49 protein-coding genes and 2 tRNA genes (1 of these 51 running past the window's edge) are annotated in these 57,671 nt (G+C 47.1%); 18 read left to right on the forward strand and 33 right to left on the reverse strand.

The features are described from left to right. Nucleotides 1-218: 218 nt before the first annotated feature. From infB to K7R11_RS00020, 4 genes are all read right to left on the reverse strand, one after another. Complete coding sequence (infB, locus tag K7R11_RS00005) at nt 219-3,038, reverse strand: translation initiation factor IF-2 (RefSeq protein ID WP_224487659.1); 2,820 nt, start codon at nt 3,036-3,038, stop codon at nt 219-221. A 38-nt stretch (nt 3,039-3,076) separates the two neighbouring features. Then, nucleotides 3,077-4,312: a transcription termination factor NusA gene (gene nusA / locus K7R11_RS00010; protein WP_224487660.1), complete on the reverse strand. Its 1,236-nt coding sequence runs from the start codon at nt 4,310-4,312 to the stop codon at nt 3,077-3,079. A gap of 9 nt (nt 4,313-4,321) precedes the next feature. Then, nucleotides 4,322-4,786, reverse strand: coding sequence for a ribosome assembly cofactor RimP (gene rimP / locus K7R11_RS00015; RefSeq protein ID WP_224487661.1), 465 nt, complete (start codon nt 4,784-4,786; stop codon nt 4,322-4,324). A 170-nt stretch (nt 4,787-4,956) separates the two neighbouring features. After that, nucleotides 4,957-5,028, reverse strand: a tRNA-Gln gene (locus tag K7R11_RS00020). A 186-nt stretch (nt 5,029-5,214) separates the two neighbouring features. Between K7R11_RS00020 and K7R11_RS00025 the strand changes: the two genes are divergently transcribed. After that, complete coding sequence (locus tag K7R11_RS00025) at nt 5,215-8,565, forward strand: protein O-mannosyl-transferase family (RefSeq protein WP_224487662.1); 3,351 nt, start codon at nt 5,215-5,217, stop codon at nt 8,563-8,565. Between the two features lie 7 nt (nt 8,566-8,572). Then, nucleotides 8,573-9,253, forward strand: a complete 681-nt coding sequence (locus tag K7R11_RS00030; protein WP_224487663.1) for a polysaccharide deacetylase family protein — start codon at nt 8,573-8,575, stop codon at nt 9,251-9,253. Nucleotides 9,254-9,260: 7 nt separating this feature from the next. Here K7R11_RS00030 and K7R11_RS00035 read toward each other — a convergent pair whose 3' ends face one another. The 3 genes from K7R11_RS00035 to K7R11_RS00045 all read right to left on the reverse strand — a co-directional run bounded on the left by K7R11_RS00035 (nt 9,261) and on the right by K7R11_RS00045 (nt 11,660). Next, on the reverse strand, nt 9,261-9,557 hold the full coding sequence (locus K7R11_RS00035; RefSeq protein ID WP_224487664.1) for a thioredoxin family protein: 297 nt from the start codon (nt 9,555-9,557) through the stop codon (nt 9,261-9,263). Nucleotides 9,558-9,630: 73 nt separating this feature from the next. Beyond that, nucleotides 9,631-10,869: a metallophosphoesterase gene (locus K7R11_RS00040; RefSeq protein WP_224487665.1), complete on the reverse strand. Its 1,239-nt coding sequence runs from the start codon at nt 10,867-10,869 to the stop codon at nt 9,631-9,633. Nucleotides 10,870-10,934: 65 nt separating this feature from the next. After that, nucleotides 10,935-11,660, reverse strand: coding sequence for a copper homeostasis protein CutC (locus tag K7R11_RS00045; protein WP_224487667.1), 726 nt, complete (start codon nt 11,658-11,660; stop codon nt 10,935-10,937). Between the two features lie 243 nt (nt 11,661-11,903). Here K7R11_RS00045 and polA point away from each other — a divergent pair, with 243 nt between their 5' ends. The 13 genes from polA (at nt 11,904) to K7R11_RS00110 (ending at nt 28,710) form a co-directional block, all read left to right on the forward strand. Then, a complete protein-coding gene (polA, locus tag K7R11_RS00050) occupies nt 11,904-14,726 on the forward strand; it encodes a DNA polymerase I (RefSeq protein ID WP_224487669.1) in 2,823 nt (940 codons plus the stop codon). Nucleotides 14,727-14,909: 183 nt separating this feature from the next. Next, nucleotides 14,910-15,119, forward strand: a complete 210-nt coding sequence (locus K7R11_RS00055; protein ID WP_317196455.1) for a four helix bundle protein — start codon at nt 14,910-14,912, stop codon at nt 15,117-15,119. Nucleotides 15,120-15,522: 403 nt separating this feature from the next. Next, nucleotides 15,523-15,978: a 50S ribosomal protein L13 gene (gene rplM / locus K7R11_RS00060; RefSeq protein WP_224487674.1), complete on the forward strand. Its 456-nt coding sequence runs from the start codon at nt 15,523-15,525 to the stop codon at nt 15,976-15,978. Then, nucleotides 15,978-16,364 (forward strand): 30S ribosomal protein S9, encoded by a 387-nt coding sequence (rpsI, locus tag K7R11_RS00065; protein WP_224487675.1) that lies wholly within the window; start codon nt 15,978-15,980, stop codon nt 16,362-16,364. Before rplM ends, rpsI begins: the two co-directional genes overlap by 1 nt. A gap of 169 nt (nt 16,365-16,533) precedes the next feature. Continuing rightward, a complete protein-coding gene (gene rpsB / locus K7R11_RS00070; RefSeq protein WP_224487676.1) occupies nt 16,534-17,331 on the forward strand; it encodes a 30S ribosomal protein S2 in 798 nt (265 codons plus the stop codon). Nucleotides 17,332-17,399: 68 nt separating this feature from the next. Then, nucleotides 17,400-18,224, forward strand: coding sequence for a translation elongation factor Ts (gene tsf, locus K7R11_RS00075; protein ID WP_224487677.1), 825 nt, complete (start codon nt 17,400-17,402; stop codon nt 18,222-18,224). 140 nt (nt 18,225-18,364) lie between these two features. Beyond that, nucleotides 18,365-19,072 carry a UMP kinase gene (gene pyrH / locus K7R11_RS00080; RefSeq protein WP_224487678.1) on the forward strand — a complete coding sequence of 236 codons (708 nt, stop codon included), beginning with the start codon at nt 18,365-18,367 and terminating at the stop codon, nt 19,070-19,072. Between the two features lie 47 nt (nt 19,073-19,119). After that, a complete protein-coding gene (frr, locus tag K7R11_RS00085; protein WP_224487679.1) occupies nt 19,120-19,674 on the forward strand; it encodes a ribosome recycling factor in 555 nt (184 codons plus the stop codon). A gap of 79 nt (nt 19,675-19,753) precedes the next feature. Then, entirely contained in the window at nt 19,754-22,276 is a 2,523-nt protein-coding gene (locus K7R11_RS00090; protein ID WP_224487680.1) for a DUF5686 and carboxypeptidase-like regulatory domain-containing protein, read from the forward strand. Between the two features lie 45 nt (nt 22,277-22,321). Then, a complete protein-coding gene (locus K7R11_RS00095; protein WP_224487681.1) occupies nt 22,322-24,721 on the forward strand; it encodes an efflux RND transporter permease subunit in 2,400 nt (799 codons plus the stop codon). 394 nt (nt 24,722-25,115) lie between these two features. Next, nucleotides 25,116-26,555, forward strand: coding sequence for an asparagine--tRNA ligase (gene asnS, locus K7R11_RS00100; protein ID WP_224487683.1), 1,440 nt, complete (start codon nt 25,116-25,118; stop codon nt 26,553-26,555). 95 nt (nt 26,556-26,650) lie between these two features. After that, entirely contained in the window at nt 26,651-28,105 is a 1,455-nt protein-coding gene (gene rpoN / locus K7R11_RS00105; protein ID WP_224487685.1) for an RNA polymerase factor sigma-54, read from the forward strand. Between the two features lie 47 nt (nt 28,106-28,152). Continuing rightward, a complete protein-coding gene (locus K7R11_RS00110) occupies nt 28,153-28,710 on the forward strand; it encodes a hypothetical protein (RefSeq protein ID WP_224487687.1) in 558 nt (185 codons plus the stop codon). On the opposite strand, the gene K7R11_RS00115 is transcribed toward K7R11_RS00110, so the two are convergent. The 9 genes from K7R11_RS00115 to K7R11_RS00155 all read right to left on the reverse strand — a co-directional run bounded on the left by K7R11_RS00115 (nt 28,705) and on the right by K7R11_RS00155 (nt 35,107). Next, on the reverse strand, nt 28,705-29,403 hold the full coding sequence (locus K7R11_RS00115) for a porin family protein (protein WP_224487690.1): 699 nt from the start codon (nt 29,401-29,403) through the stop codon (nt 28,705-28,707). The two genes, K7R11_RS00110 and K7R11_RS00115, sit on opposite strands and share 6 nt — an antisense overlap. A 90-nt stretch (nt 29,404-29,493) precedes the next feature. Continuing rightward, nucleotides 29,494-29,976: an ExbD/TolR family protein gene (locus K7R11_RS00120; protein WP_224487692.1), complete on the reverse strand. Its 483-nt coding sequence runs from the start codon at nt 29,974-29,976 to the stop codon at nt 29,494-29,496. Nucleotides 29,977-29,992: 16 nt separating this feature from the next. Next, nucleotides 29,993-30,613: an ExbD/TolR family protein gene (locus K7R11_RS00125; RefSeq protein ID WP_224487694.1), complete on the reverse strand. Its 621-nt coding sequence runs from the start codon at nt 30,611-30,613 to the stop codon at nt 29,993-29,995. 1 nt (nt 30,614) lies between these two features. Next, nucleotides 30,615-31,049 carry a hypothetical protein gene (locus K7R11_RS00130; RefSeq protein WP_224487695.1) on the reverse strand — a complete coding sequence of 145 codons (435 nt, stop codon included), beginning with the start codon at nt 31,047-31,049 and terminating at the stop codon, nt 30,615-30,617. Nucleotides 31,050-31,080: 31 nt separating this feature from the next. Further along, entirely contained in the window at nt 31,081-31,884 is an 804-nt protein-coding gene (locus tag K7R11_RS00135; RefSeq protein WP_224487696.1) for a MotA/TolQ/ExbB proton channel family protein, read from the reverse strand. Nucleotides 31,885-31,959: 75 nt separating this feature from the next. Continuing rightward, nucleotides 31,960-32,047 (reverse strand) — tRNA-Ser (locus tag K7R11_RS00140). Nucleotides 32,048-32,130: 83 nt separating this feature from the next. Next, a complete protein-coding gene (locus K7R11_RS00145) occupies nt 32,131-33,156 on the reverse strand; it encodes an asparaginase (RefSeq protein WP_224487697.1) in 1,026 nt (341 codons plus the stop codon). Beyond that, nucleotides 33,153-34,280 (reverse strand): 1-acyl-sn-glycerol-3-phosphate acyltransferase, encoded by a 1,128-nt coding sequence (locus K7R11_RS00150; protein ID WP_224487698.1) that lies wholly within the window; start codon nt 34,278-34,280, stop codon nt 33,153-33,155. Before K7R11_RS00150 ends, K7R11_RS00145 begins: the two co-directional genes overlap by 4 nt. A gap of 59 nt (nt 34,281-34,339) precedes the next feature. Next, nucleotides 34,340-35,107, reverse strand: a complete 768-nt coding sequence (locus tag K7R11_RS00155) for a TatD family hydrolase (protein WP_224487699.1) — start codon at nt 35,105-35,107, stop codon at nt 34,340-34,342. Nucleotides 35,108-35,160: 53 nt separating this feature from the next. On the opposite strand from K7R11_RS00155, the gene K7R11_RS00160 reads away from it, so the two are divergent. Beyond that, nucleotides 35,161-35,598: a retropepsin-like aspartic protease family protein gene (locus tag K7R11_RS00160; RefSeq protein WP_224487701.1), complete on the forward strand. Its 438-nt coding sequence runs from the start codon at nt 35,161-35,163 to the stop codon at nt 35,596-35,598. A 202-nt stretch (nt 35,599-35,800) separates the two neighbouring features. Here K7R11_RS00160 and odhB read toward each other — a convergent pair whose 3' ends face one another. Both odhB and K7R11_RS00170 read right to left on the reverse strand, forming a co-directional pair. Continuing rightward, entirely contained in the window at nt 35,801-37,018 is a 1,218-nt protein-coding gene (gene odhB, locus K7R11_RS00165; RefSeq protein ID WP_224487703.1) for a 2-oxoglutarate dehydrogenase complex dihydrolipoyllysine-residue succinyltransferase, read from the reverse strand. A gap of 87 nt (nt 37,019-37,105) precedes the next feature. Next, nucleotides 37,106-39,913, reverse strand: a complete 2,808-nt coding sequence (locus K7R11_RS00170) for a 2-oxoglutarate dehydrogenase E1 component (protein ID WP_224487705.1) — start codon at nt 39,911-39,913, stop codon at nt 37,106-37,108. Between the two features lie 108 nt (nt 39,914-40,021). Between K7R11_RS00170 and K7R11_RS00175 the strand changes: the two genes are divergently transcribed. Further along, nucleotides 40,022-40,564, forward strand: coding sequence for an alpha-ketoglutarate decarboxylase (locus K7R11_RS00175; RefSeq protein WP_224487707.1), 543 nt, complete (start codon nt 40,022-40,024; stop codon nt 40,562-40,564). Here K7R11_RS00175 and K7R11_RS00180 read toward each other — a convergent pair. From K7R11_RS00180 to K7R11_RS00210, 7 genes are all read right to left on the reverse strand, one after another. Next, entirely contained in the window at nt 40,561-40,920 is a 360-nt protein-coding gene (locus K7R11_RS00180) for a hypothetical protein (RefSeq protein ID WP_224487709.1), read from the reverse strand. The genes K7R11_RS00175 and K7R11_RS00180 overlap by 4 nt on opposite strands. Before the next feature lie 8 nt (nt 40,921-40,928). After that, on the reverse strand, nt 40,929-41,483 hold the full coding sequence (gene ruvC, locus K7R11_RS00185; RefSeq protein WP_224487711.1) for a crossover junction endodeoxyribonuclease RuvC: 555 nt from the start codon (nt 41,481-41,483) through the stop codon (nt 40,929-40,931). 76 nt (nt 41,484-41,559) lie between these two features. Continuing rightward, nucleotides 41,560-42,036, reverse strand: a complete 477-nt coding sequence (locus K7R11_RS00190; protein WP_224487712.1) for an energy transducer TonB — start codon at nt 42,034-42,036, stop codon at nt 41,560-41,562. Between the two features lie 476 nt (nt 42,037-42,512). Next, complete coding sequence (locus K7R11_RS00195; RefSeq protein WP_224487714.1) at nt 42,513-44,432, reverse strand: M56 family metallopeptidase; 1,920 nt, start codon at nt 44,430-44,432, stop codon at nt 42,513-42,515. After that, nucleotides 44,429-44,794 (reverse strand): BlaI/MecI/CopY family transcriptional regulator, encoded by a 366-nt coding sequence (locus K7R11_RS00200; RefSeq protein WP_224487716.1) that lies wholly within the window; start codon nt 44,792-44,794, stop codon nt 44,429-44,431. Before K7R11_RS00200 ends, K7R11_RS00195 begins: the two co-directional genes overlap by 4 nt. A gap of 1 nt (nt 44,795) precedes the next feature. Next, nucleotides 44,796-45,239 (reverse strand): YybH family protein, encoded by a 444-nt coding sequence (locus K7R11_RS00205; protein WP_224487718.1) that lies wholly within the window; start codon nt 45,237-45,239, stop codon nt 44,796-44,798. A gap of 146 nt (nt 45,240-45,385) precedes the next feature. After that, the gene (locus tag K7R11_RS00210) at nt 45,386-45,877 is read right to left on the reverse strand and encodes an energy transducer TonB (protein WP_224487720.1); all 492 of its coding nucleotides are present in this window, start codon (nt 45,875-45,877) and stop codon (nt 45,386-45,388) included. 106 nt (nt 45,878-45,983) lie between these two features. Between K7R11_RS00210 and K7R11_RS00215 the strand changes: the two genes are divergently transcribed. Beyond that, on the forward strand, nt 45,984-46,499 hold the full coding sequence (locus K7R11_RS00215) for a DUF456 domain-containing protein (RefSeq protein ID WP_224487722.1): 516 nt from the start codon (nt 45,984-45,986) through the stop codon (nt 46,497-46,499). 626 nt (nt 46,500-47,125) lie between these two features. On the opposite strand, the gene K7R11_RS00220 is transcribed toward K7R11_RS00215, so the two are convergent. The 8 genes from K7R11_RS00220 to rimM all read right to left on the reverse strand — a co-directional run. Continuing rightward, nucleotides 47,126-50,086, reverse strand: coding sequence for a DNA polymerase III subunit alpha (locus K7R11_RS00220; RefSeq protein WP_224487724.1), 2,961 nt, complete (start codon nt 50,084-50,086; stop codon nt 47,126-47,128). Between the two features lie 208 nt (nt 50,087-50,294). Next, nucleotides 50,295-50,678, reverse strand: a complete 384-nt coding sequence (locus K7R11_RS00225) for an endonuclease domain-containing protein (protein ID WP_224487726.1) — start codon at nt 50,676-50,678, stop codon at nt 50,295-50,297. A 273-nt stretch (nt 50,679-50,951) separates the two neighbouring features. Next, nucleotides 50,952-52,166 carry a DNA polymerase IV gene (gene dinB / locus K7R11_RS00230; protein WP_224487728.1) on the reverse strand — a complete coding sequence of 405 codons (1,215 nt, stop codon included), beginning with the start codon at nt 52,164-52,166 and terminating at the stop codon, nt 50,952-50,954. A 629-nt stretch (nt 52,167-52,795) separates the two neighbouring features. After that, nucleotides 52,796-53,974: an acyl-CoA dehydrogenase family protein gene (locus K7R11_RS00235; protein WP_224487730.1), complete on the reverse strand. Its 1,179-nt coding sequence runs from the start codon at nt 53,972-53,974 to the stop codon at nt 52,796-52,798. A 91-nt stretch (nt 53,975-54,065) separates the two neighbouring features. Continuing rightward, on the reverse strand, nt 54,066-54,779 hold the full coding sequence (locus K7R11_RS00240) for a gluconate 2-dehydrogenase subunit 3 family protein (RefSeq protein ID WP_224487732.1): 714 nt from the start codon (nt 54,777-54,779) through the stop codon (nt 54,066-54,068). An 11-nt stretch (nt 54,780-54,790) separates the two neighbouring features. Then, nucleotides 54,791-56,533, reverse strand: coding sequence for a GMC oxidoreductase (locus tag K7R11_RS00245; RefSeq protein WP_224487733.1), 1,743 nt, complete (start codon nt 56,531-56,533; stop codon nt 54,791-54,793). A gap of 151 nt (nt 56,534-56,684) precedes the next feature. Further along, on the reverse strand, nt 56,685-57,404 hold the full coding sequence (locus K7R11_RS00250) for a tRNA1(Val) (adenine(37)-N6)-methyltransferase (protein ID WP_224487734.1): 720 nt from the start codon (nt 57,402-57,404) through the stop codon (nt 56,685-56,687). Nucleotides 57,405-57,426: 22 nt separating this feature from the next. Beyond that, on the reverse strand, nt 57,427-57,671 hold the 3' end of the coding sequence (gene rimM / locus K7R11_RS00255; RefSeq protein WP_224487735.1) for a ribosome maturation factor RimM. 280 nt of this gene lie beyond the right edge of the window; only the last 245 of its 525 coding nucleotides appear in the window; its start codon lies off the right edge, out of view; its stop codon occupies nt 57,427-57,429.

The raw sequence follows: 57,671 nt of genomic DNA on the forward strand, positions 1-57,671 counted from the left end.
ACTTTCGAATTCACTGACCAATTGTTTTTTAAAATCCTCCGAATAATGACGGCTCTTACGGATCTTTCCAAGACTTGCTTTCATAGTTTTCCACGTTTAAGTGGTCAACCTATATCAGGGACGTACACACTCTTCACAACTCCCCACTCCCGACTCCCGACTTATCACCAAAAAAAAAGCCCCGCAACTGCAGGGCTTTTTTATCTGTTATATAAAACTTACTTAAGCTTCTTCTTAACCTGAACCTCCTGGTAAGCTTCCACGATATCACCTTCTTTGATGTCGTTGTAGCCTTTGACCTGTAATCCACAGTCATACCCTTTGGACACCTCCTTAACATCGTCTTTGAATCGTTTTAATGAAGCCAGTTCGCCGGTGAAGATCACCACCCCGTCTCTGATCAGACGGATTCCGGAATTCCTGTAGATCTTACCATCAGTCACCATACATCCTGCAATGGTTCCCACCTTGGAGATCTTAAAGGTTTCCCTGATCTCTGCAGTACCGGTAATCTCCTCTTTAAGTTCCGGAGAAAGCATACCTTCCATCGCATCTTTCAGATCGTTGATCGCATCGTAAATAATCGAGTACGTACGGATATCGATTTCTTCTTTATCTGCAATGGTTCTGGCATTACCCATCGGCCTAACGTTAAATCCGATAATAATTGCATCAGACGCAGAAGCCAGAAGTACATCCGATTCGGTGATCGGACCAACGGCCTTATGAATGATATTGATATGAATCTCTTCGGTACTCAGTTTCTGGAAGGAATCTGTTAGCGCTTCCACAGAACCGTCCACATCCCCTTTAAGGATAATATTAAGTTCTTTAAAGTCACCCAGTGCGATACGTCTACCGATCTCATCAAGGGTAATATGACGCTGCGTTCTTACCGACTGCTCTCTCAGCAACTGCGTACGTTTGGCAGCGATCTGCTTGGCTTCCTTCTCATCTTCGAACACATGGAACTTATCTCCTGCCTGTGGCGCTCCATCAAGTCCTAATACTGAGATCGGAGTTGAGGGCCCTGCTTCAGCGATGGTCTTACCTCGCTCATCCTGCATGGCTTTCACCTTACCGCTATGCGTTCCTGCCAGCACATAATCTCCTACCCGGAGTGTACCCGCCTGAACCAATACCGTAGCTACATAACCTCTACCCTTATCCAGGAAGGCTTCCACAACCGTACCATTGGCATGTTTATCAGGATTCGCTTTCAATTCGAGCATTTCGGCTTCCAGAAGTACTTTTTCAAGCAGTTCCTGAACGCCCTGGCCAGTTTTGGCAGAAATATCGTGTGACTGGATCTTACCACCCCAATCTTCAACAAGAAGATCCATTCCCGCAAGGCTTTGCTTCACCTTATCAGGATTTGCGGTAGGTTTATCCACCTTGTTAATTGCAAAAACGATCGGCACTCCTGCAGCCTGAGCGTGAGAGATGGCCTCCTTGGTCTGAGGCATCACATCGTCATCGGCAGCGATCACGATGATCGCAAGGTCAGTCACCTGAGCTCCCCTGGCACGCATTGCGGTAAACGCTTCGTGACCCGGAGTATCCAGGAAGGTAATCTTCTGACCGTTTTTCAGGGTAACCGCATAGGCTCCGATGTGCTGGGTAATACCCCCACTCTCACCTGCGATCACGTTCTCTTCACGGATATAATCCAACAGGGAAGTTTTACCGTGGTCTACGTGACCCATTACCGTTACGATCGGAGCTCTGGTCTCCAGATCTTCCGGCTGATCTTCCTCTTCGGGAATTGATTCTTCGATATCGGCAGTAATAAACTCGACCTTATAACCGAATTCTTCCGCGATAATAGAGAGGGTTTCTGCATCGAGACGCTGGTTCATGGTTACCATCATTCCCAATGACATACACGCAGAGATCACCTGGGTTACGGACACATCCATAAGGGTTGCCACCTCACTAACGGTAACAAACTCGGTTACCTTGAGCACTTTGCTCTCGGCTTCTGCCTGTGCCAGTTCCTCTTCGGTTTTTTGCCTGTGACTGTCTCTTTTCTCTCTTCTGTATTTGGCTCCTCTTGACTTACTGGCTTTACCCTGTAATTTCTCAAGAGTCTCCCGTACTTGTTTTTGTACTTCTTCTTCAGTAGGCTCCACTTTTTCGACCGGGGCCTTACGTCCTCTTCCACGACCTTTGGTGTCTTTCTGGAATCGACGGCTTCCACCCTGAGCCGGTCCTTTATTGGTATCCTTACTAATTCGCTTACGACGTTTTTTCTTGTCGTCAGCTGTTTTATCCTGAGCCTTGGCGGCTTCTTTCTTTTTCTTCGGCTTCTCGAATTGGGAAAGATCGATCTTCTTACCGGTGAAGTTAGGACCTGACAATCGCGTATAATTGGTTTCGATCTTTTCCGACTTCACCACCTCGTCGTCAATCATCACATCCTTGGTCTCTGGCGCAGGCTTCTCTTCCTTAACGGGTGCTTCCGCCTTAACCACTTCTTTTTCCTTTTTCTCTTCCGGTTGAGCAGCAGGTTTCGCTTCCTTTTTCACAGGAGCCTCCTGCTTTTCTTTCTCCACGGTCTTTTCTTCTTTCGCAACTTCTTGCTGAGGCTTTTCTTCAACAGGCGCCTTGGTTTCGGAAACCTGCTCCTTCACAGGTGCTTCCTCAGCAGGTTCCGGAGTGGCTATTTCAGCGGTTTCCGCTTTTTTACCTCCGTCAAGATCGATCTTACCTACGGTTTTAGGACCGCTAAGGCTGGCCTTGGCCTTGATCACCTCCTGCTCTTTCTGACGCTTAAGCTCCTGCTCTTTCTCCAGCTCCTGGCGGATGGCCTCCTTCTCTTTGCGCTTCTCTTCGCCCACTTCTTTAGAAGCCACCTTTTTACTCTTGTCTGTTTGAAATTCCTGCATAAGAACCTCATACACATCCCCGGAGATCTTGGTGGTAGGCCTTGCTTCTATCTCTATACCTTTAGATGCAAGATATTCTACCGCCCTGTCCAGGGAGATGTTGAATTCTCTAAGAACTTTATTTAGCCTCAATTTTGCGTTTTCAGCCATAAATTAATTGTTATCCTCTAATTTTTTCGTTTAAGCTGTTAGTCTTCAAATTCTGCCTTCAGAACTTTAACAACTTCTAAAATAGTTTCCTCTTCGAGGTCGGTTCTTTTTACCAGGTCTGCCAGGTCCTGCTCCAGAACACTTTTCGCGGTATCCAGTCCGATTCTCTTGAATTCGGAAATGATCCACTCTTCGATCTCATCTGAAAATTCTGTGAGCTCCACATCCTCTTCTTCGAGACCTTCTCTCAACACATCGATCTCGTACCCGGTCAATCGCCCGGCCAGACGGATGTTAAACCCTCCTTTCCCGATCGCCTTTGAAACTTCCTCCGGCTTCAGTGTTACTTCAGCATGCTTGGTTTCTTCGTTCAAAGTTACGGAAGTTACCCGAGCCGGACTCAATGCCCTGCTGATAAACAACTGCGGGTTGTTGGTGAAATTGATCACATCGATATTCTCATTACCCAATTCACGAACGATACCGTGAATACGGGAACCCTTCATCCCCACACAGGCTCCTACAGGATCTATACGATCGTCATAGGAATCAACAGCCACTTTTGCCTTCTCTCCTGGGATACGCACCACTTTCTTCACCGTGATCAGTCCGTCAAAAACTTCGGGGATTTCCTGCTCAAAGAGCTTCTCCAGAAACTCAGGAGCGGTTCTTGACATGATGATCATGGGCTTATTCCCCTTCAATTCCACGCCTTCAATGATACCTCTTACATTCTCTCCTTTACGGAAAAAGTCGGAAGGGATCTGTTTTTCCTTTGGAAGGATGATCTCATTCCCTTCATCATCGAGTAAAATTACAGCTTTATGACGAATATGATGCACCTCTGCAGTATAGATCTCTCCAATGAGGTCCTTAAACTGCTTGTATATGGTGGTATTATCATGCTCGTGTATCTTGGAGATCAGATTTTGTCTCAGTGCAAGTATGGAACGACGCCCGAGGTCAATAAGCTTCACCTCTTCAGAAACATCCTCTCCCACTTCAAAGTCAGGCTCGATCTTTCTGGCTTCTGTCAGCGAGATCTCCTGATTCTCATCTTCTACTTCTCCGTCAGCGACAACAACCCGGTTTCTCCAGATCTCAAGGTCACCCTTGTCCGGGTTAATGATAATATCAAAATTATCATCTGAACCGTATTTTTTCTTCAGAGCATTTCGGAAAACATCCTCCAAAATAGCCATTAACGTTACACGATCTATGAGCTTGTCATCTTTAAACTCTGAAAATGAATCGATCAATGCAAGATTTTCCATGGTAATTGTCTAATTAAACGTTATCATCACTTTAGCTTCTACAATATCTTCTATAGCAACCTCTCTCTCTTTCTGAACGGTTACTTTCCCTTTTCCAACCGGTTTAGGCTCTCTGGCCTTCCACTCCAGAAGGATATGGGTCGGGGTCGCACCGGCCAGGTTCCCTTCCAGGGTCTCCTCTGCCAGCTTCACCTTAAGTTTTCTCCCGATATTCTTGGTGTACTGCCGCTTGTGCAGCAGTGGCTCTGTAGCCCCAGGAGAACTCACCTCCAGAGAGAAATCCTCTTCCTCCCTGTCCAGATTGTGCTCTACCTTACGGCTCACTTCGATACAATCCTTTAGGTTAACCCCCTGATCCCCGTCAATGACTACCAGGATCTTGTTATCCGGAGTCACCTTGAGGTCGATCAGAAAAAGGTCTTCGCGCTCTTCAAACACTTCATTCAGAAGTTCTTCAACCCGTTCTTTCAGCATTTGTTATTGGTATAAAAAGAGGGGACACCTGTCCCCTCTGAAATCAATTATCATCTCTTTCAACGCTGCAAATATACAATTTTTTTTAAACCTTTCACAGGCCCGGAAATTGCAATTTGCTCAGACAGCGTAAAATAAAAAAAGCCTCCCGATCAGGGAAGCTTTTTTTGTTGGCCTACAAGGACTCGAACCTTGAACGACTGAACCAAAATCAGCTGTGTTACCAATTACACCATAGGCCATCAGCAGTGCTCTGTTGGATGCGCTCATCCTCGAAAGCGGTTGCAAATTTAGTACAAACTTTTATTTGCGCAAACATTTTTAAAATTTATTTCCATTCAATTTTATTTTCTCCTGTTAAGGTTGATTAAAAGCGCTACCCTGTCTTATATTTATTCTTAAATTCGCCACCAATAGAAAATAAGTACATGACTGCATTACAGTTTAAAAAATGGGATACGATCCTTGGCTGGGTCGTTTTCGCCATCGCCCTGACCGTTTATCATTTGACCGTTGAGCCTACTTCCAGTTTCTGGGATGCTGGGGAGTATATCGCAACAGCCTCCAAGCTACAGGTAGGTCACCCTCCAGGGGCTCCATTGTTTCAAATGATAGGTGCCTTTTTCGCTAATTTTTCTTCGAATCCCGAAACCATTGCGGTTACCGTTAACCATATGTCGGTATTCTCCAGCGCCTTTACCATTCTCTTTATGTTCTGGACCATCACCAACCTCACCCTGAAGCTCGCCAGCATGCAGGGAGAGATGACGGGGGCAAAATATGTGGCTGTACTGGGAAGCGGACTCACCGGAGCCCTTGCGTTTACATTTACCGACAGTTTCTGGTTCAATGCAGTGGAAGCCGAAGTGTACGCTATGGCAACCTTCCTGATGGCGCTCATGTTTTACCTCGGACTAAAGTGGTCTGATGAAATGCATACCTCAAGAGCCAATCGCTGGCTGATCCTGATCGCCCTGATCACCGGACTTTCGTTCGGGGTGCACTTTATGGCCCTGCTCACCATCCCGGCCATAGGTATGATCTATTACTTCAGAAACTATAAGGAGCATACTGCCAAAGGGTTTATCCTGGCCAACCTGGTCTCAATAGCCATCCTGTTGTTTATTTTTAAACTCCTGCTTCCTAATGTGATGCGCTTTTTCGGTTACCTGGAAGTATTTTTCGTGAACAGCATGGGGCTCCCTTTCAATTCGGGAACCGTTATTGCAGCCATCCTGGTCATTGCAGCCTTCTGGTACCTGTTGCACTATACCCGACAAAAACAATACCCTATATTAAACAGTGTGGTGCTAAGCACTATGTTTATCCTGATCGGATTCTCCACCTGGCTCATGATCCCGATCCGGGCCAACGCAGGAACGGTAATAAACGAGAACAGCCCTACCGATGCCAGGCAGTTACTGGCCTACTATAATATGGAGCAGTATCCGGAGACCCACCTGTTTAACGGCCCGATGTTTACTGACGCCTGGGCAGGGCAGGATCCCGTTGATCCTTTCCGGGACGACAAACCTAAATATGAAAGAGATTACGAAAACGGCAAATACGTCATTGTTAACGATTACAAGGATGCGCGACCGAACCCTCATGGCGATCATGTGGGCTTCCTGCCACGGATGTGGAGCAGTGAGCACGCAGCAAATTATATGAAGATCACCGGACCGGTTAATATCCGGGTAAAGAGAGAATACCGGGGCGACCAACAGCTCACCGGGGCAGTGGCCCGGCTGGGTAGTGATCTGGAAAACGGCAGCCTCGATACCGAGGATTACGTTCGGTTCATCAAGCAGTTCAGTGAATTTATAGAGGTGGAACGACCCACTTTCTGGCAAAACATGCATTACCTCTTCGATTTCCAGATGGGATACATGTACTGGAGGTACTTTTTCTGGAATTTTGCAGGACGCCAGGACGATATCCAGGGTAAACTCGACAACCATGGCAACTGGCTTAGCGGCATAAAATTCGCCGACGAGTGGCGCCTTGGCTCTCAGGACAACCTCCCTTCTGATGTCCTTAACAATAAGGGAAGGAACACCTATTACTTCCTGCCCATGATCCTAGGCTTGATCGGATTCCTCTTCCTCTTAAAAACAAGCAAGCAGAAATTCTGGGTCCTGTTCGTACTCTTTATGTTTACAGGACTTGCCTTAAAAGTCTATTTGAACGAAAGACCCTTCGAACCACGGGAACGGGATTATGCCCTTGTGGGGTCCTTTTATGTTTTTGCGATCTGGATCGGAATGGGCGTCTATGCCCTTTTCGACGAGTTTAAGCGATTCCTTGCTCCTAAGATCCTGGCCCCGCTGGTTACAGTGATCTGTCTCCTGGCCGTACCTGCTGTTCTGGCTACAGAAAACTGGGACGATCACGACCGGTCTGACCGATATACTGCACAATCGATCGCAAAATCCTATCTTGAATCCATTCAGGAGAATGCCGGAGCCATGCTCTTTACCATAGGCGATAACGATACCTTCTCCTTATGGTATGCCCAGGAAGTTGAGGGGTACCGAACCGACGTAAGAACCATCAACACCAGTTTGTTTGCCACCGATTGGTATATCGACCAGATGAAACGCGCTGCCTACGAAAGTAAGCCGATCCCATCGCAGCTTACCCACGACCAATACGTTTACGGGGTTAGAGACCTGATCTACTATCATGAACTCACTGACGAACGCTGGGATATCGACCGTTTTATGGAATGGGTATCGAATGACAAGTACACCATGGATTTTGTGCTGAAGCGCAAAGGGATCGATCCTTCCCGTTATCCTGAAAGCTACAGGAACCTTCATATTTACCCCACCAACAAGATCAGGGTACCTGTCAATAAAGAGAATGTTCTTAAAAGCGGACTGGTTAAACCGGAAGATGCGCACCTGATCGCAGATTATATCAATATCGATCTTCCAAAAGACGCCCTACCGAAGAACCGTATCATGATGCTGGACATCCTGGCCAACAACAACTGGGAGCGTCCGATCTACTTTACCGGTGGTAGTTTTGATGCCGCAGAATACATCTGGATGAAAGACTACCTGCAGCTTGACGGACTGGTGTATAAGCTCGTTCCTATCAAGACGCCTATCGACCCCAAGAACCCGTATGAAATGGGACGAATAGATGAAGACCTGATGTACAATATCGTCATGGACTGGAAATGGGGGAACTCCCAATCCACGGAGATCTACCACGATCCCGAAACCCGGAAGAACAGCATCTCTTTCCGGGGCAACCTGGCCAGGCTAACCGAAAAGCTCATCGCAGAAGGTAAAACCGAAAAAGCCAGGGAGATCATTGATCTGGCCATGGAGAAGATGCCGTTCGGCTATTTCGGCTATTACGTCTTCCTCGAGCCATTTGTAAATGGTTATTACCAGGTAGGAGAACCTGAAAAGGCCAGAGCGCTTTTCGAACAGGTCGCTAAAAAATACCAGGAATACCTCGAGTATTACGGGTCTATGGATGATATGGAACAACTCAACTACACCAAGGATATCATTAATAATATGGAACGTTACCGGGGGCTGATCGACATCGTCGTGCAGAACGACAGCGAAGATTATGGCCTGGAACAGGCGCAGATCTTTAATGACTACCTGCCGATGTTCTCTATATACCGGGAGGCGCAGCGCTCCAGAAATGAAGAGCTCATGCAACCGGAGGCACTTCCTGCTGAGGTTGTTCCTGCAGATTCTGCAGCTGACTCCAACGCAGAGGAAGAGGGCTCAGACACCGTGAGAGAAAATTAGAAAACAAATGGCCGGGCTTAAGCACCCGGCCTTTTTTTATATGAAGCCATACCTTTTCAAAACTCCTGCCCTGGTGGAGCGACTCTACCCTGACCTTGAATGGAAGGCAGAAAAGACGAGAAAGACCGTATACCTCACCTTTGATGATGGCCCTACCCCCGTGGTTACACCCTATGTTCTGGAACAACTGGAAACCTATCATGCCAGGGCCACCTTCTTTTGTATCGGAAAAAATATAGATCATCACCCGGAGTTGTTCAGGACACTTCTTTCCAAGGGACACCGCATCGGGAATCACACCTTTAATCACCTGAACGCCTCCAAAAGCACCCCCGACATCTATATGAAGGAGGTAGAAAAGACTGAAGAGCGAATTGCACTGGAAACCGGGAGTCCCGGGAAGAAAGAAACCCCTCTTTTCCGGCCGCCTTACGGAAAGATCAATAAAAAAATTACCGGGCTACTGCATGCCCAAGGCTACCGGGTGATCATGTGGAGTTTACTAAGTGCCGATTTCGACCCTGCCCTGAACACAGCCAAAAGCCTTTCCAGCCTGAAAAAACACACCCGGCCGGGAAGTATCATTGTATTTCACGACAGCCTGAAAGCCTTTGAAAACCTAAAGGTGATCTTGCCGGAATACCTGAAATTCCTAAATGAAAATGGATTTGAAATGGAAAGCCTCTGACCCGGACTTAAACGTATTCCTGAAGTAATCCTATAAGGGTATCTGCGTCCTGTTCGCCACTCTGGCGCCAGACCATCTCCCCGTTCTTATAGATCATAAGCGTTGGCAACCCTTTTACCCTGAGGGCCTCGGCCAGCTCGCGGTTCTTATCAACATCGATCTTGATCACCTTGACCTTGTCTCCCATGGCTGCAGCAACATCGCGAAGCACAGGGTGCATCCCTACAGACTGATCATTCCACTCTGTGTAAAAATCGAGGAGCACCGGTACTTTAACATCGATTAATTCGCCAAATTTTGACATATAGTATTGAAATTTAAGCGCTTGACAAATCAAATGTAATAAAAAAACTAATAAACTGAGTCAAAGCGCTGCATTATACCTCAGAAGAGCGCTTGCGAAGTTCGATCACGGTAACCTCCGGCCAGATCCCCACCCGTCCAGGGTAACCTATAAATCCGAAACCGCGGTTTACATTGATATATTGCCCCAGCTCCTGGTAGATGCCTGCCCAGTATTTGTAACGGTATTTTACCGGACTCCATTTGATCCATCCCGGAATTTCAACCCCGAACTGCATCCCGTGGGTATGTCCGCTTAGGGTAAGATGTACATGCCAGGGGTGCCTCAATACCTCCTGTTCCCAGTGCGAAGGATCATGGCTCATGAGGATCTTAAAATCCTTCTCGCTTACATCCTTTAAAGCCAACTCCAGATCTCCGGCTTTTTTAAATCCACCGGCTCCCCAGTTCTCGACCCCTACCAGCGCGATTCGCTGATCGCCCTTTTGCAGAAACCTGCTTTCGTTAAGCAGCAGATCGAAACCAATTCGCTGCTGTATACGCTTGAGTTCTTCGAGGTTTTCTTCCTTATCTTCTTCAGTATTCCATTCAGCGTAATCGCCATAATCGTGATTACCCAGCACCGAGAACACCCCGTCCCGAGCCTTTAATTCGGAGAAAACATCCATCCAGGGATGCATTTCCCGTGCAACACTATTCACCAGGTCGCCGGTAAACAAGATCACGTCGCTATCCTGCTTATTTACCAGGTCTACAGCATAGGACACCTTCTCAGGATCATCAAAACTTCCGCTGTGAATATCCGAGATCTGCGTAATGGTGTACCCATGAAAAGCATCCGGAAGGTCATCAAACTCCAGAACATACCGCAATACCCGGTAATCGTACTTCCCCTTATACATCCCATAAAGCAGGGAAGCAAAAGGAATGGAAGCCAAAAGGAGGGCCACCTGACTTACAAAACGCCTTCGTTCCGGAAAATGCACCTTTGCTCCCGTTCCCGAATTAAATATCTTTCTCAGCACCCATCCAAAAAACCGGATCACATCCTCAACCATCATGATCGCCCCCGAAATAAACCCAAGCGCCATAAAAGCCAGGAATATCCCAACGGAGACACTCATCGCACTGCTCATTCCCTGTGAACGGTCGTAACCACTGAACTGGACATAGATATTGCCCAGCACCACGAGAAACACCAGGAGGTACATCCCTTGTAACCAGGGATTCTTCACCAGGGTGCGCAGGGCCTGAAACCCATAAAAAGCGCCCACCAGGTAGAGTATTCCGAGAAAAATAAAGAATCTAGACATGCGTTATAAACGATTGTGTATCACAAAAGTATTCTTCTCCCGACAGAAGCCGGACCTTTTAATTTTTATTTAACCAAGTTTACCATCCTTTTAATAACTGCGGGATCGGAAACATAGATCTCCCTTTCATCCGGCAGACTTTTTGGGTAAAAGGAGATCTTTGGAAGGGGCAGCGACTGATGCTGAAGCCTGGTAGCAGAAAAATGGATCTCCCTGAATCCCCTGGTCTTGAATTTCCCGATATTCCTCTCAGTGACCCCGCCTCCCGGCATAACAATGATTTCATCCCCGTATTTCCGCTCTAAAGTCACAAGGGCATCGAGCCCTTCCTCTGCGGTAGGCCGGGCTCCGCTGGTAAGCACTCTCGAGCAGCCAATCTGTAATAACCTTTCGATTCCTTCTTCCTGATCGGGCACCCAGTCAAAGGCTCTGTGGAAGGTGAAATCCATTTCACCTGCTGCCTCCATCAGACCGGCTGTTGCCACGGTATCAATGCGGTGATCCTTTTTTAAAACCCCGCAAACCACCCCGGCACAACCCAGATCGGCACACATAGCCACGTCATTGCGCATGACCTCCAACTCTTCCCTGCTGTAGGTGAACCCACCGCTTCGAGGGCGTATCAACACATAAACCGGAATATCCAATAGCTCCACTACCTTTTTTATCAGGGCATAAGAAGGCGTTACCCCACCGAGTACAAGCTCCGAACAAAGTTCTACCCTGTGGGCTCCGGCTTTTCCCGCATTTACAGCAGACAGTAATGATGGTGCGCAAACTTCTGTGATCATTTTGGTCAGGGTCAGGTGTGGATACGACTCCTTTAAAGGTACCGATTATTTTCCACCCTACTAAAGCCTAAAGCTCTTACCTTAAGATACCATTAGCCAGCAAATTACCGCGACACTCCCAATTAGCCATTGAACCCAAGGCGCACCGGCACACAAAGTGCACTCTCAATTAATAAAACAGGTTTTCTGCATTTCCTTTAAAACTTCCTTATTTTTACGCAGAACATATATCAGATCACCATTATGCCGGAACAAAAACGTCTTTTTTTACTGGATGCCTACGCCCTTATTTTCAGAGGTTATTACGCCTTTATTAAAAATCCAAGGATCAATTCCAAGGGTATGGATACCTCTGCCATCATGGGCTTTATGAATTCCTTATTAGACGTTATTAAAAGGGAACAACCCGACCACCTTGCCGTAGCCTTCGACAAGGAAGGGAGCAAAGACCGGCTGGAAATGTTCGAAGCCTACAAGGCCAATCGGGACGAAACCCCTGAGGCGATCAAAATAGCGGTACCGTATATCCAGGAAATTCTTAAAGCGATGCACATCCCGGTGATCGAAAAACCAGGATATGAAGCCGATGACATCATTGGTACCCTGGCCAAACAAGCCGAGAAGGAAGGGTATAAAACCTTTATGGTTACCCCGGACAAGGATTTCGCCCAACTGGTAAGTGAAAACATATTTATGTACCGCCCTTCCCGCATGGGAAATGGCATTGAGATCTGGGGTATCCCGGAAGTACAGAAAAAATTTGAGGTGGAACGGCCCGACCAGGTGATCGATTACCTGGGTATGATGGGAGATGCCGTAGACAATATCCCGGGATTACCTGGCGTTGGAGATAAGACTGCCAAGAAATTCATCAAGGAGTTCGGAAGCCTGGAAGGCCTGTTGGAAAACGCCGATACGCTTAAAGGAAAAATGAAGGAGAAGGTGATCGAGAACGCCGAACTCGGAAGGTTGTCTAAAAAACTAGCCACCATTATGATTGACGTTCCGGTGGAGTTTCACGAAGAAGATTTTGAGCTGAACACCCCGGATTTCCCCAAGGTTAAAGAGATCTTTCATGAACTGGAGTTCAGGCGAATGGAAGAAAACCTACTCAAGACCTTTCATGTGGAGGAAACTGAGAAAAAGGAAAGCACCGCCCAGGAAGGCATTAACGCCAGCCTCGAGGTGCAATACGATCTTTTCGGCACCCCGGCAGAGGGTGGTTCGGCAACCCAGACCAGCCCCTCGGGATATAAAACCATTGACGACACCCCTCATTTCTACCAGTTGGTAAATACCGGGAAGTCAAGGACCTTACTTCTGGAAAAACTGCTCTTACAGAAAAGTGTGTGTTTTGACACCGAAACCACCAGCCTGAAAGCCCTGGAAGCTGAACTTGTAGGTTGTGCATTTTCATGGGAACCCGGCAAGGGCTATTACCTTCCATTCCCGGAAGACCAGGAGGAAACCCGGGAGCTGCTGGAAAATTTCCGGGCATTTTTTGAAAATGAAGAGATCGAAAAGGTCGGTCAGAACCTGAAGTATGACATCAAAGTACTTTCCCGTTACGGCATTGAAGTGAAAGGCCCCGTATTTGACACCATGATCGCGCATTACCTGATCAACCCGGACATGCGCCACAATATGGATGTGCTCGCAGAGACCTATCTCAATTACAGCCCGGTACCCATTGAAAAGCTGATCGGCAAAAAAGGAAAGAATCAAAAATCCATGCGCAGTGTTGGGATGGAAGAACAAACGGCCTACGCCGTAGAGGATGCCGACATCACCCTGCAGCTGAAACACCTCTTTGAAAAGGAGCTGCCCAAGCGAAATGCAGAGGACCTGTTCAGGAACATAGAAGCGCCCCTGGTGAAAGTGCTGGCCGAAATGGAAATTGAGGGGATCAACCTGAATGGTGAATACCTACGGGAGTTGTCAAAGGAAATGACCGGGGAGATCGCCCAACTGGAATCGGCTGTTTATGAGCAGGCCGGAGAAGAATTTAACCTGGCCTCCCCGAAACAGCTGGGTCCTATTCTGTTTGAAAAGCTTAAACTGGCAGACAAACCTAAAAAAACAAAAACAGGACAATACTCCACGGCAGAAGATGTACTGTCTGACCTTGCCGAAGAACACAAGATCGTTGCAGACATTCTCGAATGGAGGCAACTCAAAAAGCTTCAAAGCACGTATGTAGATGCCCTTCCCGAGGATGTGAACCCGGATGACGGGCGCATCCATACGGTATACATGCAGGCCGTGGCTGCCACCGGAAGACTGAGTTCCAACAACCCAAACCTTCAGAATATTCCTATACGAACCGCGCGCGGGCGCCAGGTCAGAAAGGCATTTATCCCCCGAAATGAAGATTACACCCTACTGGCTGCCGACTACTCCCAGATAGAATTGCGTATTATCGCTGCCTTAAGCCAGGAAGAAACCATGATCCAGGCGTTCCGCGATGGCCAGGACATTCATGCCTCTACTGCCGCCAAGGTATTTAACATTCCCCTGGAAGAGGTTACCCGCGAGCAGCGAAGCAATGCCAAGACCGTAAATTTCGGAATCATCTACGGAGTATCGGCATTCGGTCTTTCCAACCAGACCTCCCTGAACCGAACCGAAGCGAAAGAATTGATCGACACGTATTACAAGACCTATCCGAAACTGAGAAATTACATCAGCAGCCAGATCGATTTTGCACGGGAGAACGGCTATGTGGAAACCATCCTGGGAAGGAGAAGATACCTCAAAGACATCAACTCAAGAAACCAGGTCGTAAAAGGAGCCGCAGAACGCAACGCCGTGAATGCCCCCATACAGGGAAGTGCAGCCGACGTGATCAAGATCGCCATGCTGCGCATCCAGGAGAAGCTCAAAAAAGGCAACTACAAGACCCGAATGCTGCTTCAGGTACATGATGAACTCGTTTTTGACGCACATAAGGACGAACTGGAAGAGGTAGGAAAAATGATCAAGCATGAAATGGAGAATGCTTACACCCTGAGCGTTCCCCTGGATGTGGAACTGGGAACAGGAAGCAATTGGCTGGAGGCTCATTAACACCTAAACAGACAGTTTTCAAATTCCTAATCACAAACGGTCAAAACCTAAACGTGCAGATCTTTTTATATGCCAGACAACAGTTCTTTGATCCAGTCTAATTGATAAAACATATGCCCCGGAACTGCGTACCTAAATGTTTGCAAAAAACTGCAGACCCTTATTCAGGTTCTTCTTTACGATATAAACCATCCGGAGGACTGGAAACAATTGATTAGATCATCCGGATCAGTTACCGCAATTTGTTTAGAGGCAAATGAATCTCCAGGCGTAAGGGACAGGTTGTACAGAATGAAAATTTCAAGGAAAGAAGCGAAGGAATCAGAACTATGGCTAAAATCATTTTGTGAGTTAAGCACCTCCAGCAGAGACAATTCAGTCTCTTTTTCTTGAAAGCCGGAGCATGGAGGAATATTATATCGACTATCATTATCAAGCGATCACAACAATATTCTTCACCTAACAACTTTATTAATTATCCTAAAATAAATTCAGAAGTTCCCTTTCGGATTTTGGAATTTGGATTTTGGGATTTTGAAGTAGTTAAAATATTTCGTTTTGACCGAAGAACACCCAAATAAACCACATACGCCTGCTCATTACAACTTCAGAACCCTGTAAAATACAAAGCCAAGGTCGTCAAAACACATTAATCCCCAACGCATTCTGTATTCCTTTCAAATATAAGCAAGTACACGTTTGCAATTATAAGAATTATATGTACATTTGCACCCCTGTAAATCCGATCCATATTGAATCGGGCAGGAATGGAATGTTTAATTTTAAATAAGTTAGTGTGGATACATTAAGCTACAAAACCGTATCAGCGAACAAGGCAACTGCAGATAAGCAGTGGGTTCTTGTTGATGCTGAAGGACAGACGCTGGGACGTCTTTCTTCTAAGGTAGCCAAGCTGCTAAGAGGGAAGCACAAGCCCAACTTTACCCCGCACGTTGATTGTGGAGATAACGTAATTGTTATCAATGCCGAGAAGATCAACCTAACCGGGAAGAAATGGAATGCGAAAGAATACATTCGCTACACCGGGTACCCAGGTGGACAAAGAGTTCAAACTGCTGAAGATCTTTTCGCAAAGAATCCGGCGCGTTTGATCGAAAAATCAGTTAAAGGAATGCTTCCTAAGAACAAGCTGGGGGCTGATCTTTTCCGAAATCTTAAAGTGTATGCAGGAACCGAGCATGATCACGAAGCTCAGAAGCCTGCTGCCATTAATCTAAACGATTTTAAATAATGGAAGTAATTCACAAGATTGGCAGAAGAAAAACTGCTGTTGCACGAGTGTATGTTTCTGAAGGGAAAGGAAACATCACCATCAACAAAAAAGACATGGAAAGCTACTTCAAGACTCCTACCCTTCAGTACAAGGTGAAGCAGCCGCTTACACTTACTGATAATGCAGAGTCTTTTGACATCAAGGTAAACGTTTACGGTGGAGGAACTACCGGACAGGCAGAAGCTGTACGTTTGGCAATTTCAAGAGCTCTTTGTGAAGTAGATGCTGAGAACAGAGGTACCCTGAAGCCGGAAGGACTTCTTACCAGAGACCCACGCATGGTTGAGCGTAAGAAATTCGGTCAGAAGAAAGCCCGTAAGAAATTCCAGTTCTCTAAGCGTTAATCCTTTTTTTCATAAGGGAACTTTCGTTCATATCATATTGAAATTAATCATGTCGTTGATCCGCCCTGCGGAGCCTAGTTTAGCATCCAAATGAAGAAGGCACAATCCTCTGAAGAGGTGACCACTTTTTCATTGCTAACTGTACAACGGAACGTAAACTATTAAGAAAATGGCAAACAACATAGAAGTTAAAGACTTACTAGAGGCAGGTGTACACTTCGGACACCTTACCAGAAAGTGGAATCCAAACATGGCGCCCTACATCTACATGGAGCGCAACGGGATCCACGTTATCAACCTGTACAAAACTGCAGCCAAGATCGAAGAGGCTAACGAAGCCCTTCAAAAGATCGCTGCTTCAGGAAGAAAAATTCTTTTCGTAGCAACCAAAAAGCAGGCTAAAGACATCGTAGCTGAAAAAGCCGGAGCAGTAAATATGCCTTACATCACTGAAAGATGGCCAGGAGGTATGCTTACCAACTTCGTTACCATCCGTAAGGCGGTAAAGAAAATGGCTGCTATCGACAGAATGAAGAAAGACGGTACTTTTGATACCCTTTCTAAAAAAGAAAAATTACAAATAGATCGTTTAAGAGCAAAACTGGAAAAGAACCTTGGTTCTATCCAGGACATGACCCGTCTGCCGGGAGCGCTGTTTATTGTAGACACCATGCGTGAGCACATCGCAGTAAAAGAAGCTCAGAAATTAAACATTCCAATCTTCGCAATGGTCGATACCAACTCTGACCCAAGAGAGGTAGACTATGTGATCCCTTCTAATGACGATGCGTCAAAATCGATCGAAAAAGTGCTTTCTCACGTAACTGCAGCTGTTGCAGAAGGACTTTCTGAAAGAAAGGCTGACAAGGACGCTGAAAAAGCGGGCAAAGAAAGCGAAGGTGATGCCGATACTCCTGCAAAAGCAGAAAAAGAGGCTAAAGCCGTAAAGTCTGAGGACAACGAATAAATAATATTTTCCAAAAGCCGCTATCCGGTTTCCGGTTAGCGGCCTTTAATCAAAAAATCTTAAGAGAAATGGCAAAAATCACAGCCGCTGAAGTAAATAAGCTAAGAAAATCTACCGGAGCCGGTATGATGGATTGTAAAAAGGCATTGGTTGAGGCAGAAGGAGATTTTGACAAAGCCGTAGAGATCCTTCGTAAGAAAGGTCAGAAAGTTGCCGCTAAGAGAGCCGACAGAGAATCTTCTGAAGGTGCTGTTATCGCCAAGGTTAATGACGACAAGTCTGCCGGAGTAATCGTTTCACTGAACTGTGAGACCGATTTCGTTGCCAAGAACGATTCTTTTGTTCAACTGGCTAACGACCTTACCGAGCTGGCCCTTAACTTCGACTCTAAAGATGCGTTTCTGGCAGCTGATTTTAACGGAATCACTGTTTCTGACAAACTCATCGAACAAACCGGAGTTATCGGAGAGAAGATCGAGATCGGAGATTTCCGTAAACTGGAAGCTCCTTTCGTTGGGTCATACATCCACGCCGGAAACAAGATCGCTACCCTGGTAGGACTTTCTGCCAATGTAGACGGTGCCGAGATCGCAGCTAAGGATGTGGCCATGCAGGCAGCTGCTATGAATCCTGTAGCCCTTAACGAGGAAGGTGTAGATCAGTCTGTTATCGACAAAGAGATCGAGATCGCCAAAGATCAGTTAAGAGCCGAAGGGAAACCAGAAGCCATGCTTGACAACATCGCTAAAGGGAAACTTAAGCGTTTCTTTAAAGACAACACTCTTGTAAACCAGGATTTCATCAAGGATAACAAGCAAAGTGTTGCCGCTTACGTAAAATCTGTAAACGGAGATCTTACCATTACTGCTTTCGAAAGAGTAGCTCTGGGATAATCCCGCTTGCATCAACACATAGGAAAGGCCCCTTTTAAAAGGGGCTTTTTTTATATCCCAACCCCACTTAATCACACTCAATATTTTTGCGTATTTTTGCTGCGATTTAATTTATTCAGCCCAATAATAACACGCAATTCATGCAATACAAGAGAATCCTTTTAAAACTTAGCGGAGAAGCACTTATGGGAACGCGCCAATACGGTATCGACCCTGAAAGACTTAAGGAATATGCCGAAGAGATCAAAACGATCGTTGACAAAGGAGTGGAGGTTGCCATCGTTATTGGAGGCGGAAATATCTTCCGGGGGGTCGCCGGAGCCAGCAACGGAATGGACCGCGTTCAGGGAGACCATATGGGGATGCTCGCCACCGTAATTAACGGCCTGGCACTACAGAGTGCCCTGGAGGATGAAGGTATCGAAACCCGCCTGCAGTCGGCTATAAAGATCAATGAAGTAGCGGAACCTTTTATTCGCAGAAGAGCCGTAAGACACATGGAAAAAGGACGGGTAGTTATTTTCGGTGGCGGAACGGGCAACCCGTACTTCACTACCGATTCTGCAGCCGTATTGCGAGCCATTGAGATCAACGCCGATGTGATCCTGAAAGGTACCCGGGTAGACGGCATCTACACCTCAGACCCTGAAAAAAACAAGGATGCCACCAAGTTTGACTTTATATCCTTTGAAGATGTCCTTAAAAAAGGTCTTAAGGTCATGGACACCACTGCTTTTACCCTAAGCCAGGAAAATGAGTTACCCATTATTGTTTTCGATATGAATAAATCAGGGAACCTGTTGAAAGTAGTTTCCGGCGAAAAAGTTGGAACAAAAGTAAATCTTTGAGTAAATTAACCTAACCTTAGCCATATTGATCTAAATCATAAATCGTTATGAACGAAGAAATTGAATTCATTCTGGACAGTGCCCGCGAGTCTATGGATGCTGCCCTTTTGCACCTGGAAAAAGAATTGGTGAATATCCGAGCGGGAAAAGCCAGTCCTGCCATGGTTGGCAGTGTCATGGTTGACTATTACGGTTCTCAGACCCCACTTAACCAGGTAGCCAATGTGAACACCCCGGATGCCCGAACCATTGCCATTCAGCCCTGGGAAAAATCCATGCTACAAGAGATCGAAAGGGGTATCATGCTCGCGAACATTGGTTTTAACCCGATGAACAACGGCGAGATGGTGATCATAAGTGTACCACCCTTAACCGAAGAGCGCCGGAGAGATCTTGTAAAGCAAGCCAAAAGCGAAGCTGAAGATGCCAAGGTATCTATACGTAACGCCAGGCAGGATGCCAATAAGGAGATCAAAAGGCTGGATGCTTCTGAAGATCTGAAAGCCAATGCCGAGGTCGATGTTCAGGAACTCACCGACATCCACATAAAGAAAGTGGATGACATCCTCGCGATTAAAGAAAAAGAAATCATGACGGTTTAACACTCCGTCTCTATAAAAAGCGATCCTCCCCGGATCGCTTTTGCATTCATTAACCCTTTGCAACCTGCATTGAGAAAGCGTGATCAAAAAAACCTCCTTCCTGTTCAGCATTCTTTTGTTGTTCGTAGGGCTAAGCTACGGGCAGCAGGTCATCAGTGGTAAGGTAGTCAGCGCATCAACCGGAGAAATACTCCCCTTCGCCACCATCACCCTTACCGATGGCACAGGGACCATCACAGACCTCCAGGGCAGCTTTAAGATCGAATTGCCTGAAGGAACAGACACCCTGAAATTCAGCTACCTGGGCTACCTACCCAGGGAAATCCGCCCTGACACCGGACAATACCTCCTGGTACAACTGGAAGAAAGCACCCAGCTACTGGACGAGGTAAGCCTAAATGCGAATACTGGAGCAGCAGCGCGTATCATCGCTGAAGCCATCTCGCGAAAAGCGTCCAACGACCCCGAGAATATGCTCAACAGCTTTAGCTTCAGGTCTTATCAAAAATCCCTGATCACGGCAAATCCCGATTCTATAAGCGGGACCATTGATTCTGTATTTCTCCCCAAAAAGGGCGAACTGCTCTTTAAAGAGACCGACAGCAGCGCATACAAACTCAAGGAACGACTGAGCCGCACCCACCTCTACATGACAGAAACTGCCATGCGCGTGGCCTACCAAAAGGGAGAAGGAAGAAAAGAAACCATTATAGGCAGCAAAATGGCCGGCCTAGACGAGCCCCTGTACCGGTTATTAAGCGTACAATTACAATCCTTTTCCTTTTACAATGAAACCTACCGCCTTCTGGGCACCACTTATAAAAGTCCGCTCTCCAAAACGGCATTCAACACCTACAGCTACAGGATACTCGACACCACCAACCAGCAGGGACGTCCGGGGTACCTGATCTATTATTACCCCAAACGCGAATCGAATAAGGCCCTGCTTCAGGGAGTACTCTACATAGACACCGTAAGCATGGCACTTCAGAAAGGGGTATCACAACTGCGCGGAAGCCTCGAGATCAATGCCAGGCAGGAAAACCGATACTATCCCGAAAAAGATATCTGGTTTCCGGAACGGGCCATGCTGGATTTGAAAAAAGGAGAAGGCAACAGGCCTGTGGAACTCTTTGACAGGATGCTGATCCAGGTCAATAAAAGTTCATCAGACAGCACCGAAAGACATACAAACCCGGAGCAACCCGACAAACTGATCCGGTTTACCACCAGGCAGTACAATACCGATATCCATTTCAACGAACCCGTTCAACTCAGCGGACGTACGCAGGATATCCGTGTAGCACCCCTTGCAGAAACCCAATCCGAATCCTTTTGGGAAACCCGCCGTCAGCAACCCCTGTCAAAGCGGGAAGAGAACACATATCTGGAGCTCGACAGTATTGCCGCAGCCAATAACATCAATGAACGTCTTGACTTCCTCAACAAACTCTTTACCGGGTATGTTTCCACCCGGTATATCGATTTCGACCTGAAGTACCTGATCAAATACAATGACTATGAGGCGTTCCGTCTCGGAATGGGCTCTATTACCAACGACAACTTTTCTAAAAGACTCCGGCTCAAAACCTATGGGGTTTACGGAACTAAAGACAAAGATTTTAAATACGGTTTCACCGCCTCCTACAGATTACTCCCTTCCAAAGACACATGGTTTGCCCTGGATTACAAGGACGACCTTACCGAAACCGGCAGCGCCGCCTTCCTCACCGAAGGCAGAACGTTTTATGTATTCGAACCCCGGCTTTTCAATATCACCTCCTTCCACAGGAATAAAGCTTTCAGCAGCTTCCTGACCCATGAGGTTAACCCTGCACTCAGAATGAGAATTCAGTGGACACAGGCCGACACCCAACCTACCTATCCCTACACCTATGTACATGACGGGATTAACTTTACCCAGTGGGAGACCAGTACCCTGACCTATTCCCTCTTCTGGGGCCCCAATAACCGCTACCTCGTTTCAGAGGAAGGCAGCTCATTGCTCGAACCCGGATTTCCGCAATTCAATTTTCAGGTCACCCAGGGCATTGAGGGTATCATGGGAAGCGATTTCAGCTTTACCAAAACACAGTTACGCATCCGACATGACATTAACACCTTCGGAGCAGGAACCATCAGCCTGAACTTAACGGGCGGCATGGCCTTTGGCGACCTTCCCATTACGGAACTCTATCACGCCTCCCCTAACCAGCCTAAAAAAGACGCCCTGCTGCAACGCTTTTCTGTAGCCGGACGAGACAGCTTCGAGACCATGTATTTTGATGAGTTCTTCTCCGACCGCTATATCAGTATGCAGGCGAAATATTTCCTGCCCGTTTTCAAGATCTCCGAAAGGATCAAACCCCAGGTCATCTTTATCACCCGGTATGCCATAGGGGACATCAGGAATATTGAAAAACACGTGGGCATCCCTTTTAACTCGCTTGAGAACGGCTACTATGAAAGCGGGGTTGAATTTAACAGCATATTTTCCGGTTTCGGGTTGAGCACGCTCTACCGGTACGGCCCGTATAGCCTGCCGCGCTTTGAAGACAATCTCTCTCTGAAGTTTACCTTCTATTTATCTTTGGGAATTTAGGGTTAATGCACTTAGTTTTCTATTTTTGCAGCGAAATTTTCACTGATGACTGACTGGATCACAAGAACTTTCTGGCAATACACTGCCCGCCTGATTTTAAGAAATCGAATCTTTATACTATTGGTTCTTGCAGGAGTAACCGTTTTTATGGCAACCCAGTGGAAACACATGCGGTTTACATTTACCGAGGCCAACCTTTTGCCTGATGACCACCCTGTTAATGTTTCCTATAACGAGTTTCTTGACGTCTTCGGGGAAGAAGGTAACCTGATCGTAATCGCTGTTAAAGACAGTACGCTCTTTACCCCGGATAATTTCAACGCCTGGAACAAGCTCAGCAAACAACTTCAGGCTAAGCCCGAAGTCTCCCTGGTGGTCTCTACAGACAACCTTAAAAAACTGGTGAAAAACACCGAAAAACAGGAATTTGAACTGCAGCCGCTAAGCGAAGGTAAGGTAGCCACACAGGCAGAGGTAGACAGTATTAAGAATGAACTTTTCGAACGGCTCCCTTTCTACGAAAGCCTGTTGTTTAATAAGGAGAGCGGAACTATTCGCACTGCGGTTTACCTCGATAAGGAAATTGTGAATACCGCGGTAAGGAAGGATTTTATCTTTAACGATTTCATTCCGGTTATCGAAGATTTTGAAAAGCAAACAGGCATCGACCTCAGAGTCTCCGGTATGCCTTATATCCGGACCCTTAACGCACAGAATATCATTGACGAGATCGGTACTTTTATCGCTGCGGCTTTACTGGTCACCTCCCTGATCTTCTTCTTCTTTTTCAGATCGTTCAGAGCCACCCTGATTTCCATGATCGTAGTAATGATCGGAGTGATGTGGGCCTTTGGAACCCTGGGGCTGCTCAAATATGAGATCACCGTGCTTACGGCACTTATCCCCCCGCTGATCATCGTTATCGGAATACCCAATTGTATCTTCCTGATCAATAAATACCAGCAGGAATTTAATAAACACGGGAACCAGGCCAAATCCCTGCAAAGAGTGATCTCCAAAGTGGGGAACGCCACGCTGATGACCAATATGACCACTGCAGCTGGTTTTGCCACGTTTATCATTACGAACAGTAAACTACTGACCGAATTTGGTATTGTGGCATCCCTCAATATCATCTTTATCTTTATCCTGTCGCTGCTCATTATCCCCATCATCTACAGCTACATGTCTATCCCGAAAACCAAACACCTGAAGCACCTGAACAAGAGGTGGATCAGTGGCTTTGTCGGATGGATGGAAAACACGGTTCGCAACCATCGTATTGCCGTATTTATTGTCTCCCTTTTTGCACTTATAGCAAGTATTATAGGAATTTACCAGATCAGGATATCCGGATCCCTGATCGAGGACATGCCCCAGGGTGCGGCCTTTTTTGACGATATCAGGTTCTTTGAAGAAGAGTTTGACGGTATAATGCCGGTAGAGATCATGATAGATACCCGGAGACGAAACGGGGTGATGAAACCTTCAACCCTGAAGCGAATGGATGATGTGGAAGAAGTAATCCGGGAGACCCCGGAACTATCAGATCCCATTTCGGTTACCAACCTGGTAAAATATTCCAAACAGGCTTTTTATAATGGTAATCCTGCATATTATCAACTACCGAACAGCCAGGAAAACACCTTTATCCTTTCCTACGCCAAAAAATCTGAAGGAAATGCCAACCTGCTGAGCAGTTTTGTCGATTCTACAGGGCAGATTGCCAGGATCACCACCTTCATGAAAGATATCGGCACAGACAAAATGGAGGAAATAGAAGCAGACCTGGATAAGAAGATCAGAAAAGCCCTGCCGGAAGACCGGTACGATGTAACGGTAACCGGGAAGGCTCTCGTATTTATGAAAGGTACCAAGTACCTGGTAAAAAACCTGGTGATGTCCCTGTCTCTGGCCATTGTACTGATCTCCCTGTTTATGGCCTATATGTTCCGTTCTTTTAAAATGATCATAGTATCCCTGGTTCCCAACCTCCTGCCGCTCATTATTACTGCAGGGGTCATGGGGTATCTGGGTATCCCGATAAAACCTTCGACCATCCTGGTATTCAGTATTGCCTTTGGTATTTCGGTAGACGACACCATTCACTTCCTGGCCAAATATCGACAGGAGCTCGCTGCAAACCACTGGCACATCCGAAAATCAGTGTACAATGCACTAAGGGAAACCGGGGTAAGTATGTTTTATACCTCCATTGTTCTTTTCTTTGGATTCTCGGTATTCATGATCAGTAATTTCGGCGGAACCAAAGCCCTTGGCGGATTGGTATCCATGACCCTGCTCTTTGCCATGCTGGCGAACCTGATCCTGCTTCCGTCTTTGTTATTAGCCCTGGAGCGAAATATTGCCAACAAAAAGGTACTTAAGAAACCTTACATCGATGTACTGGCAGAGGATGAGGAAGAAGAGCAACCGGAGAAATAAAAAAAGCCTGCCGGACAAACAAATGCCCTAGCAGACTTTCGAGGTTCCCCCAAACCTACACTTTAAATGCTTTTAAAAAAAAGACCCTTTCACAGCCTTACAGCCATGGATAAGGATCTTCATTATATTTTTTGAGAACTACAGTTCCTTTTGGTTATCATGTTTGCTAAAAAAACACTGAAATTGATTCAAATATATTAATTAATTAAGTCTTTACTTACAAAACAGAAAATACTCATCGATTATATCCGTTGTTTTATCGAAAATAAGTCATTTTCAACATAACTATAAACGTTCACATCTATGAGGAAATCCGTAAAATCAATTCCCCCTGCAAAATGCAGGGGATAGATGGAAATATTTTATCTTTGGGCACCAAAATTCTCATGAGAACATGGCATTAAAAGTATACAGCATAAAACAATTATTAGACGGAGAGGCATTACTTCAGGAAGTTACTGCCAAAGGATGGATAAGAACCTTTCGCTCTAACCGGTTTATAGCGCTGAACGACGGTTCCACCCTGCACAACATTCAATGTGTGGTAGATTTTGAGAATACCCCGGAAGACTTGCTGCGCCGATTAACCACCGGTGCTGCCATTTCTGTTTCCGGAACCCTGGTGGAGAGTCAGGGCCGTGGTCAGAAATTCGAGATCCAGGTGAAGAACATCGAAATCCTGGGGGACTCCGACCCGGAGTCTTACCCTATACAACCCAAGAAACACTCGCTTGAATTTCTTAGAGAAAAAGCACATTTAAGGGTACGCACCAATACCTTTGGAGCCGTAATGCGGGTGCGCTCGGCCCTTTCGTTTGCCATTCACCAGTATTTCCGTCAGAACGGATTTTACTACGTACACACTCCGGTGATCACCGGCTCTGATGCGGAAGGCGCGGGAGAGATGTTCCGGGTAAGCACACTGGATGCAAAAAATCCACCGCTCAACGAAGAGGGCGAGGTGAATTATAAAGAAGATTTTTTCGGAAAGGAAACCAATTTAACCGTATCCGGACAGTTGGAAGCCGAGACCTATGCCATGGCGCTGGGTAAGGTTTACACCTTTGGTCCCACCTTCCGGGCAGAAAACTCCAATACCTCCAGACACCTGGCAGAGTTCTGGATGATTGAGCCGGAAGTTGCATTTATGGACCTTGACGGGAATATGGATCTCGCCGAAGACTTTATCAAATACGTCCTCGGTTATGTACTGGAAAACTGTGAGGACGACCTTAAATTCCTAGAAGATCGCTTGTTGCAGGAAGAGAAGTCAAAGCCTAAGGATGAACGAAGCGAAATGACCCTCACAGAGAAGATCAGGTTCGTACTCGACAATAACTTTAAACGGGTAAGCTATACTGAGGCCATCGAGATCCTGAAGAACTCCAAACCGAACAAAAAGAAAAAATTCCAATACCTCATTGAAGAATGGGGGGCGGATCTGCAGAGTGAACACGAGCGTTTCCTGGTAGAAAAGCACTTTAAGGCTCCGGTGATCCTGTTTGATTACCCGGCCAAGATCAAGGCATTTTACATGCGACTCAACGAGGACGGAAAAACCGTAAGAGCCATGGACATTCTGTTTCCGGGAATCGGAGAGATCGTTGGAGGTTCGCAAAGGGAAGAACGCCTGGATGTCCTGATGGAAAAAGTAAAGGAAATGGGCATAGACGAGAAAGAGTTGTGGTGGTATCTCGACCTTCGTAAATACGGAACAGCAGTGCACAGTGGATTCGGACTCGGCTTTGAAAGACTGGTATTGTTCGCTACAGGAATGACCAATATCCGCGATGTGATCCCATTCCCGAGAACCCCTCAGAACGCAGAATTCTAATATTCCGCATTTCAGAAGAAAGTATGTAAAAACTAGCCGATAGCAGGAATGCTGTGGCTAGTTTTTTTTATTTTTATACCCATCACACCTAAGTCATGTTAAAGCAACATCTCCAGTTTAAATTATCTCAAAAGCTATCGCCTCAGCAAATCCAGCTGATGAAGCTCATTCAATTGCCCACCCAGGCATTTGAACAGCGTATGAAGCAGGAACTGGAGGAGAACCCAGCCCTGGAGAGTGGAAAGGAAGAGAGTGGCGACCTGGATGAAGACAGGTTTGACGACCCCTATGAAAGCGATAATGAACAGATAGATACTGAGGATATCAATATTGATGAATACCTCAGTGACGATGAGATTCCCGACTACAGGCTTCAGGCCAACAACTACAGCAGTGACGATGAGGAAAAGCAGGTACCCTATGCTGCGGGAACCTCCTTTCACCAGCATTTGCTCAACCAGCTGAACACGTTCACCCTGGGCGATCAGGAATTCGAGATCGCAGAATTCCTGGTTGGAAGTATTGACGAAACAGGATACATCAGAAGAGATCTCCGCGATATTGTAGACGATCTCGCCTTCACCCAGAATATCTATACGGAAGAAGCCGAAGTCGAGCGCGTACTTAAGGTCGTTCAGCAACTGGACCCCCCGGGTGTGGGCGCCAGAAACCTGCAGGAGTGCCTGCTTATTCAATTAAAAAGTAAAGAACCTGCACCGGATGTCGATCTTGCCATTGACATCCTAGAGCGTTCTTTTGAGGCCTTCACCAAGAAGCATTATAAAAAACTGCTCCAACGTCACGATATTGACGAAGACCAACTTCGGGACGCCATTCACGAGATCGAAAAGCTGAACCCCAAACCAGGGAGTTCCTACTCCGGAAACAGCCGCATGGTTGAACACGTGGTGCCGGATTTCACGATCAGGATCATAGACGGGGAACTGGACCTTAGCCTGAATGGCCGGAATGCCCCGGAACTGCATGTTTCAAGGGAATACAACAACATGCTCAAAGGCTATAAGGACTCTAAAGAGAAATCCAAATCCCAAAAGGATGCGGTTATGTTCATCAAGCAAAAACTCGACGCAGCAAAATGGTTTATTGAAGCCATTCGCCAACGCCAGGAAACCCTGTATGTAACCATGAATGCCATCATGCACCACCAGGAAGAATTTTTCCTGACAGGAGACGAGCGAAAGCTAAAACCTATGATCCTTAAGGATATCGCAGACAAGATCAATATGGATGTTTCTACTGTGTCCAGGGTAGCAAACAGCAAGTATGTGGACACCCCTTATGGCACCAAGCTGATAAAAGACTTGTTCTCCGAAGCGATGAAAAATGAAGAAGGAGAGGACGTATCCACCAGGGAAATTAAAAAGATCCTGGAAACCCTGATCGAAGATGAGGACAAGAGAAAACCGCTTACAGACGACAAACTGGCCAAACTGCTAAAGGAAAAAGGATATCCTATAGCGAGACGAACCGTTGCAAAATACAGGGAACAACTTAACCTTCCTGTAGCCCGACTTAGAAAAGAGATTTAATGCAATTTTTCTCCAAACTTATCAGCTTCCTTTTTAACCCCCTTTTCATGCCATTTGGAGGCACCCTGGCGTATTTTATGGTTACTCCGAGGTTCAGCCCCCCGGACAACCAGAGAGCCGTTCTAACGGCCGTTTTTATCGTGACCGTTGCCATACCCATTCTTTTCTTTTTCCTGCTCAGGAACCTCGGTTGGATCAGTTCTTCGGGCCTCCAACAGATCAGGGAACGCAAAATACCGCTCTACCTGTATATCATTCTTACCTACATTGTCATTGCCAGAGTGATCCCTACCAGCTATGCTGAAGAATTGTACTTCTTTTTTACAGGAATACTCGGTGCCCTGCTTGCGTGTTTGTTCCTGGTGTATTTCGGGTACAAGGCCAGCATGCACATGATAGGGATAAGCGGGCTAACTACTTTTGTGCTGGGACTTTCCTTTCACTATGAAAAGAACATCATCCTTGCGCTTTCTCTGCTCTTCCTGAGCATGGGGGCGGTAGCCACCGCCAGGCTATACCAGAAAGCACACCAGCCACACGAGGTAATCACCGGCATCGTACTCGGATTTTTCACCCAGCTGATCACGTTTAATTATTGGTTATAAGATATAGAAGATAAGCCCCAGTTGTAAGGACCTCGATTGAATAGATTCTCCTGCCCCGGTAAAGGTTCCATCGCGAAAAAGTGGATTCAACTGGTAATAGAAGTAAAAGTTCCATGTATTATAACCAAAGGTGAAATAGGCGCCGTACATCCAGTCGTTTACATCACTATTGGAAAACACTTCTTTATAATCTGATGTTACAAAACTGGATCGTGCTCCAAGGTTGTAATTGAATTTTACCCCGGCATAAACCCTCCAGAACCTGTACTTTACCGGGGTAGATCCCCGCCATCTGAATTCCACAGGAAATTCCACAGAGGCAAAAGAGAGGGTATTCCTTCTGTAGGTTATCCCCGGAGCTACCTGGTTGTATACTATTCGCCCTGTACTGAGCTCCCTGGCCCTGAGATCACTGTTAATACTTTGATATGCCAACCCCACCCCTACACCTAAAGCGATATAACGCTCCCTGTTAATTGGCAAGTCCTTTATAAATCCACCCATAGCGCCATAAGACAACTTGCTTTGACCGGTCTCCCCCGGTTGCTGGGTAAGCGCGTTGTAAAACATCCCTACATAAAACTGATCTTCGAAATACAATGAATCATTGATTTCCACAGCGAGGCTATCCAATTGCCCACTTACCCGGGTAAACCCGCAGATGAAAAATAAGATGAACAAAAATTTATTCATAGTGGCAGGAAGGGAATAAAAAGAAAAACGCTTCCAACCAGGATATGGCAGAAGCGTTATTCTAACTAATAAAAGTTTAATCGAAATGGATTATTGCATATTTCTGAAGGCATCTCCGGATCGGGTTGTATAATTGATCTTCAATGCATTTACTTTACGCAATTCCTGTTTGATATCTGAGATAAGACCCATATTGGTTTCCTGGTCTACCTTAAGAGCCGTGGTAAGCACATTTTGCAACTCCTCACGTTTCTTAGCTCTTTCTGCAAGGATATAGGCAGCTACGTCAGAAACATCAGCAAATTTGTCATTCAGCTGAATTTTCGCGGAGGTACCATAGGTATCCTGGTAACGCTGACTAGGTTTTCCTGCATAGATATAGATCACACGATCTTTCTTATCCAGTTTTTGAATTTGATCTGCATACGGCAATTCGTTCTGAACCATAAGGGAACTATCCTTCATTACCGTTACAGTCATAAAGAAGAAGAGCAGCATGAATACGATATCAGGCAGGGACGCCGTAGACACCGCAGGTACTTCTCCACTTTTTTTCTTTTTAAATCTAGACATACTGTTCTAATGAATTTTAGTTAGTCTTAGGTTCTGCTTCCGACAGCTTTTGCGGATACATCTCCTGAATTCTTTCAATTTTAGGCTTTAGCTCATCCTTAACAGCGTCCGACGTCTTAGGATCCAGGTATTCTGCCTCCATGGTCGTAAACGGACGTCCGTACAATCTTTCTGACTCCCTGTTACGCAGCTCGTTGTAAGCTGCTACCAGTTCGTTCTGTACTGCGATGTACGTGCTGTATTTGGTTTGACGGTCATTTCTTAGAGAAATAATCGCCTTGTTCGGATGGTCTGAAGATGCAGGATCCCTGTCTCCCTGACAGTAATCGCAACGCTCTCCTTTTTCACCTTCACCCCCACCGTTGTCCAGGAATTTTACAGCTGCAGCTCTAAGATCTTTAAGCTCCAACAATTCTTCCTCAACCAACAGTTGGTTATTTTTATTTACCTCTACGGTAAAAATGTTCTTTTGCTTGATAATTACATTATCCTGTGGTGGTTCATCAGGCGGCAATTTACGGTCCAGACCTGAATCAGTTTCAATGGTTGTGGTAACCAGGAAAAAGATCAGGAGTAGGAACGCAATATCGGCCATCGAACCAGCATTTACTTCCGGTGCTCCTCCTCTTCTTGCCATATTAATTACTTATAATTTTTTTGATTCCTGAGAACACCATAGCAACAACAGCTATAATGGCGAGTAGGTAAAAGGCCCAAAGACCGGCACCTACCATTTTAGAGGTTCCTTCTGTTACGTTAATACCTCTTTGCGCAAGTCTGTCCAGGTTAATATCTGTACCTGAAGACAACACTGCGTAGCTGATGAACAATACCAGGGCAAAAACTCCCAGGGAAATCAACGCTTTCTTCAATTTATCCGGGTGCGTCAATAATTGCCATATTGAAAAGGCAAAGGTTACGACTGCAGTAATAATGGTCATCCAATACCCCAGATTTATCATAACATCAACCATACCGGATTGTGAAGGATTGTCGTTACGGGCGATCATCACCCATACCACGAGTCCTACAACTCCTAATATGATCGCTAATATTTTAGCTATTCTGTACATATTCTAATCTAATTTGGTCTGGTTATACAAATTACTTCTTGTGGTCTACAAGCATATCTACCAAAGTGATAGACGCATCTTCCATCTCGTTTACAATGCTATCGATCTTAGCGATGATGTAGTTGTAAAAGATCTGAAGAATAATAGCCACAATAAGACCAAATACGGTGGTAAGAAGTGCTACCTTAATATCACCTGCAATAAGTGATGCATCAAGTCCACCAGCGGCACTAATCTTATCGAATGCCTGGATCATACCAATTACAGTTCCCATGAACCCAAGCATCGGAGCGATCGCGATGAACAGAGACAACCAGGATACGTTCTTCTCCAGCTGACCCATCTGTACACCTCCGTAGGCAACTACAGCTTTTTCTGCAGCTTCTACACCTTCGTCCATACGGTCAAGACCTTGGTAATAGATAGAAGCAACAGGGCCTTTAGTGTTACGACAAACTTCTTTTGCGGCCTCAACACCTCCTGAGGCAAGGGCATCTTCTACTTTCTGAGCCAGCTTCTTAGTGTTGGTAGTAGCCATATTAAGGAAGATAATTCTTTCGATAGCTACTGCTAGTCCAAGGATCAAACAAAGAAGTACGATCCCCATGAATCCTGCACCTCCCTCGATGAAACGATTCTTAAGCTCTTGATGGAAAGTTCTGGACTCCTCAGCTGGAGCAGCCTCATCTTGTACAAGGGCAACAGCAGCGTCATCAAGTGCAACGATTTCTGAAATTCCTTCAGATACGGCAGGAATCATATCCTTAGCGTTGGCAGTTGTCGCAGTAAAAGCCAATAATCCGGCGATGGCCAGAATAGAGAATAGTCTTTTCATTTCTTCTAAACTTAAATTTGTTAGTTAATAGGGTTAAAGATAAAAAAAAATTGTTATTAAACATTAAATCCACAGCAGAGAGGAAGGGATTCGAACCCTCGATACGGTTTTGCCGTATACACACTTTCCAGGCGTGCGCCTTCGACCACTCGGCCACCTCTCTAAATAATCTTTACCATGCCTGCAGGCATTTGGAGCGGCAAATAACGAATTTTTTTTTAGTTCTTAAAATTTATGCCGTTAATTTTAAACCATTTCCCCCCGCAGGGAAGTTTCGAAAATTGTCTTGAAAACCTTTGCTCCCACTTCGTTTCCAAGCAGATACATCAACTTGGTCACTGCGGCTTCGGTAGTAATATCTTTTCCGTTTATCACTCCCAGTTTTTTCAAGTGGGAAGAGGTCTCGTAATGCCCCATCATCACACTTCCTCCGGAACACTGGGTAACGTTTACAATATGCTTCCCCTGATTTATAGCTTCGGCAACCAGATTGGTAAACCAGGGAGTAGTAGGCGCATTTCCGGCACCATAGGTTTCCAGAATTACCGCCCTGACCGCAGGATTCAGCAATATGGCAGCAGCCACCTCCGGGGAAAAGCCGGGGAAAAGTTTCATCAGTGCGATGCGGTTATCCATGTGCTTATGCACCTTAAGTTTCTTCCTGCCGGGATCCAGCAGGTTTTGATGGTTTACCTTCAGGTGCACCCCACTCTCGGCCAAAGGAGGAAAATTAAGCGAGGCAAAGGCCTCGAAATGCTCTGCATTGATCTTGGTGGTTCTGTTACCCCGGTAGAGCTTGAATTCGAAATACAGTCCTACCTCCCGGATCACCGACCTACCATTCTTTTTAAGTGCTGCCATCTCAATGGCCGTGATCAGGTTCTCTTTAGCATCGGTTCGCAGATCCCCAATAGGAAGCTGAGACCCTGTAAAGATCACCGGCTTGGCCAGATTCTCCAGCATAAAACTAAGGGCAGATGCAGAATAGCTCATGGTATCGCTTCCATGGAGCACCACAAACCCGTCATATTGCTGGTAACAGCCCTCAATCAGCGTGGCAATACGCACCCAGTGGCCCGGATCCATATTGGAGGAATCCAGCGGCTCTTCAAACGAATACGTATCAATTTCACAATCCAGGTGCGACAATTCCGGAATTCGCATCAGAAGCTTATCAAAATCGAAAGCTCTTAAAGCTCCGGTTTTAAAATCCTTCATCATTCCGATGGTACCCCCGGTATAGATTAGCAGTATTCTGCTTTTTTGCTTCATGACAATTCCAGTTTATTGATCACCGGGTTGGCATACATTTTCAGGAAACTTGCCAACTCCAGGGGATCTCCCTCATCTACCCTGCGTTTTATCCGCCTCTGAAATTGGCGCTCTTCCTTTTCCGTATATTTATCTGCGAACTTTTTGGAACCGCAAAGCAGGTCATAGGCAATATAATTCGAGGGCCATAGTTTGTAGTGACCGTGAATTTTTTCATCGATAAGGTCCGACAGCATCTGAAACTGCTTATTGACCGGCGCACCGGAAGCAGCGATGGCATCGAGCTCCGCACTCAAAGGCTTAGAGGCGGCAATATGGATTCGTTTCTTCTGCCCTGTGGCCCCTTTTAAAATACTGTTGAAATCTTCGTTTTCCGACTTGACGTACTCTACATCGTAATGCTTAGCCATAAGCTCCGGCATCTTAAGCATATCGGTCGGGTCAAATTCATAAGAAATGGAAACAGGCACGATCCTGAGCTTTTTCAAATACTCCATCACTCCTTCCCCCTCATTACTCAAAGCTATCATTTTAAGCACACCCTGATGGGTACGATCGTCTCCGTCTTTGGTACGCCCTTCCCGCTGGGCGATCCATACCGAACGACCCACTTCACAAAGCAGCTGACGGATATATCCGGACACCACCTTTGAACTCTGCAGCATTTCCCTGGCCCCAAGACCTCTTTTGATCAGGAAGTTGCGATTGAGCCTGGATAAGGCCAGCAAAAACGACTTCTTTACAAGGTTATCCCCGATGGCAGAGGCGGTCATGACCAGTCCGTGATCATATAGTGCCACATTCAGGAGAGAGGTATCGAGAATGATATCCCTGTGATTGGATATATATAAATAAGGAGTCCCCGGGTCAAGATCGTCAAACCCTTCCGTGGTGAACCCCTCGGAACTTCGCTCCAAAACCTGCTGTATGCTCTGATAGATCACACGGGTTTGAAAATCACGTATCGAATGGCAATCCTTGAGAATGGCCTGTACTTCCTCTACAGGGGTATCAGGAAAGGTAAACTGGAGCAGGGCCATGACCATAGGATGGCGGGCATAATCCCGCAGCACCTCATTCACTTCCTCATCGTGGTATGGCCTGATATCGTCGGTTGTAATCAATTGGTCGGTTTTTTATAGCACAAAACAACAAAAATTATCAAAAAACCCGGGGTAAAATCTCAGATTCCGAAAATTTTCTTTGAATTTTCGGTGGTTACAGCAGCTACCTCCTCCACAGAAATGCCGTATACTTCGGCCATTTTATCAGCCACATGGAGCAAATAAGAACTTTCGTTTCGCTTTCCCCGGTAGGGCACAGGTGCCAGGTAAGGCGAATCGGTTTCCAGAACCATATGTTCCAGCGGGAAATCGGCAAGGAACTTATCGATCTTACCGTTCTTAAAGGTCACCACTCCTCCGATACCCAGTTTCAGGTTGCAATCGATAGCGCGCTGAGCATCTTCGGCAGTACCGGTAAAACAATGAAATATCCCGAATAACCGATCGTCCTTTTCACTTTCAAGCACCTCAAATACTTCCTGGAAAGCATCGCGACAATGAATAATCACCGGAAGCTGCAACTCTTTGGCCCAACGGATCTGAGTTCTGAACGCCTCCTGCTGCTCTTTTAAAAACGTCTTGTCCCAATACAGATCGATCCCGGTCTCCCCGATCCCATATACCTTATGCGTTTCCAGCATTTCCCGCGCCTGCTCCAGCTCTTCTGCATAATTCTCCTTAACATGGGTAGGATGGAGTCCCGCCATCAGAAAAACACGCTCCGGATAGGATGCTTTCAGGTTGAGCATGGAGGGAATATAAGATGCATCAATGGCCGGAATAAAAAAGCGCCCGACTCCGGACTCGATGGCTTTTTGCATCACAGCATCACGATCTTCATCAAAAGCCTCACTATATAGGTGTGTATGGGTATCTGTTAAAATCATGGCGCAAAAATAATAGTTTAATCGGCTATATTTGCGAAAATTACATGAAGATCATGACCAGTCTTAAAAAGTTTCTCAGGGAAAAGGGATACACCCGGATCAAGCTCATCCGCACCAAAACCAATCACTTCGAAATGGATGCGCGCATCAATGGGGTAGACGGCACCTTTATTCTCGACACCGGAGCCTCCAGCACCTGTATCGGGATCGACTGCGTGGAAAAATTCCAGCTGATCTCTGAAGCTTCAGACATAAAGGCCGCGGGAGCGGGAGCTTCTGACATGCAAACGGAGATCTCCAGAAAGAATAGCATCAGCATCGGAGACTGGACACAAAAAAAGATCAAGATCGTACTCTTTGACCTGGCCCATGTAAACCAGGCCCTTATCAATCACGACGCCAAACCTGTTAACGGCATCATAGGAGCAGATATTCTAAAACGAGGAAAGGCGGTTATTGACTACGAGAAGAAGGCGTTGTATTTGAAATAAAAAGTGGTGGTACCGCTTTTTATTTGTGACGGGTGACGAATGACGAATGACCGGTTCAGCATCCTTAACAGGGCAGACTGTTTCACACCTTCCCAACAGAGCTCGCCAAGACAACCGCTAAGGACACATCATTCGCTACCAACAAAAAAAGCCCCCTGTTCCCAGGAGGCCTTTTCCAATATATCGTTATATCGTCTGCAACTTAAAGCTCCAGCGCTTTTTTCACATCGTTATCCATTAATAATTCTGTTGGATTTTCAAGGGCTTCTTTGACAGCCACCAGGAATCCTACAGACTCTTTTCCATCGATAATTCGGTGGTCGTAAGACAGGGCCACATACATGATCGGTCTGATCTCTACCTTTCCATCAACAGCAACCGGACGCTCTACGATATTGTGCATACCCAGGATCCCCGACTGCGGAGGATTAATAATTGGGGTAGACAACATAGAACCAAACACCCCACCATTAGAAATGGTAAAGGTACCCCCGGTCATTTCATCAACCGTTATCTGGCCGTCACGGGCTCTGATAGCCAGCCTTTTGATCTCCTGCTCCACTCCGCGGAAACTCAGGTTCTCTGCATTTCTCATTACCGGCACCATAAGTCCTTTTGGTCCGGATACCGCAACAGAAATATCACAGAATTCATATGAGATCATCTCCTTACCATCGATCATGGAGTTCACCGCAGGATACATTTGCAGCGCTCTTACCACAGCTTTGGTAAAGAAACTCATAAACCCGAGGCTTACACCGTGCTTAGCTTTAAAGGCTTCCTTGTGCTCGCTACGCAGTTTAAAAATCGGACTCATATCCACCTCATTAAAGGTGGTCAGCATAGCCGTCTCATTCTTGGCAGATACCAGTCGTTCTGCTACCTTTCTTCTCAGCATAGAGAGCTTGGAACGGGTTGTGGCGCGATTTCCTCCGGAAGGAGTTCCCATAGACGGCACCGCCTTAACGGCGTCCTCCTTGGTTACGCGTCCATCTTTCCCTGTACCCTGCACGTCGCCGGCATCAATGCCCTTTTCAGAGAGGATCTTTTTAGCCGCAGGACTGGCTGTACCCGTGGCATATGTTTCTTTGGCTGGGGCAGGTTTCGCCTCTTCCTTTTTCTCTTCTTTAGGAGCCTCTTCCTTAGGCGCTTCGGCCTTGGATGATCCCCCGGCAGGCTTTTCGGCACTGGTATCGATAAGACATACCACTTCGCCCACAGCTACAGCATCCCCTTCTTCTGCCTTCAGGGTGATGGTCCCGCTTGCCTCTGCCGGCAACTCCAGGGTTGCCTTATCTGAATCTACTTCTGCAATAGCCTGGTCCTTTTCCACATAATCACCATCTTCAACCAGCCATTGTGCAATCTCAACTTCTGTAATAGATTCTCCCGGCGAGGGGACTTTCATTTCTAAAATCATCTGTATCCTAATTTAGTCTTTAAATTCTTGTTTTGTATTTGGCTTAAAAGGATGTCCGATACAAATATATCCAATATCCCGTTGTCTTTAATCTCGCATATTATCTTTTGCAGCATCGAAAACATAATCGATCACTTCCTGGCGACGGATCCTGGACCTGGTAGCACTTCCGGCTGCCGGAGCAGAATAGAATCGTCTCGACGCCACACGGAACTTAGCTGCCTCAGGCATGTGTAGCAACAGGTAAGACCAGGCCCCCATATTTCTGGGTTCTTCCTGGGCCCATACCACCTCATCGGCGTTCTTGTACCCTGCTATAACCGCTTTGATCTCGTTTTCCGGAAGTGGGAATAACTGCTCCAATCGCACCAGAGCCACATCTTCTGTCTTTCCTTTTTCTTCACGGGCGGCGAGCAGATCATAATAGAACTTCCCGGTACAGAACACGACCGACTTCACCTTATCTTTCTTCACTTCACTGTCGTCAATGACCATCTGGAAACTTCCGTTGGCGAGCTCCTCTTTGGTGGAGACTACCTTGGGATGCCTCAGGAGGCTTTTCGGAGTAAAGACGATGAGCGGCTTTCTGAAATCGGCCTTCATTTGTCTTCTTAACAGGTGAAAGAAGTTAGCCGGGGTGGTTACATCGGCCACATACATATTATCCTTTGCGCACAGCTGCAGGTAACGCTCCATACGGGCCGAAGAGTGTTCGGCTCCCTGGCCCTCGTATCCATGCGGCAACAACATCACCAATCCGTTCTGCATTTTCCATTTGTCTTCTGCAGAGCTGATATACTGGTCGATCATGATCTGGGCTCCGTTACTGAAATCCCCGAATTGCGCCTCCCAGATAGCAAGGGTGTTCGGATTTGCCATGGCATAACCGTAGTCAAAGCCAACCACTCCATACTCCGAAAGCAAGGAGTTATAAATGTCGAACTTCCCGTTCTGATGTTCTCCCAAATCACTGAGCAACACCACTTCTTCTTCCGAGTCTTCCACCTTGATCACCGCATGACGATGCGAAAAGGTTCCCCGCTCCACATCCTGACCGGTGATCCTTACACCAAATCCTTCTTCCAGCAATGAACCATAGGCAAGAAGCTCACCCATAGCCCAGTCCAGTTTATTATTTTCGAAGAACATTTTATACCGTTCCCCAATCAAACGCTCGATCTTTCTTATGAATTTCTTATCATCCGGCAAAGTGGTGATGGCCTTTGCTATAGCAGACAGTTTTTCAAGAGAGTATGACGTATCCACAGGGGCGCACATCTCCTCTTTTCTGGCACGGTTAAAACCACTCCATTCATCCTGCATAAACGGTTTGATAACCGTCTGGCTAATCTTCCTGGAATCTTCCAGTTCTTCCTCCAGTACGGCCTTGTATTTACTATCAAGATCTTTCACATAATCTTCGGTGATCACTCCTTCAGCGATCAGCTTCTCAGCATAGATATCCCTGGGGTTCTTGTGCTTGGCGATAGCCTTGTACAATTTTGGCTGGGTAAAACGAGGTTCATCCCCTTCATTGTGTCCGTATTTCCTGTACCCGAGGAGGTCGATAAAGACATCCCGACCAAAACGCATACGGTATTCCAGCGCAAATCGGGAAGCATGTACCACGGCCTCTGCATCATCGGCATTGACATGCAGTACAGGACTCAGGGTTACCTTTCCGACATCGGTACAATAGGTAGAGGTACGCGCATCGAGGTAGTTGGTGGTAAATCCGATCTGGTTATTCACCACAATATGGATGGTTCCCCCGGTACGATACCCGTCAAGTCCGGCCATTTGCACCACTTCATACACTACACCCTGCCCGGCTACCGCTGCATCTCCGTGAACCACGATTGGCAGCACCTTCGAGAGGTCATCGGGGGTGTAATGATCCTGCTTGGCGCGGGCTATACCCTGCACCACAGGACCTACGGTTTCCAGGTGAGACGGGTTGGGAGCAATATTCATATTGATCTTATTCCCATTGTCGGTCTCCCGGTCACTGGTCCACCCAAGGTGGTATTTTACGTCTCCATCGAAGGAGTCGATCTCATAATCCTTTCCATCAAACTCACTGAAGATATCCCTGGCACTTTTTCCAAAAATATTGGTGAGGACGTTCAGACGCCCCCGGTGTGCCATCCCCATAACGAATTGCTCCACGCCCATGTCGGAGGCTTGTTCCACCACGGCATCCAGGGCAGGTATCAGCGATTCGTTACCCTCAAGGGAGAAGCGTTTCTGACCCACATACTTGGTATGCAGAAACGATTCAAAACTTACCGCCTCACTGAGCTTTCGCAGGATGTGTTTCTTCTGTTCGTCTTTAAACTTCGGGTGATTATCGTTTACGTTGAGCCAGTCCTGGATCCACTGCAGGATCTCGGGATGGCGAATATACATGTACTCGACCCCTATGGCATCGCAATAGATCGCCTCCAGGTGAGCTACTATTTCCTTCAGGGTAGAAGGACCTATCCCCAGGATGTCCCCTGCGTTAAAAACGGTCTCCAGATCGTTATCAGACAGACCGAAGTTTTCCAGGGCGAGCGTAGGAGCATATTTTCTTCGATCCCGAACCGGATTGGTCTTGGTAAACAGATGCCCCCTGCCTCGGTAGGCATCGATGAGACGAATCACCTGAAACTCCTTGTGAACATCATGTGAAATCTCATATTTTTCTCCGGTAGCGGGCACTTCCACAGTGAAAGTTTCCCCCTGAGCCATCGACTGCAACTCCTCGGGAGATGCATTCTCCATACCGAAATCAAACCCCTGGAAGAAAGCCCTCCAACTGGGTTCCACACTATCGGGATTTATTAAATATTGGTCGTATAACTCCGCAAAAAAAGCGGTGTGAGCCGCATTTAAAAAGGAATATTTATCCATGTTATCTTATCAACGCCTTCTTATGGGCAAAATTTTACAGACAAAAGTACAATAATTGCGAAAAACAGCATTCAATTTTAATATATTTATAGGAACAACAAAACAATTATGAGAATCCGATCAGCGCATTTCTTAAAATTCCTCTTCACCCTGTTTTTTTGCACCCTGACCCACTTGACCACTTACAGTCAGAGCTATACAACCCCAACCTCACAAAGCTTTGCCAGCCGCATGCGTTATGGAGGTGCCATAGGACTTGGGTTCGGAAATAATTTCTTTTCGGCTACCCTGGCACCTAGTGCGATCTACCAGGTAAACCCGTATTTCGCCACCGGGGTCGGACTAAATTTCAGCTATGCTTCTGAAAAGGATTTTTACGACTCCACTATTTTAGGAGGGAGCGTTATCGCCCTGTTCAGTCCCATCCGGGAGCTACAATTGTCTGCAGAATTTGAGGAACTCCGGGTTTCGAGAAATTTTGACAGGGATGTGCCCTTTATCGACCAGGATTACTGGTATCCGGCGTTATTTCTGGGAGCAGGATTTAATACGGGACCCGTAACGGTTGGAATACGCTATGATGTGCTTTATGACAGAGACAAGAGTATCTATGGCAATGCCTGGATCCCCTTTGTGCGGGTGTATTTCTAGTAGCGATTCTTATACCACACCTTTTGCCATTCCCTTTTGAGGATCAGAAAAGTAACCTGTTCAGAAAGCCTGACCAGGTCCGATCCATCGAGTTGCCGCACCTTATCTTCTGAGACATCGATAATATAAAGCAGGTTCAGGTAGTCTGCAAACCTGTCGTTCACCAGGCGATACACCATTTCATGAAGTTGCCCCTTAAGGTCTTCCGGAGTCGTCTTTTCCTCGAAACTCAACTCCACATTGGCATAGGCCAGGTCTTTATTTAACTGCAGCACCAGCTTGGTATAAAGGTCCTCTGCAGCGGCCACCGAAAGAAGTTCCTGTATCGTCTCCACCTTTTGCATTTCTCCTCCCATGACACTATTTATTTTTTAATTCTCGATTCATTTTGCTTTACAAAGGCCTCCCAGCCGCTGTAGCTTTTCGAGGTCACTGCCTTCCCACTGTTGTAAAAATGGCATACTGCCACCGCCAGGCCATCGGTGGCATCCAGGTTCTTTGGCAGTGTCTTTAAGCCCACCAGGCTTTGCAGCATTTTAGCCACCTGTTCCTTACTGGCACTTCCCTTTCCGGTAATGGCCATCTTGATCTTTCGCGGAGAATACTCCGTAACGGGAATCTGCCTGGAGAGTCCGGCAGCCATGGCCACCCCCTGGGCGCGGCCCAGCTTAAGCATAGACTGCACGTTTTTCCCGAAAAAGGGCGCTTCCAGAGCGATCTCATCAGGATGATAGGCATCGATAAGGCCTATGGTATGCTCAAAGATCTTTTGCAGCTTCAGGTAGTGGTCGGTATACTTTTTTAATATGAGTTCATCCAGCTGGATCAGCGTCATTTTCTGCCCCACACACTTGATAAGTCCGAATCCCATGATGGTGGTTCCCGGGTCGACCCCTAATATGATACGTTCCTTTTCCAAATAAGAAAGATTTAAGCCATTAATACTGATTACCGGGCCGGACACCTCTAAGGCGTTCTATTGCGTATTCAGAGGATTAGTTCACCCGTAAGACCACCGGCATTACCACTCGTGTACTCACCGGGATATCCCTTTTTAATGCGGGGTACACCTTGGGCAGACGACTCACTGTGAGCTCCATCAGACCGTCTAAAGCCGGTAACTGCCGCTCGGTTTCCTTGCTCTTATTGACAGATATGAGGGATATTTTCCCGGTATTGTCTATCAACAGATGCACCTTTACAGTGTCTTCAATATCCCTTCTTACCACCAACTGATGGTTACTGAGCGTCTTGTAGAAATGATTTACGAATTCCTTCTGAAAGCAGATGCGCTGTTCGGCCCGACTTGAGGTTTCGTCGCAGGATTCAAAAAGGGGGTAGCGATCCACATCGTTCCAGTTGATGCTTTTCATTTCCTCACGCACGATCTCTTCCCGCGATACTTTCCTGTTGGTAAAAAAGTCGCAGGACACCAATAAGCAACAGCAGAGTAAGAGCCCCAGTTTATGCATGCAGGTTAATTATGGGGGGAAAATACGATTTTTTGAAGAATTGGGAACTGTGATTAATCATTATAAGACCACATCCAGCTATCACAAAGCCTGAAACGTTCTTGACTAAATTATACCTCCTGCCCATAACGTAACGCAATAATCCTATAAAATTCAAGCTTCGCTACTTTTTTGCTCTATTAGACACAACTTATAATAGCAACAGTAAACCTGAATCTTTTGGAAAGGACATTACATCTTGAACAGTCTAAAAAAACCTTGAATGGCTTACTGTTCATTTTTGCTGGCCTACAGAGCCCTATTGACGAATCGACACCGACCATATCTTTCAAAACTTCAGAAATTTCAACAAGCCTTTTACAAAACATATTCTAATTCTAAGAATAAAAATAATAGGAGATTATTTTGAAATAAAAAGCCGGAGCAAAACGCCCCGGCCAAATCTATGGTGATTACAACATTTACTATACGTTGAATCAGTCAAGCTGAAATACGATGGGGTAAGCAAAGGTTACAGGAACGGGGTTGCCATCCAGGTCGCCTCCGGGATTAAAATCAGGCAGGGATTCAATAATTCTCCGGGCTTCCTGATCCAGAAGGCTATGCGGAGCCCTGGAGTTAATCACCTGAACGCTTCCATCCTCATTAATTCGGAAATTAATATAAACCCGGCCTTGAATTCCTTGCCTTCTCGCCTCTTCAGGATAGCTGAAGTTTTCCATGACATGAGCATTGAGTTTCTCCTTAAAACATTCAAAGGCCTCCTGTCCGTCTGCACAGGGCGATTTAAAACTGGGTTTTACCGGGATTTCTAAAAAGGGGACATCTTTAATTGACGAGGACTTTTGAGTATCGACATTCTCAATTGAATCTCCCGCCAACTTAAATACTATAGGGTAAGCCAAGGTTACTGGAACAGGGTTGCCATCTTCATCTCCACCCGGATTCAAAACAGGAAGGCTTTCTATGATCCGTCTTGCTTCTGCAGCAAGGGATTCATGACTGGATTTTACGTGCTCCACATGCACCACGCCCTGAACATCGATCTTCATGAGCACATAGGCGGTGCCTTCGTAACCATTCATCCTGGCATCCTCCGGATAGCTGAAATTCTCGATGACATGCTGATTAAGCTTCGCGGTAAAACACTTAAACGCCTCTTGCCCGTCCTCACATGGGGTCTTAAAACTCGGCTTTACCGGGATCTCTGTAAAGGGAGTCCCGACAGATTTCTCTCCAGTCTTCCCAGATGTTTTTAAATATTCTTCATAGGAAGCGTTCAAATATTGAGAAGAAATATTGTTATCGGGATCTGTTAAGCCCATGTCATCCTGAAACATCTTCTCATTGATCAGAAACAGGGCTGCCTGCCGATAGAACTGTTCCTCAGAAAGAACTCCCTCCTTTTTGCTTTCCTGATAGATCTCCGATAACTTCATCTTCAGTTCCTGCTGGGTATGAATCTCATCCTTGTACATATTATAGTATTTCTGCAGCTGAGGGTTTTCAATAACCAGTTCGCTTCCTTCCTGATTATTGACCTCCTGCTCACAGGAAGTATAAATCAGCATTCCCAGCAAAAGAGGAAGCATGAGCAAATACTTGAATTTTCTGATCGTCTTCGATCGGTTTTGATGTAACATAACGATTCGTTTTTTGATTAATGAATGATTGAAAAATGAATTGATGAATGAGATCTTTTGGGTCTGGAAGACCTCTTCCAGTAAGTATTGATAGGTTTCCTTTTTATGCGATCCGGCCATTTGAGCATCGGCTATATATTCATGCAGCTCGGTGATCCTGGCCTGGTATACATAGACCAGCGGATTAAACCAGAACAGGATGCGCAGCAGTTCGAAATACATCAGGTCCCAGGTATGCCCTTCGCGGATATGCACCAGTTCGTGTTCGATGATGTGATCGTGTTTGCGCTCCAACACTTTTCTTCCCAGGAAGATCTGCCTGAAGAAGGAAAAAGCCATTTCTCCCTGCTCCACTTCCACCTGCAGGTATTCCCGGAATCGTCTGATAGTGGCATGATACCGCAATCTGAAAAGCAGTCCCAGTTTATAGATAAAGAAAAGCATCGCAACAAGGCTACCGGAGAGGGCCACCCATTGCCAGGGAGTTAATTCCCAACCTGAAGAGACCGCAGCAGCTTCTACAACTGCAGGTGTCGGCTCCAGGAAGATCACCGGAAAGGCATTAGACAGCGGTTCGGGCGCTGTGGTTTTCAACGCCTCCAGTTTAATAAAAGGTACGAGCAGGGATACCAGAGGCGTCAACAACAGGTATATACGATTCCAGTTAAAAAAGGTCTCTTTCTTAAGGAACTGGTCGTATACCAGCAGGAATACAACCTGACAGGTGAGCATAATGATCAGATACCGTATCATAATTCCTTGTTTTTTTCAATTTCTTTCATGATCTCTTCCATCTCCTTCAGGCTCAGGTCATTCTTTTTCACAAAGAAGGACACCATGCTCTTGAACGAGCCCTGAAAGTATTTATCCACCACCGAATTGATCGACTGGTTGCTGTATTCTTCTTTAGCCACCAGAGGGAAATAGAGATAGCCTTTGCCCTTTGGCTCGTGATCTGCAAAGCCCTTGCTTTCCAGAATACGAATGATGGTAGACACAGTATTGTAGGCCGGTTTAGGATCCGGCAGTTCCTTTAAAACCGCCTTGACATTGGCTTTCTTTAATTTCCAGAGGATCTGCATCACCTCTTCTTCTGCCTTGGTTAATTGTTTCATATTACAATCTTGAATAATGATCGATGCGTATTTTCCATTCCCCGTTGCGCTCCACCCATAACAGGGTGAATTTTACCCGGGACACGACTTCCCGACCTTCCTTGTTTCGATATGTCAAATGTGAAATTCCGCGTTGCACTGCAGAAGTCCGATCCGGAATGATCTCTGTATTCTCCAATTCCCAGGAAATCCCCAGGCTTTCCATTCCTGACCAATAGGCATCGATCGCCTCCCGACCGGACACCTCATTAGCATCAGTGATCAGTACTGCATCATCGGTGTAGAAGGCAGCTACAGCAGCATACTCTTTTGTATTAAACGCGTCTTCCATTGCCCGGTTGGCGGCCAGTACCGCGGAGACGATATCCTGTTGCTGTGCTATTCCTCCCAAAGGAAACAATGCTAAAATTGCAGCCAGAATGATATGAATTGCCTGTGACCTCATAGCTAAGTTATTCATACTGTGAAAACAAATATAACTAAATATTTAGTTTCAACTAAAGTTTTAGTTATAAAAATGCAAAATCAGTCATCTCAAAATAATCAGCATTGGGATTTAGAGATCCCAAAAGACGCTCTTAGATGGATATATTATCGAATTAGAAAATTGACTGGATACTCGAATTCCACAGGAACAGGATTTCCAAATTCATCCTTCCCCGCATATACATTAGGAATATCGTTCAGATAGCCAAGAGAAGCCTGCTCAAGAACCGGATCAGGACCATCTACCCCCACTACAGTCACCTCCCCATTTGCCCGGATACCAATGGTCATTATAACCGTGCCATCGACTCTGCGACGCAGCGCATCTTCAGGATATACGAAGTTATTGCGAACAATGGCATCCAATACATCCATAAAACATTGGGCTTCATCCTTGTCACAGTCGTATTCAAACCGGGGCTTCTCCGCAACAGCTTCAAAGGGCATGGCGCCCGCATCTCGTGCCTCCGGCACCAGTTGCGTTCCTGAAACCGTATGTTCCGGAAGTGTGCCGCAGGCTGAAAATAAGATTACCAAAACTCCGGCGAACATGTTTAAATAGTAGCGGGATAACCAAGAGATCGGGGTAGTGCTCATATAAGAAAATTCAGGATATTAGAAAAAGAGCATGTAATATAGAAATTAATCTCTGGAATGAAAGGTGAAATTTAAATACTATCTTAACCCTGTATAATCAATCGCTATGGACATCTTTCTTATTTTATTAGGATTGCTTTTGCTGCTGATCGGACTCCTTGGAAGTTTTCTTCCTGCCCTGCCCGGGCCACCCCTGAGCTGGGTCGGACTGCTGCTGCTCTACCTCACCAAGAGCGTGCCCATGAACTGGTGGATGCTGGGCGTTACCCTGGCCATGGCCATTCTGGTGGTGATCCTGGACTATATTATTCCTGCGGCCGGCACCAAACGTTTTGGAGGCAGTAAGGCCGGGATCTGGGGAACCACGATCGGATTGCTGGTTGCCCTGGTGTTTCCCATATTCGGGGTGCTGGGCATTATTATCTGGCCCTTTTTAGGAGCCCTGGCCGGGGAATTCCTGAATAAGGCCGGACACAAACAGGCCTTTAAGGCCGCCTTCGGGTCGTTCCTGGGCTTCCTTACCGGCACCTTTCTGAAATTCCTGATCTGCATGATCTACCTCGGGATATTTATCTGGAAGGTCTGGGAATATAAGGGGGAGATCTTTTCGCTTGGAGGGTGACAGGTGATGAAGGTGAGTGGTGAGTGGTGAATTGTGAATTGATATTAAGGAATGGATTCTTCTTTCATTTATAATTAATCCCTCTTTGAAGAGATCGCCACAACCCCCTATCTCCTTTTCCCCACCCTAAAGGGCGGGAGAAAGGGGCATATTATGAAGATATTTGCCTGTAATCTTACCAAGGATCATACCCCTCTCCCTTTGGGAGGGTAAAGTAAAACCAGAGCTTTACATGGGGAGGGCATAGTTCTCCTTGCTAAATACAGAGCTCTAATCGGGAGATTGCCACGTCCCGCCAAAGCGGGACTCGCAAAGACAATAAATTCACAATCCATAATTCATCATTTATAATTAACAATTAATCCCTCTTTGAGGAGATCGCCACAACCCCCTATCTCCTTTTCCCCATCCTAAAGGGCGGGAGAAAGGGGCATATTATGAAGATATTTGCCTGTAATCTTACCAAGGATCATACCCCTCTCCCTTTGGGAGGGCATAGTTCTCCTTGCTAAATACAGAGCTCTAATCAGGAGATTGCCACGTCCCGCCAAAGCAGGACTCGCAAAGACAACAAATTCACAATCCATAATTTATAATTAATAATTAATCCCGTGCTTCGGGATTAATTATTTATACCTCGGATCCTCCACATACTCTTCCTTGCGCATCTTGATGAGTTCGATGCTCAGGTAGCCGAACTCACTCACCACCTTGCCATAGAGGCGATAGATCCCCTTCCCCCGGAAAAAGTATTTGGCGGCCACCTGCGGAAAGAGGGTACAGTCGAATACCTCGCCGGCCTGGTCGATAAAGGTGGCGAAGTTCATCTCTTTCCCGTGCTGGGTTTTAGTGCGCTTTACGGTAACCAGGTAGCCGTAGATATCGATGTTGCAATTCAGGAAGCGCTCCATATCCTTCGCCCCATGATCATTTAACGGGGCTTCCCGGAGCAACTCAAACGGACTGCAAAGGCAGAATCCCAGCAGTTCGATCTGGTCAAAGGCCGCTTCCAGGTCGGTGGTTTCCAGCACGGGAATGTCAAAGTTGCGATGCGGTAACCGGAACAGACGCTGCTGCAGTTCCGGTTTCTTATGCACCCCCAGCTTAAAGTGGGCATGCCATAGGAGTTCGTACTTATCGACCCCGGTAAACCTGAAGGCATTGATCCTGATCAGGATCGAGAGTTGATCGATCCCGATGCGTACCCGGTCTACAAAATCGTCGAGCGACTTAAAGATCCCTTCGCGCTCTCTTTCCTTTAAGATCTGGAGGGCGGTCCGTTCTTCCAGGTCCTGCAGGGTTAGCAGCCCCAGGTAAACCACCTTTCCTCTAATGATGTGCTGCGCCCCACTACTGTTCACACAGGGAGGCCGGATCTCCCCGCCCAGCATCCGGGTTTCGTGCACATAGGTCTCGGTACGATAGAATCCGCCGCCGTTATTGAGTACGGCCACCATATACTCCAGTGGGAAATAGGCCCGCAGAAAAAGACTCTGGTAGCTTTCCACTGCATAGGAAGCCGAATGCCCCTTGGCAAAGGCATACCCGGCGAAGCTGGCCACCTGGTGCCATACCTCCTGTACCAGCTTTTCGTCGTACCCCTTTTCCCGGCAGTTGCTCACAAACTTATCTTCCACCCTTTTAAATTCTTCCCGGGAGCGGTACTTCCCGCTCATCCCCCGCCTCAGCACATCGGCCTCCCCCAGGGTAAGCCCGGCAAAATGGTGAGCCACCTTGATCACGTCTTCCTGGTATACCATAACCCCGTAGGTATCGGGCATGATGGCCTGCATTACGGGATGCGCTTCCTTGCGTCTCTCCGGATCGCGGTGCCGAAGGATGTACTCCCGCATCATTCCGCTTTTAGAGACTCCGGGCCGGATAATGGAACTGGCCGCTACCAGGCTCAGGTAATTATCGACCTCCAGCTTTCGAAGCAGCATGCGCATGGCCGGTGACTCTACATAGAAACACCCCATACACTGGGCCCGGCGTACCATGGCATTGATCCTTGCATCCTGCTTCAGTTTCCGGATATCGTGAATATCAAAGCTGGCTGCCTCCGGCTGATTCTCCCGGACAATAGCGATAGCCTCCTTGATCTTGGCCAGTCCGCGCTGCCCGAGGATATCGAACTTGTACAAGCCCACATCCTCGGCAATATGCATGTCGAACTGCACGGTTGGAAACCCCTTGGGCGGCATATTGGTGGCCGAAAAGCAGTGCAGGGGCCGCTCACTGATCAGGATCCCGCTGGAATGAATGCTCACGTAATTAGGCATCCCATGGATAAGCTCCCCGTACTTCATGACCAGCCGGGCTGTCTCATCGAGTTCCTTCATCACCAGCCGCTCTTCACACAGCCGGTCGATCTCTTCCTTGGGCAGTCCGAACACCTTCCCGAGTTCCCTCACCACCCCCCGGTACTGAAAGGTTACATAGGCGCCCAGCAGGGCCACATGAGGGAAACGCTCAAAAATGTAGCGGGTAACATCCTGGCGGTCGCGCCAGGAAAAGTCGATATCGAAGTCGGGCGGACTCGTACGGTAGAGGTTAATAAAACGCTCGAAATAGAGGTCGAGCTCCATAGGATCCACATCGGTAATGCCCAGCAGGTAAGCCACAACACTGTTGGCACCGCTACCCCTTCCCACATGAAAATATCCCTGCCCCTTTGCATATCCTACAATATCCCAGTTGATCAGGAAATAAGAGACGAAGTTCATCTGCCGGATCACGGTAAGCTCCTTATCGATGCGTTCCCTGATCTCCGGCCCCGCCTCCGGATAGCGGTAGGGCAGACCTTTTTCACAAAGCTCCTGCAGCAACTCCCAGTCCTTAGCTTCATCTCCCGTATAAGTGCGCTGGTTTTGCATGGGTTTGGCATCGGAAAAATCAAATACAATACTGCATTGCTCCATCAGATCCCGGGTATTCTTCAGGATAAAACCGAATTCCCTGAAGGCTGCTGCCAGATTGGCCATAGGGTACATCCGTTCGTCTTCTGACCCTTCCTCATCTTTTGGTAGCTTGCTTAAAAGGATGTTGTTATCGATGGCCCGTAACAGGCGGTGGGCATTGAAGTCCCGCTTGTTCCTGAAGGTCACCGGTTGCTGTACCACCAGGCGGTCGCGGTAGTTTTTGATATAGCAGGAAAAAGGGAGCTTTCGCAGGTCGGCCACCGAAACCCCGATAAATTCCCGGTCGCTGAAGCCGGTCATCTCTTCCTCCAGCACCTTCTCAAAAGGATAGACCACAAAGGCATTGTGAAATTCCGGAGCTCTCTTTTCAAAAGGTTTTCCGTCATAGAGATGTTCCGACAGAAAGTCGTTAAGCTCCCGGTAGCCCTCATTATTGGCTGCCAGGGCAACGAATTCCTGGGTCACCCCGTTGCGGAAATCGACCCCCAGCAAGGGGCGCACCCCATACTCCGGGGCCTTGCGCACAAAGTTCAGACAGGCCGAGGTATTATTGATATCGGTTAAGGCAATACACCCCGCCTCCATCTCCCGGGCTAGGGCCAGCAGGTCGGTCTCGGAAAAGGTTCCGAAACGAAGGCTGTAATATGTGTGGCAGTTGAGGTACATGGGTTATAAGTTACGGGTTACGGGTAGTTGTTAATTGAAACAACAAAAATGGGCTCCCCGCCCTGGTCAGGGCGGGGTGGATCAGGACCATGTCCTGAGACGGAGTGGGTTGTATCAAAAGCCTACTCAGGTCCACCCCTTCCGTCATCGCTTCCCGATGCCACCTTCCCCTGACCAGGGGAAGGAGCCTATTATTTATCAAACCTTCTTATTTACTTCTATTAAATTTTTCTTTTATCTCTTCTAAAACCCATCTCGGATAATCGAACACAAACTTATTCTCGTACCGAAGAACCTCTATCCCAAGATTTTCAAAATAAGCCGCTCTTTTCTCATCATAGCTTGCCACATCATCATCTCCAAAATGAATTTGTCCGTCCAATTCAATAACCAAACGCTCTGATGGACAATAGAAATCCACCACATATCTACCTATGCCATGCTGTCTTCGAAACTTTCTCCCTTCCAGTTTTCTGTTTTTCAGAAATCCCCATAAATAAGTCTCAGCAGGAGTCATCCGGCTTCTTAAAAACTTCCTGAAATCCCTGGATCTATCCCGATTATGGACCCTTCTGCTCTTCATTCCTGTCATTTCATTGATTTTCTAATTATAGAGGGCTCCCCGCCCTGATCAGGGCGGGGTGGATCGAGGTAAAGCCTCGAGACGGGGTGGGTTGAAACAATAATATTCATATCAACCCCTTCCGTCATCGCTTCCCGATGCCACCTTCCCCTGACCAGGGGAAGGAGCCTCATTATTTATCAAACCTTCATTCATCATTCACAATTCATAATTCCCATTCTCTACCCACTCCCGACTCCTGTCTACCTGGCGGTATGGCAGGCAGGCCCGACTCACCACTCCCTATTGTTTCCTATGTGCCAGCACCGGTGGCGGCTGCCCGTTAAAGGGATTGTACATCCGTCCGATGGTTTTGGCATCCATAGCTGAGGCGCGGAGCACGCTGCGTTCCCCGAAACGTTCCCGGATTTTGTCCATCGCGTCATAGAGGCTGAGGCGCTCCTGGGTATCGTCAAAAAGATCGATCTGATAATTCCCTCCCACCAGGTGACTGAAGCGCACCCCGATAAGGCGCACCAGCAACCGCCTGTTGTACAGCTTCTCAAAGAGGTCAAGGATGGAGGGAATCAGCACATGGTCGGCACTGGTATAGGGAATACGCAATTGCCTGGAATAGGTATTGAAATCGGAGTAGCGGATCTTCACTGCCACGCAGGCCGTTAGCTTATCCCCGCGGCGAAGCTGAAAGGCCAGGTTCTCGGTCATGGCCATCAGGATACCCCGGAGGCGAACCACATCTATGGTATCCCGGTCGAAGGTGCGCTCGGTGGAAATGGATTTCCGCTCATTAAAAGGAATTACCGGGGAGGTGTCTATACCATTGGCCCGGTCCCAGATCGTGACGCCGTTCATCCCCAGTACCGAATGCATCATATCCCTCGGCATCTCCTGTATGGTCTTCACCTGCTTAAGTCCCAGGTTGCGCAGGGTCTGGTAGGTTTTATCGCCCACCATGGGGATCTTCCTGATGGACAGCGGGGCTAGGAAAGGTTTTTCAAATCCGTAGTCGATCTTGAGCTGGTTATTGGGCTTGGCCTCATTGGTAGCCACCTTGGAGACCACCTTGTTTACGGAGAGCCCGAAGGAAATGGGCAGCCCGGTTTCCTTAATGATGGAATGCCGGAGCTCGGAGGCGTATTTATAGCACCCAAAGAAACGGTCCATTCCCGACAGGTCGGCGTAGAACTCATCGATGCTCGACTTCTCAAAAAGGGGCACCTGCTCTTTGATGATCTCGGTCACGTTATCGGAATACTTGCTGTACACCCCGGCATTGCCACGGATCACCACCGCTTCCGGGCACAGCTGTTTGGCCATTTTCATGGGCATGCCCGAATGCACCCCAAAGGCACGGGTCTCGTACGAACAGGCCGCCACCACCCCGCGATCGCTGGTACCGCCCACCAGCAGCGGACGCTTTTTAAGCCTGCTGTCTATAAGTCGTTCGACCGACACATAAAACGTATCGAGGTCGAGATGAAGAATGGTTCGGTCCATTTTGATTGGAATTTTTCCCAAAATTAGGAATTATTCCAATAGGATGGTACAGGGATTTTGTTAAAATGGGGAGGTGGGGAGGTGGGGAGGTGGGGATATAGGGATATAGGGAGACAGGGAGACAGGGCAAGAGTTTAAATGTTATTGTCTTCACGAGTCCTGATTCCCGAAGGCTTTCGGGAACGGGACATAGCGATCTTCCGATTATACCACTGCAGTTTTAGGAAAGGATCTCTTCATTCAGCACGGAGGTAATATGAGAAGATCCTTCACCCTGCAACCCAGGACTCAGGATTTTATTATTCATGGATGAGGAGGTGTAACGTCGGAAATCGGCAAACAGGCTGTGTTACCAGATTTGGGAGATCGCCGCGGTCGCTTCACTCCCTCGCGAAGACAGGACATTTCAAATGAAGTGACACTAACGTTCAGCAGATTTCCACGTCCATTACATGGCCCTGTCTGCCGAAAGGCAGGCTCGCAATGACGTACTTCCCGAAAAGGAGATTGCCACGGCAGGCTACGCATGCCTCGCAATGACATTCACTTCATAACCTCATAACGAAAAAAGCCGCTCAGGAGAGCGGCTTTTTTATCTATTCTATTCACGACTAACGACTTCCGACTCCCTATTTAAAGGCTTGTATTCCGGTGATATCGGCTCCGGTAATGAGCAGGTGAATATCGTGGGTACCCTCGTAGGTGATCACACTTTCGAGGTTCATCATATGGCGCATGATGCTGTACTCGCCGGTGATTCCCATTCCTCCTAAGATCTGCCGGGCTTCCCTGGCGATCTTGATGGCCATGTCCACATTGTTTCGTTTGGCCATAGAGATCTGGGCGGTAGTAGCCTTTCCTTCGTTCTTTAACTGCCCCAAACGCAGGGCCAGCAACTGGGCCTTGGTGATCTCGGTGATCATTTCTGCCAGTTTCTTTTGTTGCAGCTGGTAGCCGGCAATAGGCTTCCCGAACTGGGTGCGCTCCTTGGCATATCTCAGGGCCGTATCGTAACAGTCCATCGCTGCTCCGATAGCTCCCCAGGCAATCCCATAACGGGCAGAATCCAGGCACCCCAGGGGTGCTCCCAATCCGTTTTTCCCGGGCAACAGGTTTTCTTTAGGCACCTTCACATCGTCAAAGATCAACTCTCCGGTGGCCGAGGCTCTTAACGACCACTTGTTGTGGGTTTCAGGAGTAGAAAAACCTTCCATACCCCGCTCTACGATGAGTCCGTGGATACGTCCCTCTTCATTTTTAGCCCATACCACCGCGATATCCGCAAAAGGCGAATTGGAGATCCACAGTTTGGCGCCGTTCAGCAGGTAATGGTCGCCCATATCTTTAAAACGGGTTTCCATTCCCCCGGGATTAGACCCGTGATTGGGTTCCGTTAGCCCGAAACATCCTATAAACTCGCCGGAGGCCAGTTTAGGCAGGTACTTCCTTTTCTGCGCCTCCGATCCGTATGTAAAGATAGGATACATGACCAGGGACGACTGTACGGAAGCGGTAGAACGGATCCCACTGTCACCGCGCTCGATCTCCTGCATAATGAGTCCGTAGCTGATCTGATCCAGGCCAGCCCCTCCGTATTCTTCAGGAATATAAGGTCCGAAGGCCCCAATCTCTGCCAATCCACCCAACAATTGTTTGGGAAATTCGGCACGTTGGGCAAAGTCTTCTATAATGGGAGAAACTTCGCGTTTTACCCATTGGCGGGTCGCATCGCGAACGAGTTTATGTTCATCAGATAAGAGGTCGTCTATCTGATAATAGTCGGGTGCTTCAAAGAGGTCAGGTTTCATAGTTTTCATAATTAGGTTCCCCAAAGGTAAATAATGGAATATAACATTACAATAGCGAAATGTTATAATTTTAACAATGGACTTCCATTATTTACACTTCGTAATCATCCCAGCTCATCACATCATTACGTTCTTCGGGTTTAATGCTTTGGGTAAGGATCTTTTCATCGTATTCCAGGCCGTGTTTCTCAAGCACATCCCTGGGCACCCCATCCCATACATTAGGCACATTTCCTTGATATCCCAGGTCTTCAATACCCATCTTACTGGTAAAGAACCCTGTAGCCACCAGGTTCCGGATCCTGGAAAAGAATTGCGCCCCATGTTCAAACTGGGGTTTTACCTCATCGGGATAAGCGATATCGTCAAGAATAGCCTTTTGCTGGTCTTCCGAAGCTTTTATGAACTCCAGATCATACCTCCTGTTACTCTCGTGATCCAACCACATGAGACCGCCGCGCATCGGGGTCTGATGCCAGGGCATGTCTTTTACGATGAATTCAATGAATTCAGGCACTCCGGCATCGGTAGCCGAGCCTGAGCTCTCATCGGCCGGGATGATAAGGTCAGCCAATACAGCTATGGTCGCCATCTCATGTTCGTTAAAGAAAGTCTCACTCACCAGGCGTTGGTCCCTGGCCAGTTCTTCCGGCGTTCTTCCGTAGCCTCCTCCTGCAACGATCTCACCCTCCGCGATATCTGAACTCTTCAATTCCGCCTCTTTATCGGTAAGGCACCCGGAGAACATAAACCCGGAGGTTACCGTTCCGGCAAACATGGCTTTTATACTTTTTCTTCTGTCCATAATTGCTTTCTTTAAACGTTCATTTTTTTGATCTCTTCGTTCAGGTATTCCGAGGCTCTCCAGGCCAGGGCCAGGATGGTCCAGGTCGGATTCTTATCGGCCTGGGAAACGAACGGTCCGCCATCCATCACAAATACATTTTTAACATCGTGCAATTGGTTGTACCTGTTGACTACTGAAGTCTTCGGATCGTCACCCATACGGGTGGTTCCCACTTCGTGAATAATTCGGCCCGGGTTATGCAGTCCGTGATCTTCATCGGCTCCCGGCTTATCCCCCAACATGATTCCCCCCATATTGGTAAGCAGCTCCTCAAAGGTATCCTGCATATGCTTTGCCTGCTGCCTTTCGTCATCGGTCCATTTGTAATGGAATCGCAAAACCGGTATTCCGTACTGGTCTACCACCTCAGGGTCCAGTTCACAGTAATTATCCTTTTGAGGGATGCTTTCCCCCCTGCCTGACATGCCTACGACGGCACCGTAAAAACGCCTGACATCATCTTTGAGGGATGCGCCGTATCCACCGGCCTTTTTCATATTTCCATCCTTTCCCGCAACGAGGCCATTGAGGTTCTCCATTCCAAAACCGGTACCGTACGACGGCATGCCCATGCCTCCCCAGAATTCGATATGGTACCCCCTGGTGAATCCGTGCTTACTGGCATCTTTCATCCACCAGGGCACATAGAGGTGCATGCCTCCCACCCCATCTTCATTATAGCGTTTCCTGTCCATGAGCGATGGAATTAAGGCCGCCCTGTCGGCTCCGGTTGAATCGTGAAGATAACGACCGATAAGTCCGCTGGAATTCCCCAATCCGTTAGGATATTTCTCTGAGCGTGAATTGAGCAGTATCCTGGCAGAACCACAGGCGCTGGCCGCAAGGATCACCACCTTAGCCTTTACCTGGTATTCTTCCATATCGGTCTTATTGATAAAGCTCACCCCTGTGGCTTTTCCGTTCTCATCGGTAAGCACTTCCCGAACCATGGCATTCACGAACAGGTCCACATTATCATACTCCAGGGCCGGTTTCACCAATACCGAAGATGATGAAAAATCTCCGTAAATGGTGCACGAACGGGAACACTGGTTACAATAGAAACAGGCTCCGCGACGGGTATCGATGCGTTTGGTTAAAATGGACAATCGGGCAGGAATAACAGGCAGCCCCATCTGTTCTCCATATTTCTTCAGATACATTTCATGCAACCTGGGTTTTGGCGGAGGCAGGAAATACCCATCGGGCTCATTAGCCAACCCTTCCCGGGTACCAAATACCCCGATCAGCTTATCCACCTTATCATACCAGGGCTTTACATCGTCATATCCAATGGGCCAGTTATCACCCTTTCCGTCAAAATCCTTCCGCTTAAAGTCCAGGGGGCCGAAACGAAGGGAAATCCTTCCCCAATGGTTGGTTCTGCCTCCCAGCATCCGGGACCGGAACCAGTCGAACTTCGTATCGTCTTTCCTGGTATAAGGTTCTCCATCGATCTCCCAACCGCCATAGGCCATATCAAAGTCTCCGAAGGCCCGGGTGGTTCCGGCACCGCGTCGGGGCGATTCATACGACCATTTTAACTGGGTTTGCTGTTCGGGATTAGCAGGGTCAAAGCGTGGCCCGGCTTCCATCAGGGCAATCTTATATCCGGCTTCAGAAAGCACCTTCGCGGCCATTCCGCCCCCGGCTCCTGACCCTACGATACAGATGTCGTATACAGAAGCATTCTTCTTAATTTGAAAAGACATAGGCTGGTCAATTGAATTAATTCAGCCAAAATATCCTACTTTTTTTGCTAAAATATGGGATACGAATAAGAAAAATCGATGAGTCAACTGCAGCTTGCCATCGAATTTGTCCTATGAAGATCTCTGTGCAGCACACAGGACATAGGAACCCCTACATCTTTAGATAGAAATCTTTGGTAAGTGCAATATAGGCATCGGTATATTCATGCCTGCCTATCTCAATGATGAGCTCCCCGGTTTGAGGAGTGGAGAGTTTCACTGTGGAAAAATCAAAAAAGGTACGTTTCAAGGGCGCCTCTGCATGCCCTCTGACCCTGAGTAAGCGATGGGGATACAGTCCCTGGTCTGCCGCCAGGTTCAGTATATTTGCCTCTTCCGCATAGGGAGCCACCATACAAAACCTGCCACCCGGATTCAGAAACTTCGGGACCCCGGAAATGAGTTCGTCAAACGGCAAGGCGAAATTGGACCTGGCCCTTGCCCGGTTTTCCTCTTCGGCTGTATATTCTGATGAATAAAAAGGCGGATTGGATACGATCAGGTCGTAAGTATCATCCATCTCATCCACAAATTCATCCCAACCGGCGTGATAACAGAACAAGCGATCGTTCCAGGGCGAGGCTTCAAAATTCTGCACACATTGCTCAAAGGCATCGTCGTCCACCTCGAGGGCATCAATAAGACCGGCATCCGATCGTTGTGCCAGCATAAGCGCAACCAGCCCGGTACCCGCACCGATATCAAGAATTGCTCCCGGACGATGCGCTGTTACTGCCCATGCGCCCAACAAGACCCCGTCGGTACCTACCTTCATTGCACAACGATCCTGGTGGATAGTAAATTGCTTGAAACGAAAGGGGGTAGCAGACATAAAATGTAAACTGAAAGTCAGACTAAATATAGAGATCTATAAGGCCTTCCGGCGTGCGGACAATGATCTTTTTCGCCTTGCGGTCGACCCGCACAATGAATTCGTCATTAAGGGGGATAAGCACCTGTTTTCCATCCCGGTTCACCTCGAAAAGGGCCTGGGCGGTACTGTCGTTCACGCCTTCGATTACGCCCACATGTCCGTAATTTTCATCTTCAATGTCAAAACCGACAACTTCGTGAAAATAGAACTGGTTATCGCCGAGTT

The organism is Robertkochia flava (assembly GCF_020166515.1).
GTDB classification, from domain to species: Bacteria; Bacteroidota; Bacteroidia; order Flavobacteriales; family Flavobacteriaceae; genus Robertkochia; species Robertkochia flava.

Excerpts from the sequence above, each read along its gene's own strand:
- polA (WP_224487669.1), top strand. The coding sequence starts at position 11,904 with ATGCCGGAACAAAAACGTCTTTTTTTACTGGATGCCTACGCCCTTATT.
- K7R11_RS00220 (WP_224487724.1), bottom strand. The coding sequence starts at position 50,086 with ATGTACCTCAACTGCCACACATATTACAGCCTTCGTTTCGGAACCTTT.
- odhB (WP_224487703.1), bottom strand. The coding sequence starts at position 37,018 with ATGATTTTAGAAATGAAAGTCCCCTCGCCGGGAGAATCTATTACAGAA.
- rpoN (WP_224487685.1), top strand. The coding sequence starts at position 26,651 with ATGTTAAAGCAACATCTCCAGTTTAAATTATCTCAAAAGCTATCGCCT.
- K7R11_RS00210 (WP_224487720.1), bottom strand. The coding sequence starts at position 45,877 with ATGAGCACTACCCCGATCTCTTGGTTATCCCGCTACTATTTAAACATG.
- K7R11_RS00200 (WP_224487716.1), bottom strand. The coding sequence starts at position 44,794 with ATGAAACAATTAACCAAGGCAGAAGAAGAGGTGATGCAGATCCTCTGG.
- pyrH (WP_224487678.1), top strand. The coding sequence starts at position 18,365 with ATGCAATACAAGAGAATCCTTTTAAAACTTAGCGGAGAAGCACTTATG.
- frr (WP_224487679.1), top strand. The coding sequence starts at position 19,120 with ATGAACGAAGAAATTGAATTCATTCTGGACAGTGCCCGCGAGTCTATG.
- K7R11_RS00040 (WP_224487665.1), bottom strand. The coding sequence starts at position 10,869 with ATGTCTAGATTCTTTATTTTTCTCGGAATACTCTACCTGGTGGGCGCT.
- K7R11_RS00030 (WP_224487663.1), top strand. The coding sequence starts at position 8,573 with ATGGCCGGGCTTAAGCACCCGGCCTTTTTTTATATGAAGCCATACCTT.
- K7R11_RS00115 (WP_224487690.1), bottom strand. The coding sequence starts at position 29,403 with ATGAATAAATTTTTGTTCATCTTATTTTTCATCTGCGGGTTTACCCGG.
- K7R11_RS00170 (WP_224487705.1), bottom strand. The coding sequence starts at position 39,913 with ATGGATAAATATTCCTTTTTAAATGCGGCTCACACCGCTTTTTTTGCG.
- K7R11_RS00155 (WP_224487699.1), bottom strand. The coding sequence starts at position 35,107 with ATGATTTTAACAGATACCCATACACACCTATATAGTGAGGCTTTTGAT.
- K7R11_RS00190 (WP_224487712.1), bottom strand. The coding sequence starts at position 42,036 with ATGCATAAACTGGGGCTCTTACTCTGCTGTTGCTTATTGGTGTCCTGC.
- K7R11_RS00145 (WP_224487697.1), bottom strand. The coding sequence starts at position 33,156 with ATGAAGCAAAAAAGCAGAATACTGCTAATCTATACCGGGGGTACCATC.
- infB (WP_224487659.1), bottom strand. The coding sequence starts at position 3,038 with ATGGCTGAAAACGCAAAATTGAGGCTAAATAAAGTTCTTAGAGAATTC.
- K7R11_RS00235 (WP_224487730.1), bottom strand. The coding sequence starts at position 53,974 with ATGAAACCTGACCTCTTTGAAGCACCCGACTATTATCAGATAGACGAC.
- K7R11_RS00240 (WP_224487732.1), bottom strand. The coding sequence starts at position 54,779 with ATGGACAGAAGAAAAAGTATAAAAGCCATGTTTGCCGGAACGGTAACC.
- K7R11_RS00135 (WP_224487696.1), bottom strand. The coding sequence starts at position 31,884 with ATGAAAAGACTATTCTCTATTCTGGCCATCGCCGGATTATTGGCTTTT.
- rimP (WP_224487661.1), bottom strand. The coding sequence starts at position 4,786 with ATGCTGAAAGAACGGGTTGAAGAACTTCTGAATGAAGTGTTTGAAGAG.
- K7R11_RS00245 (WP_224487733.1), bottom strand. The coding sequence starts at position 56,533 with ATGTCTTTTCAAATTAAGAAGAATGCTTCTGTATACGACATCTGTATC.
- K7R11_RS00045 (WP_224487667.1), bottom strand. The coding sequence starts at position 11,660 with ATGATCACAGAAGTTTGCGCACCATCATTACTGTCTGCTGTAAATGCG.
- K7R11_RS00120 (WP_224487692.1), bottom strand. The coding sequence starts at position 29,976 with ATGTCTAGATTTAAAAAGAAAAAAAGTGGAGAAGTACCTGCGGTGTCT.
- K7R11_RS00125 (WP_224487694.1), bottom strand. The coding sequence starts at position 30,613 with ATGGCAAGAAGAGGAGGAGCACCGGAAGTAAATGCTGGTTCGATGGCC.
- K7R11_RS00225 (WP_224487726.1), bottom strand. The coding sequence starts at position 50,678 with ATGACAGGAATGAAGAGCAGAAGGGTCCATAATCGGGATAGATCCAGG.
- dinB (WP_224487728.1), bottom strand. The coding sequence starts at position 52,166 with ATGGACCGAACCATTCTTCATCTCGACCTCGATACGTTTTATGTGTCG.
- tsf (WP_224487677.1), top strand. The coding sequence starts at position 17,400 with ATGGCAAAAATCACAGCCGCTGAAGTAAATAAGCTAAGAAAATCTACC.
- K7R11_RS00205 (WP_224487718.1), bottom strand. The coding sequence starts at position 45,239 with ATGAGGTCACAGGCAATTCATATCATTCTGGCTGCAATTTTAGCATTG.
- K7R11_RS00110 (WP_224487687.1), top strand. The coding sequence starts at position 28,153 with ATGCCATTTGGAGGCACCCTGGCGTATTTTATGGTTACTCCGAGGTTC.
- K7R11_RS00130 (WP_224487695.1), bottom strand. The coding sequence starts at position 31,049 with ATGTACAGAATAGCTAAAATATTAGCGATCATATTAGGAGTTGTAGGA.
- K7R11_RS00035 (WP_224487664.1), bottom strand. The coding sequence starts at position 9,557 with ATGTCAAAATTTGGCGAATTAATCGATGTTAAAGTACCGGTGCTCCTC.
- rpsB (WP_224487676.1), top strand. The coding sequence starts at position 16,534 with ATGGCAAACAACATAGAAGTTAAAGACTTACTAGAGGCAGGTGTACAC.
- nusA (WP_224487660.1), bottom strand. The coding sequence starts at position 4,312 with ATGGAAAATCTTGCATTGATCGATTCATTTTCAGAGTTTAAAGATGAC.
- K7R11_RS00160 (WP_224487701.1), top strand. The coding sequence starts at position 35,161 with ATGACCAGTCTTAAAAAGTTTCTCAGGGAAAAGGGATACACCCGGATC.
- K7R11_RS00195 (WP_224487714.1), bottom strand. The coding sequence starts at position 44,432 with ATGATACGGTATCTGATCATTATGCTCACCTGTCAGGTTGTATTCCTG.
- rpsI (WP_224487675.1), top strand. The coding sequence starts at position 15,978 with ATGGAAGTAATTCACAAGATTGGCAGAAGAAAAACTGCTGTTGCACGA.
- K7R11_RS00175 (WP_224487707.1), top strand. The coding sequence starts at position 40,022 with ATGAGAATCCGATCAGCGCATTTCTTAAAATTCCTCTTCACCCTGTTT.
- K7R11_RS00215 (WP_224487722.1), top strand. The coding sequence starts at position 45,984 with ATGGACATCTTTCTTATTTTATTAGGATTGCTTTTGCTGCTGATCGGA.
- asnS (WP_224487683.1), top strand. The coding sequence starts at position 25,116 with ATGGCATTAAAAGTATACAGCATAAAACAATTATTAGACGGAGAGGCA.
- K7R11_RS00095 (WP_224487681.1), top strand. The coding sequence starts at position 22,322 with ATGACTGACTGGATCACAAGAACTTTCTGGCAATACACTGCCCGCCTG.
- K7R11_RS00180 (WP_224487709.1), bottom strand. The coding sequence starts at position 40,920 with ATGGGAGGAGAAATGCAAAAGGTGGAGACGATACAGGAACTTCTTTCG.
- K7R11_RS00250 (WP_224487734.1), bottom strand. The coding sequence starts at position 57,404 with ATGTCTGCTACCCCCTTTCGTTTCAAGCAATTTACTATCCACCAGGAT.
- K7R11_RS00025 (WP_224487662.1), top strand. The coding sequence starts at position 5,215 with ATGACTGCATTACAGTTTAAAAAATGGGATACGATCCTTGGCTGGGTC.